Annotated in this window: 46 protein-coding genes, 1 pseudogene and 1 riboswitch (1 of these 48 running past the window's edge); of the genes and pseudogenes, 29 read left to right on the forward strand and 18 right to left on the reverse strand. The window is 66.7% G+C overall.

Going from position 1 to position 57,671, the window contains the following annotated elements:
- Together QM685_RS20320 and QM685_RS20325 are read right to left on the reverse strand one after the other, a co-directional pair.
- Positions 1 to 239, reverse strand: a 239-nt coding sequence (locus QM685_RS20320) for a hypothetical protein (RefSeq protein WP_415118641.1), incomplete at its 3' end; no start/stop codon positions are given.
- Between the two features lie 347 nt (positions 240 to 586).
- Positions 587 to 2,014, reverse strand: coding sequence for a sigma 54-interacting transcriptional regulator (locus QM685_RS20325; protein WP_415118643.1), 1,428 nt, complete (start codon positions 2,012 to 2,014; stop codon positions 587 to 589).
- Positions 2,015 to 3,451: 1,437 nt separating this feature from the next.
- Between QM685_RS20325 and QM685_RS20330 the strand changes: the two genes are divergently transcribed.
- The 5 genes from QM685_RS20330 to QM685_RS20350 all read left to right on the forward strand — a co-directional run bounded on the left by QM685_RS20330 (position 3,452) and on the right by QM685_RS20350 (position 8,007).
- A complete protein-coding gene (locus QM685_RS20330) occupies positions 3,452 to 3,793 on the forward strand; it encodes a hypothetical protein (protein WP_415118645.1) in 342 nt (113 codons plus the stop codon).
- Between the two features lie 179 nt (positions 3,794 to 3,972).
- Positions 3,973 to 5,175 carry an AAA family ATPase gene (locus QM685_RS20335; protein ID WP_415118647.1) on the forward strand — a complete coding sequence of 401 codons (1,203 nt, stop codon included), beginning with the start codon at positions 3,973 to 3,975 and terminating at the stop codon, positions 5,173 to 5,175.
- 258 nt (positions 5,176 to 5,433) lie between these two features.
- Entirely contained in the window at positions 5,434 to 6,873 is a 1,440-nt protein-coding gene (locus QM685_RS20340) for a nicotinate phosphoribosyltransferase (RefSeq protein WP_415118649.1), read from the forward strand.
- A gap of 142 nt (positions 6,874 to 7,015) precedes the next feature.
- Complete coding sequence (locus tag QM685_RS20345) at positions 7,016 to 7,549, forward strand: nitrogen fixation protein NifQ (protein ID WP_415119020.1); 534 nt, start codon at positions 7,016 to 7,018, stop codon at positions 7,547 to 7,549.
- A gap of 38 nt (positions 7,550 to 7,587) precedes the next feature.
- Positions 7,588 to 8,007 carry a winged helix-turn-helix domain-containing protein gene (locus QM685_RS20350; protein WP_415118651.1) on the forward strand — a complete coding sequence of 140 codons (420 nt, stop codon included), beginning with the start codon at positions 7,588 to 7,590 and terminating at the stop codon, positions 8,005 to 8,007.
- 47 nt (positions 8,008 to 8,054) lie between these two features.
- Here the strand turns inward: QM685_RS20350 and QM685_RS20355 are convergent, their stop codons facing one another.
- Together QM685_RS20355 and QM685_RS20360 are read right to left on the reverse strand one after the other, a co-directional pair.
- Positions 8,055 to 9,419, reverse strand: coding sequence for a DUF2325 domain-containing protein (locus QM685_RS20355; RefSeq protein ID WP_415118653.1), 1,365 nt, complete (start codon positions 9,417 to 9,419; stop codon positions 8,055 to 8,057).
- A 144-nt stretch (positions 9,420 to 9,563) separates the two neighbouring features.
- Positions 9,564 to 10,184, reverse strand: a complete 621-nt coding sequence (locus QM685_RS20360; protein ID WP_415118655.1) for a hypothetical protein — start codon at positions 10,182 to 10,184, stop codon at positions 9,564 to 9,566.
- Positions 10,185 to 10,466: 282 nt separating this feature from the next.
- Between QM685_RS20360 and QM685_RS20365 the strand changes: the two genes are divergently transcribed.
- Both QM685_RS20365 and QM685_RS20370 read left to right on the forward strand, forming a co-directional pair.
- Entirely contained in the window at positions 10,467 to 10,943 is a 477-nt protein-coding gene (locus tag QM685_RS20365) for a nuclear transport factor 2 family protein (RefSeq protein ID WP_415118657.1), read from the forward strand.
- Between the two features lie 114 nt (positions 10,944 to 11,057).
- Complete coding sequence (locus QM685_RS20370; RefSeq protein ID WP_415118659.1) at positions 11,058 to 11,909, forward strand: 2OG-Fe(II) oxygenase; 852 nt, start codon at positions 11,058 to 11,060, stop codon at positions 11,907 to 11,909.
- Between the two features lie 113 nt (positions 11,910 to 12,022).
- Here the strand turns inward: QM685_RS20370 and QM685_RS20375 are convergent, their stop codons facing one another.
- From QM685_RS20375 to QM685_RS20390, 4 genes are all read right to left on the reverse strand, one after another.
- The gene (locus QM685_RS20375) at positions 12,023 to 12,715 is read right to left on the reverse strand and encodes a cation diffusion facilitator family transporter (protein ID WP_415118661.1); all 693 of its coding nucleotides are present in this window, start codon (positions 12,713 to 12,715) and stop codon (positions 12,023 to 12,025) included.
- A gap of 172 nt (positions 12,716 to 12,887) precedes the next feature.
- Entirely contained in the window at positions 12,888 to 13,322 is a 435-nt protein-coding gene (locus tag QM685_RS20380; RefSeq protein ID WP_415118663.1) for a GNAT family N-acetyltransferase, read from the reverse strand.
- A gap of 97 nt (positions 13,323 to 13,419) precedes the next feature.
- Entirely contained in the window at positions 13,420 to 14,856 is a 1,437-nt protein-coding gene (locus QM685_RS20385; RefSeq protein ID WP_415118665.1) for an MFS transporter, read from the reverse strand.
- Positions 14,857 to 15,143: 287 nt separating this feature from the next.
- The gene (locus QM685_RS20390; RefSeq protein WP_415118667.1) at positions 15,144 to 16,028 is read right to left on the reverse strand and encodes an isocitrate lyase/PEP mutase family protein; all 885 of its coding nucleotides are present in this window, start codon (positions 16,026 to 16,028) and stop codon (positions 15,144 to 15,146) included.
- A gap of 294 nt (positions 16,029 to 16,322) precedes the next feature.
- Here QM685_RS20390 and prpR point away from each other — a divergent pair, with 294 nt between their 5' ends.
- The 3 genes from prpR (at position 16,323) to ahpF (ending at position 20,808) form a co-directional block, all read left to right on the forward strand.
- On the forward strand, positions 16,323 to 18,323 hold the full coding sequence (prpR, locus tag QM685_RS20395; RefSeq protein WP_415118669.1) for a propionate catabolism operon regulatory protein PrpR: 2,001 nt from the start codon (positions 16,323 to 16,325) through the stop codon (positions 18,321 to 18,323).
- Positions 18,324 to 18,480: 157 nt separating this feature from the next.
- Complete coding sequence (gene ahpC, locus QM685_RS20400) at positions 18,481 to 19,044, forward strand: alkyl hydroperoxide reductase subunit C (protein WP_415118671.1); 564 nt, start codon at positions 18,481 to 18,483, stop codon at positions 19,042 to 19,044.
- 177 nt (positions 19,045 to 19,221) lie between these two features.
- Positions 19,222 to 20,808, forward strand: a complete 1,587-nt coding sequence (ahpF, locus tag QM685_RS20405) for an alkyl hydroperoxide reductase subunit F (protein ID WP_415118673.1) — start codon at positions 19,222 to 19,224, stop codon at positions 20,806 to 20,808.
- 94 nt (positions 20,809 to 20,902) lie between these two features.
- Here ahpF and QM685_RS20410 read toward each other — a convergent pair whose 3' ends face one another.
- Positions 20,903 to 21,919, reverse strand: coding sequence for a 1-aminocyclopropane-1-carboxylate deaminase (locus QM685_RS20410; protein ID WP_415118675.1), 1,017 nt, complete (start codon positions 21,917 to 21,919; stop codon positions 20,903 to 20,905).
- Between the two features lie 140 nt (positions 21,920 to 22,059).
- Between QM685_RS20410 and QM685_RS20415 the strand changes: the two genes are divergently transcribed.
- The 9 genes from QM685_RS20415 (at position 22,060) to QM685_RS20455 (ending at position 34,575) form a co-directional block, all read left to right on the forward strand.
- Complete coding sequence (locus QM685_RS20415) at positions 22,060 to 22,581, forward strand: Lrp/AsnC family transcriptional regulator (RefSeq protein ID WP_415118677.1); 522 nt, start codon at positions 22,060 to 22,062, stop codon at positions 22,579 to 22,581.
- Positions 22,582 to 22,728: 147 nt separating this feature from the next.
- Positions 22,729 to 23,496 carry a peptide-methionine (S)-S-oxide reductase MsrA gene (gene msrA, locus QM685_RS20420; RefSeq protein WP_415118681.1) on the forward strand — a complete coding sequence of 256 codons (768 nt, stop codon included), beginning with the start codon at positions 22,729 to 22,731 and terminating at the stop codon, positions 23,494 to 23,496.
- Positions 23,497 to 23,960: 464 nt separating this feature from the next.
- Positions 23,961 to 24,860 carry a MipA/OmpV family protein gene (locus QM685_RS20425; protein WP_415118683.1) on the forward strand — a complete coding sequence of 300 codons (900 nt, stop codon included), beginning with the start codon at positions 23,961 to 23,963 and terminating at the stop codon, positions 24,858 to 24,860.
- A gap of 203 nt (positions 24,861 to 25,063) precedes the next feature.
- Positions 25,064 to 27,175, forward strand: coding sequence for a catalase HPII (gene katE, locus QM685_RS20430; protein WP_415118685.1), 2,112 nt, complete (start codon positions 25,064 to 25,066; stop codon positions 27,173 to 27,175).
- 290 nt (positions 27,176 to 27,465) lie between these two features.
- On the forward strand, positions 27,466 to 31,020 hold the full coding sequence (locus tag QM685_RS20435; RefSeq protein ID WP_415118687.1) for a response regulator: 3,555 nt from the start codon (positions 27,466 to 27,468) through the stop codon (positions 31,018 to 31,020).
- Positions 31,021 to 31,043: 23 nt separating this feature from the next.
- The gene (locus tag QM685_RS20440; RefSeq protein WP_415118689.1) at positions 31,044 to 31,889 is read left to right on the forward strand and encodes a CheR family methyltransferase; all 846 of its coding nucleotides are present in this window, start codon (positions 31,044 to 31,046) and stop codon (positions 31,887 to 31,889) included.
- A 12-nt stretch (positions 31,890 to 31,901) separates the two neighbouring features.
- Entirely contained in the window at positions 31,902 to 32,528 is a 627-nt protein-coding gene (locus tag QM685_RS20445; RefSeq protein WP_415118691.1) for a chemotaxis protein CheB, read from the forward strand.
- Between the two features lie 9 nt (positions 32,529 to 32,537).
- Positions 32,538 to 33,665 carry a response regulator gene (locus tag QM685_RS20450; protein WP_415118693.1) on the forward strand — a complete coding sequence of 376 codons (1,128 nt, stop codon included), beginning with the start codon at positions 32,538 to 32,540 and terminating at the stop codon, positions 33,663 to 33,665.
- 100 nt (positions 33,666 to 33,765) lie between these two features.
- Positions 33,766 to 34,575, forward strand: coding sequence for a helix-turn-helix transcriptional regulator (locus tag QM685_RS20455; protein ID WP_415118695.1), 810 nt, complete (start codon positions 33,766 to 33,768; stop codon positions 34,573 to 34,575).
- A gap of 14 nt (positions 34,576 to 34,589) precedes the next feature.
- On the opposite strand, the gene QM685_RS20460 is transcribed toward QM685_RS20455, so the two are convergent.
- Complete coding sequence (locus QM685_RS20460; RefSeq protein WP_415118697.1) at positions 34,590 to 35,531, reverse strand: LysR family transcriptional regulator; 942 nt, start codon at positions 35,529 to 35,531, stop codon at positions 34,590 to 34,592.
- A 168-nt stretch (positions 35,532 to 35,699) separates the two neighbouring features.
- Between QM685_RS20460 and QM685_RS20465 the strand changes: the two genes are divergently transcribed.
- The 3 genes from QM685_RS20465 to QM685_RS20475 all read left to right on the forward strand — a co-directional run bounded on the left by QM685_RS20465 (position 35,700) and on the right by QM685_RS20475 (position 38,902).
- Complete coding sequence (locus QM685_RS20465) at positions 35,700 to 36,899, forward strand: amino acid aminotransferase (protein WP_415118699.1); 1,200 nt, start codon at positions 35,700 to 35,702, stop codon at positions 36,897 to 36,899.
- A 124-nt stretch (positions 36,900 to 37,023) separates the two neighbouring features.
- Entirely contained in the window at positions 37,024 to 37,818 is a 795-nt protein-coding gene (locus tag QM685_RS20470) for a class II aldolase/adducin family protein (protein ID WP_415119022.1), read from the forward strand.
- Positions 37,819 to 37,918: 100 nt separating this feature from the next.
- Positions 37,919 to 38,902 carry a 2-dehydropantoate 2-reductase gene (locus QM685_RS20475; protein ID WP_415118701.1) on the forward strand — a complete coding sequence of 328 codons (984 nt, stop codon included), beginning with the start codon at positions 37,919 to 37,921 and terminating at the stop codon, positions 38,900 to 38,902.
- A 10-nt stretch (positions 38,903 to 38,912) separates the two neighbouring features.
- Here the strand turns inward: QM685_RS20475 and QM685_RS20480 are convergent, their stop codons facing one another.
- The 4 genes from QM685_RS20480 to QM685_RS20495 all read right to left on the reverse strand — a co-directional run bounded on the left by QM685_RS20480 (position 38,913) and on the right by QM685_RS20495 (position 44,493).
- The gene (locus tag QM685_RS20480) at positions 38,913 to 39,110 is read right to left on the reverse strand and encodes a hypothetical protein (protein ID WP_415118703.1); all 198 of its coding nucleotides are present in this window, start codon (positions 39,108 to 39,110) and stop codon (positions 38,913 to 38,915) included.
- Positions 39,111 to 39,131: 21 nt separating this feature from the next.
- A complete protein-coding gene (locus tag QM685_RS20485) occupies positions 39,132 to 40,859 on the reverse strand; it encodes an FAD-dependent oxidoreductase (protein WP_415118705.1) in 1,728 nt (575 codons plus the stop codon).
- 198 nt (positions 40,860 to 41,057) lie between these two features.
- On the reverse strand, positions 41,058 to 43,028 hold the full coding sequence (locus QM685_RS20490) for an AI-2E family transporter (RefSeq protein WP_415118707.1): 1,971 nt from the start codon (positions 43,026 to 43,028) through the stop codon (positions 41,058 to 41,060).
- A gap of 184 nt (positions 43,029 to 43,212) precedes the next feature.
- Complete coding sequence (locus QM685_RS20495) at positions 43,213 to 44,493, reverse strand: DUF445 domain-containing protein (protein ID WP_415119024.1); 1,281 nt, start codon at positions 44,491 to 44,493, stop codon at positions 43,213 to 43,215.
- 224 nt (positions 44,494 to 44,717) lie between these two features.
- Between QM685_RS20495 and QM685_RS20500 the strand changes: the two genes are divergently transcribed.
- A complete protein-coding gene (locus tag QM685_RS20500; protein ID WP_415118709.1) occupies positions 44,718 to 45,899 on the forward strand; it encodes a metallophosphoesterase family protein in 1,182 nt (393 codons plus the stop codon).
- Positions 45,896 to 48,517 (forward strand): annotated as a pseudogene (locus QM685_RS20505) (AAA family ATPase). Before QM685_RS20500 ends, QM685_RS20505 begins: the two are co-directional and overlap by 4 nt.
- Before the next feature lie 28 nt (positions 48,518 to 48,545).
- On the opposite strand, the gene cobJ reads toward QM685_RS20505, so the two are convergent.
- From cobJ to cobG, 4 genes are read right to left on the reverse strand one after another with little or no spacing between them, the layout of a single operon-like run.
- A complete protein-coding gene (gene cobJ / locus QM685_RS20510) occupies positions 48,546 to 50,339 on the reverse strand; it encodes a precorrin-3B C(17)-methyltransferase (RefSeq protein WP_415119026.1) in 1,794 nt (597 codons plus the stop codon).
- On the reverse strand, positions 50,336 to 51,079 hold the full coding sequence (locus tag QM685_RS20515) for a precorrin-2 C(20)-methyltransferase (protein ID WP_415118711.1): 744 nt from the start codon (positions 51,077 to 51,079) through the stop codon (positions 50,336 to 50,338). Before QM685_RS20515 ends, cobJ begins: the two co-directional genes overlap by 4 nt.
- Entirely contained in the window at positions 51,080 to 51,706 is a 627-nt protein-coding gene (locus QM685_RS20520) for a precorrin-8X methylmutase (protein WP_415118713.1), read from the reverse strand.
- Positions 51,699 to 53,129: a precorrin-3B synthase gene (gene cobG, locus QM685_RS20525; protein ID WP_415118715.1), complete on the reverse strand. Its 1,431-nt coding sequence runs from the start codon at positions 53,127 to 53,129 to the stop codon at positions 51,699 to 51,701. Before cobG ends, QM685_RS20520 begins: the two co-directional genes overlap by 8 nt.
- Positions 53,130 to 53,263: 134 nt before the next feature.
- Positions 53,264 to 53,443: riboswitch (cobalamin riboswitch) on the reverse strand.
- Positions 53,444 to 53,526: 83 nt separating this feature from the next.
- On the opposite strand from cobG, the gene cbiE reads away from it, so the two are divergent.
- The 5 genes from cbiE to QM685_RS20550 all read left to right on the forward strand — a co-directional run.
- A complete protein-coding gene (gene cbiE / locus QM685_RS20530; protein WP_415118717.1) occupies positions 53,527 to 54,750 on the forward strand; it encodes a precorrin-6y C5,15-methyltransferase (decarboxylating) subunit CbiE in 1,224 nt (407 codons plus the stop codon).
- 65 nt (positions 54,751 to 54,815) lie between these two features.
- Positions 54,816 to 55,544: a cobalt-precorrin-6A reductase gene (locus tag QM685_RS20535; protein WP_415119028.1), complete on the forward strand. Its 729-nt coding sequence runs from the start codon at positions 54,816 to 54,818 to the stop codon at positions 55,542 to 55,544.
- 43 nt (positions 55,545 to 55,587) lie between these two features.
- Positions 55,588 to 56,316 (forward strand): precorrin-4 C(11)-methyltransferase, encoded by a 729-nt coding sequence (gene cobM / locus QM685_RS20540; protein WP_415118719.1) that lies wholly within the window; start codon positions 55,588 to 55,590, stop codon positions 56,314 to 56,316.
- A gap of 69 nt (positions 56,317 to 56,385) precedes the next feature.
- The gene (locus QM685_RS20545; RefSeq protein ID WP_415118721.1) at positions 56,386 to 57,369 is read left to right on the forward strand and encodes an AraC family transcriptional regulator; all 984 of its coding nucleotides are present in this window, start codon (positions 56,386 to 56,388) and stop codon (positions 57,367 to 57,369) included.
- 2 nt (positions 57,370 to 57,371) lie between these two features.
- Positions 57,372 to 57,671: the 5' portion of an alpha/beta hydrolase family protein gene (locus QM685_RS20550; RefSeq protein WP_415118723.1), read on the forward strand. Its footprint extends 870 nt past the window's final position; the window shows 300 of its 1,170 coding nt (coding positions 1-300); it begins with the start codon at positions 57,372 to 57,374; the stop codon falls past the right edge of the window.

The raw sequence follows: 57,671 nt of genomic DNA on the forward strand, positions 1-57,671 counted from the left end.
GCCGCCGGCGCGGAGGCGCTCAGCGCGCCGGCGGCGGCGATCGCCTGTAGCGTATCGGCGACTTGCGCGCGGCGTTTCGGGTCGTTCAGAACCGCGAGCGCTTCGCGGGCCTGTTCCGGCGTCAGCGACACGGAGGCCGACGCGGGCGCGGCGGGGGTGGCCTGCGGCGCGGCGGCGAGAACCGGGGCCGCGCCGGCAAGCAGGAAGACGAAAAAACAGAGACGCAATAGTTTTTGCATAGGGTGTAAAGCGGGATGAAGCGGAAGCGGACGATTGTGCCGGAATGCGGACTCTGTTTCAGCGCCGCGTCCCGGAACCGACACGGGCTCGCGCGCGCAAGTTCCTGCGGCGGCCCGCCAGGCGGCGCGGTGCGCCGCGTGGACAGAGGCGGATGGACGCCGGAGCAACGGGTGGGAATAGCCGATGACGGCCGGCGGTTTCGTCGAAGGTAGCACAAAGCCTGCCCGGGGCCGGTCAGGGCGAGGACTGGACATATAGGGATAGGGACGCCGGGGCGCCGCGCGAAGACGCAACGGCAAACACCGTCAGGCGGCCACCACTGCCGACAACCCGCCTGACTCCCGGCTCAAACCACCGACGACGACGTGTGCCGTTGCGCCTCGTCATCGGCGCCGCTATTCGCGCCGCGTCCGGCCGCCGCGTCCTGGTGCAGCCGGTTCGCATGCATGAGCCGGTATAGCGTGGCGCGCGAAATGCCGAGCTCGGCCGCCGCGTCGGACAGCTTGTAGCCGTGCCGCAGCAACGCGTGCTCGATCGCGTCCTTCTCGGCCTTGCTGCGAATTTCCGCGAGCGTGACGGCCGGCGCGTTGTCCGCCTCCGGCAGCCCGAGATCGGCCGCGGTGATGAAGCGGCCCTCGCTCATCACGACCGCGCGGCGCACACAGTTGATCAGCTCGCGCACGTTGCCCGGCCACGGATAGTTCGACATCGCGACGATCGCGTCGCTCGACAGCCCGCGCAGTTTGCGCGCGCCGTCCTGTTTGTACATGCTGAGCGCGTAGTTGGCGAGCAGCTTGATATCGCCGCCGCGCTCGCGCAGCGGCGGCTCGACGAGGCGCAGCACGCACAGGCGGTGGTAGAGGTCGGAGCGGAAGCGTCCGTCTTCGACCGCGCGATCCAGATCGACGTGAGTCGCCGAAATGACCCGCACGTCGACGCTGATCGGGCCATTGCCGCCGAGCCTTTCGATCGTGCCTTCCTGCAGGAAGCGCAACAGCACCGCCTGGCATTCATGCGGCATGTCGCCGATTTCATCGAGAAAGAGCGTGCCTTCGTGCGCGCTTTCGATCCGGCCGATCTTGCGTTGCAGCGCGCCGGTGAATGCGCCGCGCTCGTGGCCGAACAGCTCGGCCTGCAGCAGGCTCGGCGGAATCGCCGCGCAATTGATCGCGACGAACGGCCGGCCGGCGCGCGGCGAGCGCTGGTGAATGGCGCGGGCGGTCAGTTCCTTGCCGGTGCCCGATTCGCCGGCGATGAATACCGGCGCGTCGGTTACGCCGCATTTGTCGATCCGCCGGTAAAGCTGCTGCATCGGCTCGCACTGGCCGACCATGCCGTGGCGGCCGAGCGACGGCTCCGGCGCGACGCGCGGCTGGCGCAGGCTGGACAGGCCGTGCGCGTGCCCGAGCGCGAACACGAGCCGTTCGTTGAGCCACGGTCGGGTGACGAAGTCGAAGCAGTAATCGAGGATGAAACGGCTGACGAGCTCGTTTTCGGTCTGGCCCGGCACGATCTGCGCGACCCAGTTGGTTTCGACGCGCCGCATGCACAGCGCGAGCGCGGACAGATGCTGCGACGTGCAGTCCTCGGGCAACTGGATGAGGCCGACCTTGATGTTGCCGCGTTCGATCATGCGTTCGGCAACCGCCGTGCTTTTCGCGTGCACGGCCTGCCACCCGGACTCGGCCAGAAACTCGGCGAGCTTCTGATCGGGCGAGTTCGCCACGTACAGAACGGTGCGTTCCGTGTCGACAGGCATGCAGGTCGTAGTCATGTTACCCCCGGTTCGATACTGCTCACAGGACTGTGGTGCGACGTACTGGACAGCCGGGCCGCCGGTTGGTCACCGTAAGCCCGGGTTCAGCACGATCCGCTCGCGCGGAGTCGGCCTCGATTTGCACCATGACGCTCGAGCCTGCTTGCGGCAGCCCCGCGTCATGTTCGCGGCAATGGCGGCCATCCAACACGGGAAGCGCCACCTGCCGCGCCGCGGCACGCATCGGACGAATCATGCAATAACGACGCAATAGCGTTCATTGCTGAAACTGCCCGGCGACTTTATCCCCGAATTGCTGGAACCGCTAGAACCGTGAGTTGCCTCGTCGACCTGATACAGACGCTCTGATTGGCGCATGGCCTAAACGATAAGCGAAAGCGGGTGGGAGCGCCATACAAACAAATATGGATAAAGAAACGGTTTTAGCGTTATCGGATTGGCGGGGATCGCTGAAGAAATAAGCGGTCAACCCCTGTTATGCGCGGCGCCCAACATTGCGCAGCAATCCGTCGCGAGTTAAACGGCGGCATAAAGCGGTGGCACGCGAGAAACGGTGTTTCAGGCTTGCGACATATTGGACAGGCGGCTCCAGACGGATTTCGACGCGTGCCGTGACCGGCATATTTGACCGGCACGCCGCGCAACCCTTGTCCAGCCTGGCGCCAGCGGCGCCGTGCGCGAGCGCGCGGGCCGGTGAAGCGCGCCGGCGCGCCCGGGATGCGCTCGCGAGGCGAATCGGCGGCGTCTCACGAACGAATCAATGCGCGCTATATGTCGTGCGTCGAACGGGGATGATCCGGCAAAAAGCATGGTGGTTCAACGGACCCGCAAGGCTTTGACGGCATTCGCCGGATTTGAACGCGCATTGGCATAACCATTGCATTAAGGGCTGCACAAAAAATATTTGCCGCCCGGTCGACGGTACGGGGAAAGCCGGATTTTAAAAAAGAACCGGGCGGCAAACAGGTCACTCGCGGGCATGGCCGGGGAAGCCAATATGTGTTTGCGGGAGCGTGGCGAAGTCTACCTATATATGTCGGATAAAAAGGGGTGAATGGCGCGGCGGCGATATCGGCCATTCATAACCGGACGACAGCACACATCGACTTCGCCGTTTTGCCTTTTCGCATTTTTGTCTACGGGACGCGAAAGGGATGACGATAACGACAGGTGGCGCGTTTGCGACGTTTGCGAATGACACACCGACCGCAAGAAAGGGGCAGCGCCGGTCAAGGACCAACTGGCGCGAAGAAGCGGGGAGCGAGGCCATAGTCTCCATAGAGAGACGAATGTACGAAGTGAACCGGGTGCCGTGTCCGTGGATTGGCACGGGCACGGCGACCTGGACCGACGGCGGGGCGGCGTCGCGCGGCGGCTACGGCAGCCGCGGCGGTCTTGCCTGGCAAAATCCTGCTCGATCTCGGGGGCATCATCATGAAACAACCGATCTGCAAACCGGCCGCCGCGGACGCGACCGGCCTTTCCGGGGCTTCCAGTGCTTTGGGGCTGACTTACCGGCGGCATCGCGCGGCGTCGCGTGCGCGTTTCTTCGCGGGGGCGAACGCGTCGTCGGTCGACCTGCTGACGCTCGTGGTCGCCGAAGCGCTCAAGCGCAAGGCCCAGGCCGAGATTCGCCGCGACGTGCTGCGCGACGCGCTTTACGAGATGCCGGCGGGGCCGGGACGTGAGCGTGAGCGCGGCGGGGCGCGTCGTCCGGCCGATCGCGATTGCGGTTCCGGCCTGGAGCCGGATCTGGATCTGGATCCGGACGAATGACGCCATCGGCCGGCGCGCGGTGTCCGCCACCCGACGACCGGCTGGCGGTCGACGGCCGATGATTGTCAGGTAGCGGTTTCGGGTAGTGGCTTGCGAATAGACGTTTCGAATAACAGCTTCAAATAATAACTTCCGGGAATAACTTCCGGGCAACGCCCTCGGCACGCCGCAGACCCGCCATGATCGACATCTTCCTGATTGCCGCCAGCATCGAAAACGCGCAGTGCATCGTCGCGCGACTCGAGGGCAGCGGCATACGCTACCGCCTGCGCACCGCGTACGGCTCGGTCCGGCAACTGGGCACGCACGCGCGCGTGATCCGCAATGCCGATCTGCTGATCGTCGACGACGCCAATCTGAATGCCCACGGGCTCGACAGTGTCGAGGCAACGCTTGCCGGCGCGCCGGCGCTCGATTGCATGCTGGTGACGCCGGCGCCGTCCACCGCGCTGGTCGGCGCGGCGATGCGCGTCGGCGTGCGGCACGTGCTGTCGTGGCCACCCGATCCGCAGGCCGTCGCCGCCGCGCTCGTGCAGATCGGCGCAAAGAGCCGCGCGCCCGAGCGGCGCGGCGGGCGGGTCGTGTCGCTGGTGTCCAGCAAGGGCGGCAGCGGCACCACGCTGATCGCGGTCAACCTCGCGTGCGCGCTCGCCGCGCAGCGCGACCGGCGCGTGCTGATGATCGATCTGAGCCAGCATTTCGCCGACGCGAGCCTGCTGATGGCGAACCGGCCGCCGCCGATGACGCTCGCCGACCTGTGCTCGCGCAACGAACAACTCGACGCGGCGCTGTTCGACGCCTGCGCGATGCACGTGCGCGCGAATCTCGATCTGCTGGCCGGCGCCGGCGATCCGCTGAAAGCCGCCGAACTGCTGCCCGCGCAACTGGAGCGCATTCTCGCGCTGGTGCGCGATCGCTACGACGCGGTGCTGGTCGACGTCGGCCAGAGTCTCAATCCGTTGACGATCCGTGCGCTCGATCACAGCGACGCGATCTGCATGGTCGTGCGGCAAAACCCGCTGTATCTGCACGGCGCGCGCCGCATGCTCGATATTTTCCGCGAGTTGGGGCATCCGGCCGGCAAAGTGCGGGTCGTCGTCAACCAGTACGACAAGAACTCGCGGATCAATCTGCCGACGCTCGAGCGCACGCTCGGCACCAGGATCGCGCATCAATTGCCGCGCGACGACCAGCAGGTCAACGATGCGCTGATTCGCGGCGTGCCGCTCGTCACGTGCGCGCGCGACAGCGCGCTCGCGCACGGCATCGGCCTGCTCGCGAAGATGCTGTGGCCGGTCGGTGCCGAGCGCCGCAAGAGCAGGCTCGGCCGGCTGCTTCAGACGTGGCCGGATCAGCCGCGGCAACTGAAGCCGGGTATGTGAGGCGGCGGCTTTTCCTCGCCGCTCCCGTTCGAACCTGCTATCGGGCCACCGCCGTGGCTCACGGCGGCTACGTCGCGATGGGCGTTCGCCCGCATACCGGAGTAAGGTGAATTACCTGACAATGCTCGGCAACGTCGGGCCCTATCCGACGGATTTTGACGGTGTAGGGTAGAGGCGTTACAAGTCGGCGCGGAAATCGGAACAGCCCGCGCCGTCCGGTCACTCCAGCGGGAAAGTCACGTGAACGCAGCACCGCCCATGCAAAACGCGCACGGTTTCAGCCACCTTGCGTCGATCCTGTCCAACCCGATTCTGAATACGGATTCGTACAAGGCCTCGCACTATCTGCAATATCCGCCCGGCGCGTCGGCGATGTTCTCGTACATCGAATCGCGCGGCGGCCGTTATGACCGCACGCTGTTCTTCGGCTTGCAGATGCTGCTGAAGGAATACCTGTGCCGGCCCATCACCGTGGAGATGATCGACGAAGCCCGCGCGTTCTTCGGCGCGCATGGCGAGCCGTTCAACGAAGCGGGCTGGCGCCATGTCGTCGAGCAGTGCGGCGGCTATCCGCCGGTGCGGATTCGCGCGGTGCCCGAAGGCTCGGTGGTGCCGACGCACAACGTGCTCGTCACCGTCGAATGCGACGATCCGCAGGTGTTCTGGCTCGCGTCGTATCTCGAGACCATGCTGCTGCGCGTCTGGTATCCGATCACGGTCGCGACGCAAAGCTGGCATCTGCGCAAGCTCATCCGCTCGTATCTGCTCAGGAGCAGCGACGATCTCACCCAGTTGCCGTTCAAGCTGCACGATTTCGGCGCGCGCGGCGTGTCGAGCGCCGAATCGGCGGCGATCGGAGGCGCCGCGCATCTCGTCAGTTTCATGGGCTCGGATACGGTGCTCGGCGTGGTCGCGGCGAATCACTACTACAACGAAAGCATGGCGGCGTTCTCGGTGCCGGCCGCCGAGCACAGCACGATCACGTCGTGGGGCCGCGAGCGGGAGACCGACGCGTACCGCAACATGATCGCGCGCTTCGGCAAGCCGGGCGCGATCGTGTCGGTGGTGTCCGACTCCTACGACCTGTTCGCCGCGCTCGACGCGTGGGGCACGGAGCTGAAGCAGGCCGTGCTCGATTCGGGCGGCATGCTCGTGATCCGGCCGGACTCCGGCGATCCGCGCACGATCGTGTTGCAGACGCTGCGCTCGCTCGAGGCGTCGTTCGGCTCCGTGACGAACAGCAAGGGGCGGCGCGTACTCAACAACGTGCGGGTGATTCAGGGCGACGGCGTGAACCCGGATTCGATCGTGGCAATTCTCGCCGCAATGGACGAGGCCGGGTTCGCCGCCGACAACATCGTGTTCGGCATGGGCGGCGCGCTGTTGCAGCAGATCAACCGCGACACGCAGCGCTTTGCGATGAAGTGCTCGGCGATCCGGATCGGCGACGAGTGGCACGACGTGTCGAAGGATCCGGTCACGGATCACGGCAAGCGTTCGATGAAAGGGCGGCTCACGCTGCTGCGTCATCGGCGCACGGGCGAATATCAGACCGTGACGCTGCCGCTCGCGTGGGACGAACGGACCGTTGCCGGAGACTGGGACGACGCGCTGGTGACGGTGTTCGATTCGGGCCGGTTGCTGGTGGATGCGTCGCTGGCCGATATCAGAAGCCGGGCGCATGCCGACGAGGTTTGATGGCGCACGGTGCAATGGGGTAGCGATGCCTGAAGATCCGCTTACGCGTGCAGGAACGAACGCCAAGGGCACCGTTGCCGCCGCACGCGGCAACGAAGTACTGCCATTGCAGTGGCCCGCCGATCCGCGGGTCGCCGCATGCATGCGCGCATGGTTGGACCAGGCTACGCAACCCGCCGGCGCGGACACCTGCCTGTTCGCCAAACTGATTGCCGCGCGCGACGCCCGTCACGAACTCGCGCTGCTCGGCTTGCCGGCGCGCGAATGGCGGACGTTGCTCGCGCGGCATTTCAGCCGGGCGAGCGTTCCCGCGTCGACGCTCTCGGTGGTCTCCAGCGAACACGCAGATTTCGTCCGCACGCTCCACACGCTGCTCGTCGCCGATGCGAGTACCGGCGTCGACGCCGCCGACGCGCGCGATCTCGCCACGATCATCGCCCATGCCTGTCTGCGCCCGGATCATCTGTGGCGCGACCTGGGCCTGGCGGGCCGCGACGAAGTCACGTGGATGCTGACGCGCTATTTCCCGGCGCTCGTCGCGCGTAATGTCGATAACCTGCGCTGGAAGAAATTTCTCGCCGCGCAATACGCGCTTTCGTTGGGCCTGCAACCCGGTCCGGCGCCGGGTTGCTCAGGCTGTGAAGACTACGGGTATTGCTTCCCGCGGCATCGTTGAAGCCGCGCGGACAGGTGGCAGCACGAACCGGTTCGTGTATGCTTGCGCGCATGGCCGACACCGCAAAAACCGCGAAATCCCGCGCCGCTCCGGCGACGAAATCCACGAAGACGCGCCCCGAGGTGCGCTTCAGAATGCGCATTCGCAACGGCGATGCGGTTGCACTCGGGCCGGGTAAGGTCGATCTGCTCGAGGCGGTGCGCGAATACGGCTCGATTTCGGCTGCGGCGCGCAGTCTGGACATGTCGTACCGGCGCGCGTGGCTGTTGATCGACGAACTGAACCGCTCGCTGAAGTCGCCGGCCACCCGTTCGGAGCAGGGCGGTCAGAGCGGCGGCGGCTGCACGCTGACGCCGGTCGGCGAAACCGTCATCCGGCTGTATCGCGATGTCGAGGAAGAAGCCCGGCGAAGCTGCGCGAAGCAGCTCGCCGAGCTGCTGAAATTGATCCGTTCGTAAGTTCGTAAATTCGTAAGCGGCTTGCGTTCGCGCGGCAAAAATCGCGCTCAGCCGTGCCGCAGACAGAATGCGGAAGACGGCGGATTGCGAAGCTGCGCGACATGCTCGGGATGCAGCCGCGCCATCAATTCGACGAAGCTCGCCACGCTCGCCGTGCGCAGCGGGTGATAGTCGATCGCATGACGCTCGCAGATCCGCTTGAGCGTATTCATCGAGTCGTGATCGACGCAGTCCACCGGAAACACGACGATATCCGCGCCCGGCAGCGCGGCGGCAAGCAGTCCCTTGCGATCCTCGACACCGCCGTCATGCACGACGAGTTCGCCGCCGGCCGCTTCGACGAGCCGTTTCAGCGCGTTGTTCGAGCCGGGCCGGCCTCCCACGTAGACGATCCGTTTGCCCTGCACGCTGTCGAGGCTCGCGCGGCGTGGGCCGATGCCGTTCGCGTTGTTCGTGCCGTGGGCCGCCTCGGCGGCATCCACGGTGGCGCGTTCCAGCGCATCGCATTCGCTCTGCACGAGCTTCAGTAGCGCCAGCGCCTGATCGCGGCTGCGGCGTAGCGCTTGCGCGGCGTCCTGTTCCTGCTGCACGCGCTGTTCGGCCGCTTCGCGGCGGCTCGTATGCAGGGTCACGCGTTGATCGGCATCGGCGAGCCGTTCGCGCAGATGCTGCAGTTCGGCTTCCAGACCGGCCGCATCGGCGGGCAACTGGCGCGCGCGCAACTGGACGATCTGTTCGTTGAGCGCCCCGATCGACGCATCGCGCTCGACACTGAGTTCCTGCAAGCGGCTCTGTTGCCGCTCGATCTTCTCCTTCAGCGCGGCGTTTTCTTCCTCCAGTGCGACGAGCCGCCGGATATCCGCCCGATTGGCCGCGCCGACCAGATGCGACAGCATGTGCAGATCGCCGAACGCTTTCTGGCGCACCGGCATCGTCGCGAGCGGATGCGTCATCAACGCCCAGTAGGCGGGCGGAATGTCGCCGCTTTTCAGCGCTTCGTCCCAGAGCTTCAGCAATCCGGAATCGTCGGCGGCTTTCTCGAAGCGGCGGATCGCGCCCGTGTAGCGTTCGTCGAGCAGCTTGTGCAATGCCTTCGCGCATGCGCCCCCTTCGATCGCAAGTTCCACTGCCGCGTGATGGATTTCGAGGTCGCTCGCCTCGCGGCGATCGAGGTCCGTGAATTTCGGCACCAGCTTGCGCAATTCGTGCGTGCTCAGGCAGGTGCCGATGATCGAGCAATGCAGATGGTGGTCGAGTTCGGATAGACGCGCGCGCCGTTTGACGTTGGGCGGCGTTGCCTTGACGACGGGCGAGCAGCACGTGTCGACTGCCCGGATGCCGGTGCTGGCGAGCTCGTCACCGGATAGCTTCAGACGCGAGGGCTGGGCAAGAGGGAACGGAGGAGTGTGCATGAAGGTCTCGAATCCGGTTCGTGTCAGTCGTGTCGAATGCTTGCGCGATGCGCGTTGATCGTGTGACTAGCGCCTGCGGTGTATTCGGAAAGATATAGCGCGGGACAAAAATGCGTTCATTGGCGGCGCTCCTGCATCGGTGCGTTAGTCGGCAGAAGGCGTAAGCGCGGGCTCGGCACGCGCGTTCCGCGGCTCGGCGACCACCGCGGCGGTGCTTGCCGTGCGCGGACGGCGCGCGGCGGGGCGTCCGCGCGGGATGGTGGCGCGGTTCATCGGTCCGGCCGTTTCGCCGGCCGGCCACGGCGCATGCTGTTCCAGCACGTGCCCGACGCATAGCCCGACCACCGCCGCGTCGAGCCGTTCGAGTTCCGCGACCACCCTGCGCAACGCAGGCGGATCGTTGCTGAACGCGTCGGAGAAGATCGTGTCGCGCAACGGTTCGGCGAGGCGCGCTTCCTCGATCGTCGCCTTCAGCTCGCGCAGACGCGCGAACGCGGTCGTGCGTGCCTGTTCCGCGAGGATCGACAGCAACTGATTCAGCGAATGCGAACCCGACGTGCCGATCGGCTTGAGGCTCGACGGGTCGCCGCTCAGCATCGTGACGAAGCGCTGCACGCTGCCGTACAGGCGCCGATAGGCGTCGACGACGTCGCGGATCGATTCGGCCCGGCCGCGCTCGGAGGCCGACTTCACCGCGACGATGGCCGACGAAATCTCGATCGCCGCGCGCTGGCCGGGAGCTGACAGGTTGGATCGACTGCGCACCGCTGATGGCTCCTGCTGGTTCGTTTCACTACGCCGCCTGAGCGGCAAGGCCTACCGTAATATCCGATAGGATATAACGAAAGACGCGGCAGGTGTTGAACCGGAACCGGACGGTCGTGCGCTTTCGCGGACGTCGGCACGGCTTCGACGCTGTCATCCCCCGTGCCGCCCCCATCCACCGTGTTTTCCGATATCGTGTGCGCGATGCCCGCCGCGCACCCCGCGCGGGCGATTTTCCGGAGCGCGGCGCATCGCGCTCCCGCAACGCACGACACGAAATCAATGAGCCATCCCAACACCGAGCTGATCGAACGTTTCTACACGGCCTTCCAGCAACGCGACGCCGAAACCATGGTCGCCTGCTATGCCGACGACGTCGTCTTCAGCGATCCCGCGTTCGGCGAGCTGGTCGGAGACGAAGTGCGCGACATGTGGCGGATGCTCGTCAAACATGCGCAGGACTTCTCGCTGAGTTTCAGCGACATCGAAGCGGACGACCACAACGGCCGCGCGCAGTGGGTGGCCCGCTACCGCTTCAGCCAGACGGGCCGCGACGTGGTCAACCGGATCGACGCGCGCTTCGTGTTCCGTGACGGGCTCATCGTCGAGCATCGCGACAGCTTCGATCTGTGGCTGTGGATGCGTCAGGCGATGGGCGTCCGTGGCACGCTGCTCGGCTGGTCGCCGTTCGTGCGGCGCCTGCTCAGGCAGCAGGCGCGCCGGGGGCTGCTGCTTTATCGCGGGCAATTGCGTCGCTGACAGGCCCGTTCGGGCTCCATCCCGCGCCAGCGCGACGCGCGAGGGCGGCATCCCGCTTGCTATGATCAACGGTCATTCGAGCCCGCATCCCGCCGGGCCAGCGAAGAGGGAGCCATGCGAGTCGTCGATGCCGCCTGGGAAGAATGGCTGAGCTGCAATGTCGCGCGCGGCTGCACGCCGGATTCGATGATCGACGCGATGGTGAGAGCCGGCTTTATCGCCGATGACGCGCGCGTCGCCGTCCACCATGCGTTCGGGCTGCGCACGAGCGAGGCCGCCCCAGCCACCGCCGCACCGCACCCCTATCGCTACGACGACGCGCCGGTCGCGAGCGGCAACCTGATCCGCGCGTACGATCGCGACGTGCGCGTGCTGCTGCGCTGCGAGCGCCCGCAACTGATCGTGTTCGCCGATGTGCTGTCTCCGGAAGAATGCCGCGAGCTGATCGGGCGCTCGCGGCATCGGCTGAAACGCTCGACGACGGTCAACCCCGTCACCGGCAGCGAAGACGTGATCCACAACCGCACGAGCGCTGGCGTCTGGTATCGACGCTGCGAAGACGCGTTCATCGAGCGGCTCGACCAGCGCATCGCGAGCCTGATGAACTGGCCGCTCGAAAACGGCGAGGGGCTACAGGTCCTGCATTACGGCACGAGCGGCGAGTATCGGCCGCACTTCGACTACTTCGCGCCCGATCAACCGGGCAGCGCCATGCATTTCGCGCAGGGCGGCCAGCGCGTCGCCACGCTGGTGATCTATCTGAACGACGTCGCCGGCGGCGGCGAAACGATCTTTCCCGACGCGGGCATCTCGGTCGCGGCGCGCGAGGGCGGCGCGGTGTATTTCCGCTACATGAACGGCCAGCGCCAGCTCGATCCGCTGACCCTGCACGGCGGCGCGCCGGTGCTTGCCGGCGACAAATGGGTGCTGACGAAGTGGATGCGCGAGCGCGCTTACGGTTGTTGATAGCGAGCCGCCGCTGGACCGGTTCTTCACACCGAATAGCGGGTCTGCGAACGCGCCTTTACGCGCAATGAATGCAAGCAGGGGGAGTGCTGCGTCGTCAGCAGGAACAGGCGCTACTCGACGGCCCGGCTGGCGGTCACCGGCGCGCGGGCAGCATGAGCGGCGTGGACGGCGTCATTGCCGGTGCGGCCGGCGAGCAGTTGCCTCACCGCATCGCGCCCGCTCATATACCCCATGCGCAGAATCATCAGCCCGATGGCCGTGCCCGCGATCGCGTCGAGCATCGGCACGCCGGCGAGACTGCCGGCGAGGCCCACGGTCGCGACAAGCGCCGATACCGCGTCGACGCGCGCATGCCACGCGCTCGCGAGCAGCAGCGCCGAGCCGGTGCGCCGTCCTTCGGCGCGCAGGTAGCGAAACAGCGTTTCCTTCGCGAGCGTGACGAAGCCGCTGACCGCGAGCGCGGCGACGTTCAGCGCGGTGCTGGCGCTCAACGTCGAGCTTTGCGCGACGGTTTGCCAGAGCATCTCCGCGGCGGTGAAGATCAGCAACGCGGCGATAAAAAGCGATGCGACGGCTTGTTCGATGCCGTTGCCGCTGCGTTTGGACAGGCGCGCGTCCGGGCGCTTCAGATGCCATGCACTCATGGTCAACACGAGCAGCACGACCGCATCGCCGGCAAGGTCGCCCAGCGTGTGGATGCCATCGGCGAACAGGCCATCCGATCGCGCGGTGAGGCCGAGCGCGATCTGCATCACGGCGAGAAACGCATTGACGAGCGCGCTTGCGCAGGCACCCCTAAACAAGGCGGCCGCCGTCAATCGGACCGGGGTGAATGGCGTGACGGACGAGCTGAAGTTCGGCGGACGGTGGCATGAGCGGGGACGATTCTTGTTGGTCGCAGCAAAGTACCGGCCGAACGTGGCATGCCTGTGACAAAGCGGGGCGACGCGCGCTCATGCCGCGCCGAGGCACTCCTCAAGCCGTTTTATAAACGTCCGGCCGATGCAGCTCCATATACCGCTCGGGATGCGCCAGCGCCGTGAACCCATGCGGCGCATACACGTGATGCGCGTCCGTCGTGACCAGCACGATCCTGCGCAGGCCCGCGAGAGAAGGGCTCGCGAAAATATGCTTCATCAACACGGACGCATAGCCGTTGCTGCGATACGCGGGCAGCACGAAGACGTCGCACAGGTACGCGAAGGTGGCTTCGTCGGTGATCACGCGCGCGAACGCGATCTGCTTGCCGTCGAGATAGCCGCCGAAGCACAGCGAGCCCGCGACGGCCCGCTCGAAGATCTCGCGCGGCATGTCCTGCGCCCATGCGGTTTCCCGCGACAGGAACGTGTAGACCATGTCGAGGTCGAGATCGCTGTGGCGGTTCGAAATCGTCAGTTCGCCTGGCTGCACCGTGGGTCTCCTTTGTCGATCAGAGTTGGCGCTTTAGTGCCGTATTTCGATCCCATGCAAGATGGTTACTGCCGTGCCGGCCGATTCATGTTCCACGTCACCCCTTCGCCGTATTCTCGCTGCCGCGCGAACCACCGCCGATACTCTGTCCGGCATTACGCGCGAGCCCCATATAGCCGATCACCGACAGCAGCGTCAGCACGCCGGCGAACAGGAACGCGAGGCGGAAATCGTCGAGCGTGAACACGTGGCCGCTCATCTCTCCGTTCAGGTGAGCCGCGACGCGCAGCGACACCGCGCCGAACGCGATGCCGAGACCGATCGTCATCTGCGCGGCCGCGCTCCACAGCGTGCTGGCCGCGCTCATCTGCGGCTGCGCGATATCGGCATAGGCGAGCGTGGCGAGGGTCGAGAACTGCATCGAGCGCGCGACGCCGTACACGAACACGACGATCAGCACGAATGCGAGCGGCACGTTCGGCGTCAGCAGCCCGCACGCGATGATGAAAATGCCCGCGACCGTCACGTCGACGATCGACACCATGCGAAAGCCGTAGCGCTTCAGGATGAGCGTGGTCAATGCCTTCATGCCGAGATTGCCGAGCGCGCTCGCGAGCAGCAGCAGGCCCGAGCGGAACGCCGACAGCCCGAAGCCGACCTGGAACAGCAGCGGCATCAGATAGGGCACCGCGCCGATGCCGATGCGCGTGAACGAGCCGGTGACGACCGTCACCGAGAACGTCGGCACCTTGAGCGTCGAGACGTCGATGAGCGGATACGGATGACGCCTGGCATGCTGGAACGCGATCACGCCGACGACGAGACCGCCGAGCACGATAGCCCCGGCGAGCCACGGGTTCGTGGCCGGCTGGCTCGCGAGTTCCGCGCCGTACAGCACCGCGGTCAGCGCGACGCCGCTCAGCAGCAGGCCGACCACGTCGAGCGGCTTGCGCCCGGTTCCGCGCAGATTCGGCACGATGGCGAGCGCGACGGCGATCGCCGCGAGGCCGAACGGCACATTGAGCAGGAAGATCCAGCGCCACGACGCATAGGTCGTGATGAAGCCGCCGATCGGCGGTCCCACCACCGGTGCCGCGATGGCCGGCCATGTGATCGTCGAGATCGCCTGCATCATGCGGGCCTTCTCGGTGCTGCGGACCACGATCAGACGGCCGACCGGCACCATCATCGCGCCGCCGATGCCTTGCAGCAGCCGCGCAGCCGTGAATTCGGGCACGTTCTGCGACAGCCCGCACAGCACCGATGCCGCCGTGAACACGCCGATTGCGCTGACGAACACGGTGCGCGCGCCGCAGCGGTCGGCGACCCAGCCGCTCGCCGGAATGAAGATCGCGAGCGCGAGCATGTAGGCGGTCATGCCGAGACTCAGGCTGTTCGGGCCGACGCCGAACGAGCGCGCCATCTGCGGCAGCGCGGTGGCGATCACCGTGGTGTCGAGGTACTCCATGAAGAAGGTGGCCGCGACGATGTACGGCAGCCAGCCGACGTGCGTGTTGCGGGTGACGCCGCTCATTGCGCGGACTCCGCCGCGGTGCGCGTGCGCGCGGGAAGAGGGTGGTCGGGCCGGCGCGCTGCGCGCGAGGAGGGTGACATCATGGTGCGTGCGACTACCTTTCGATTGCGTTGGGCCGGCGCTCGCGCGGGCGCGGCGGCGCGGGGATCCGGGCGCCGCGAATGGCCGCGGCGGGCTGGCGGCAACATCGGCTTGCCTGATTGCCAGCCCTGAATCGTAACGCAATAAATGGCGCCATACCGGCGAGCGTTGCAGCGCGCGACGCCGGCAGCGCGCCCGCGCGTGATTCAGTCTTTCGCCGCGTACTCCTTGTCCAGCCGGTCATAGAGCGGCTTGTTGACGAGCCGCTGGCGCTCGCTGAACGGCGCGACGATCGTCGCGTCCTCGTCGAGGCGGCCTTTGTCCTGCAGCGTGCCGAGCGCGCGCTGCATGCCGAGCACCGCGCCCTGCAGCGCCGCGTTCGCGTACAGCACGATGCCGTAGCCGAGCTTCGCGAGCGTCTCGCGCGATTGCACCGGCGTCTTGCCGCCGATCACGATGTTGATCAGTTGCGGCACGTCGAACAGCGCCGGCAGACGCTCGATATCGGCGAGCGATTCGGTCGCCTCGATAAAGAGGATGTCGGCGCCCGCCTCGATGAAGCGATGGCCGCGCTCGATCGCGTCCTCGATGCCGTGCACGGCCGCCGCGTCGGTGCGCGCCATGATCTGCAGGTTCGCGTCCTCGCGCGCATCGACAGCCGCGCGGATCTTGCCGGCCATCTCGTTCGCGGCGATCACCTCCTTGCCCGAGAAGTGGCCGCATTTCTTCGGCATCACCTGGTCTTCGAACTGGATCACGTCCGCGCCGCTGCGCTCGAGCACGCGCACCGTCTGGCGCACGTTCAGCGCGTTGCCGAAGCCGGTGTCGGCATCGACGATCAGCGGCAGCGCGACCGCGTCGCGGATGCGCGCCGTGTGCTCGGCGATTTCGGCGAGGCCGATGAAACCGAGATCGGGCAGCCCGAGCGACATGTTGGTGACGCCCGCGCCGGTGATGTAGACCGCCTCGAAGCCGGCGTCCTCGATCACGCGCGCGCTCATCGCGTTGAACGCGCCGGGCACGAGCAGTCCTTGGCGCTGGTTGACCCTCGCGCGGAACGCGGCGCGGCGGGTGGCGGAAGTGGTGGTCATGGTGCGGGTCTCCAGAAGAGGAATCGGTAGTGAAACGCAGGGGTCATTGTGCAGGAAGCGTGCCATTGGATGCGAAGTGGTGCTTGCCTGCGGCTAGTCCCTTTCGGTCGGCGGTTTGCGGCGCGGCGGGGAGGATTGGGCGTTCATGGCAGAATGCGCTGAGTGTTTCATGAAACGCATGATGAAACGCATCATGAAACGTTCCGTGAAACGCCTCATGGCCGGTTTCAAAACTGATCCTCGAGTCCCGACGTTGAGCGTTGCAGCGGAGTCTCTCGGGGAAGGAGAACCACGGTGTCCACCTTCACGTCCTTCGTCGCCGATTCGAACCCCGGTCTGCCGGGTGTCGCGCTCGTCAGTATCAGCCGCCTGCAGTCGCTTTGCGAGACGGTCGCGCCGCGCTATGCCGCGCGCGCGAGATTTTTCCCGGTCCGCGAAGGCTACGGAGCGGCCGTCGCCGCGTTGCAGGCCTACGTGGACGCCGGCTCCGTCGACGTCGTGCTGGCCGCCGGCTCGAACGGCGCGTATCTGCAAGCGCACCTGAACGTGCCGGTCGTCACGGTCAAGGTGAACGGCTTCGACGTACTGAACGCGATCACGCACGCGACGGCGACGTGGCCCGACGCGCGGATCGGCCTCGTGCTGCACGAAACGATCTCGCACGAACTCGACGAGCTGGGCCCGTGGTTCAACGTCGATCTGAAACAGCGCGCCTACCGCTCGATCGACGATGTGCGGCTCGCGGTCGGCCAGCTCGCCGCCGACGGCTGCGGCGTCATCATCGGTCCGGGCATGGCCTGCGATCTGGCGCAGCAGGCCGGCATGGAAAGCGTGTTCCTGTACTCGTTCGGCGCGGTCGAGGAGGCGTTCGAGCGCTCGGTTGAACTTGCGCGCGTGAGCCGCCGGAAGGAATCGCGGCGTATGCGTCTGAACACGATCGTCGCGCATCTGCGCGACGGCGTCGCCGCGTTCGACGACGCCGGCCAGCTCGAAGCCGTCAATCCCGCGATGCTCGAACTGCTGGGTCTCGCGGACGACGAAGCGCACGGCCGGCGGCAGGTGGCGCGCGCGCTCGCGCCGCTGCTGCGCGACACGCGCGCGGCGGACCAGCCGGTCGACGGGCGCATCGAGCAGATCGGCGGACGCGCGCTGAGCGTGAATTGCGTGCCGATCGTCGAGCAGGGCGTGCGCACCGGCTTCGTCGTGACCGCGCAGGACGCGCTCGTCGCGCAACGGATCGACCATTCGTTGCGCACGAGTCAGCGGCCGAGGCACCTGGTCGCGCGGCATCGGCTCGACGATCTGATCGGAGAATCGGCAGCGCTCGCGCGAGTGCGCCGGCTCGCGCGCGCCGGCGCCGCGCACGACGCGACGGTGCTGCTGACCGGCGAAAGCGGCACCGGCAAGGAACTGGTCGCGCAGGGCATCCATAACGCGAGCCGGCGGCGCGGTAATCCGTTCGTCGCGTTCAACTGCGCGGCGTTGCCCGAGGGACTGATCGAAAGCGAGCTGTTCGGCCACGAGGAGGGGGCATTCACCGGCGCGCGGCGCGGCGGCAAGCCGGGGCTCTTTGAAATCGCGCATACCGGCACGATCTTTCTCGACGAAATCGGCGAAATGCCGCCTGCGCTGCAAAGCCGGCTGCTGCGTGTGTTGCAGGAACGCGAGGTGATGAAGCTGGGCGCGGGCCGCGCGACGCCGGTCGACGTGCGCGTGATCGCGGCGACGCATCGCGATCTGCATGCGCTCGTCGAGCAGGGTGCGTTTCGCGCGGATCTGTATTTCCGCTTGAATCTGCTTCAGATAAAATTGCCGCCGCTGCGCGAGCGGCGCGACGATATCGCGCCGCTCGCGCGTCATCTGCTGGGCCGCGGTGCGCTCCAGTACGGCTTGTCGGCGGCGGCGCTCGAACGGGTGCTCGCGTTTCTCGCTCCGCTTTTTGCGAATTACGCGTGGCCGGGCAATGTCCGCGAACTGGAAAATCTGCTCGCCCGTGCCGCGATCTATGCCGGCGATCCGGCGGTCCATCCGGCAGACGATTCGGCTGGGAACTCGCCCGCCGACGTGTTGCCAGACTGGCAAGCAGTGTTTCCGGAATTTGGGCGGATCGGGCCGGCAACGGCCGACGCGGCCAGCAAGGCATCTGGAAGCGCCCCGGCGAGTGCGTCGCCGCGCGCGCCACTCACCCGCGCAGACGCGTTGCGCGCCCTCGAACGCTCAGGCGGCAATCGCGCCGCCGCGAGCCGCGCGCTCGGGATCGGCCGGACCACGCTGTGGCGGCTTCTAAAGACCTGATGACCTGATGCGCCCCAAAAAGCAGACCCGATAGCCAGTGGGGGAAAAATAAATAGCTTAAGACTATTAATATTATTAAAACAATCTGCTTTACCTATTAAGTGTAATCTGACATACTGAGTCCACTTTCCAACCACCCTGAAAGAGGACTCAGCAAATGCCGATCATCAACAGTCAAGTCAAACCGTTCAAGGCGCAGGCTTACCACAACGGCAATTTCCAGACCGTTACTGAAGAAGACCTGAAGGGCAAGTGGTCGGTTTTCGTTTTCTACCCGGCCGACTTCACGTTCGTGTGCCCGACCGAACTGGGTGACCTGGCCGACCGTTACGAAGATTTCAAGAAGCTGGGCGTGGAAATCTACAGCGTCTCGACCGATACGCACTTCACGCACAAGGCATGGCACGACACGTCGGACACGATCCAGAAGATCAAGTACCCGATGCTGGCTGACCCGACGCTCGCCATCTCGCGCAACTTCGACGTGCTGATCGAAGAAGAGGGTCTCGCACTGCGCGGCACGTTCGTGATCAACCCGGAAGGCGAGATCAAGGTGTGCGAAATCCACGACAACGGCATCGGCCGTGACGCGGGCGAGCTGCTGCGCAAGGTTCAGGCTGCCCAGTACATCGCCGCGCATCCGGGTGAAGTGTGCCCCGCCAAGTGGACGCCGGGCGCTGAAACGCTGACCCCGTCGCTCGACCTGATCGGCAAGATCTAAGGTCTTCGCAGCCTCCCTGGCTGTATCCGCAGTCTGCATCCGCCGGGATCTTCCCGGTGCATCACTCGCGCGAATCGCCCGATACGGCGTTTCGCGCATCCCCGGGCCGCAAGCGTTCTATCCGGACCACCGCGGCGCCGGGAACCCCATACTCCTCGTCACGGAAAACGCAAAGCCATGCTTGACGCCAATCTCAAGACTCAACTGAAAACGTATCTCGAAAAAGTTGGCAGGCCTATTGAGCTCGTCGCATCGGTCGACGACAGCGCAAAATCGCATGAGCTGCTGGCCTTGCTGAACGATATCGCGACGTTGTCGGAGCGCGTCACGGTGGTCGAGCGTCGCGGCGACAGCGAGCGCAAGCCGTCGTTTTCGATCGGCGAAGTGGGCAAGGACACCGGCATCCGTTTTGCCGGCATTCCGATGGGACATGAATTCACGTCGCTCGTGCTTGCACTGCTGCAGGTGGGCGGCCATCCGGTCAAACTCGACGACGCGGTGATCGAACAGATCCGCAATCTCGACGGCGACTATCAATTCGAAACGTATTTCTCGCTGTCGTGCCAGAACTGCCCGGAAGTCGTGCAGGCGCTGAACGTGATGGCGCTGCTCAATCCGCGCATCCGTCACGTCGCGATCGACGGCGCGCTGTTCCAGAACGAAGTCGAAGCGCGCCAGATCATGGCGGTACCGACGATGTTCCTGAACGGCGAAGTGTTCGGCCAGGGCCGCAGCGGCGTCAAGGAAATCCTCGCGAAGCTCGACACCAACGCCGGCGCGCGTGCCGCGAAGGAACTCGAGAAGAAGCCGGTGTTCGACACGCTGATCGTCGGAGGCGGCCCGGCGGGCGCGGCGGCGGCGATCTACTCGGCGCGCAAGGGCATCGCGACGGGTGTCGTGGCCGAGCGCTTCGGCGGCCAGGTGCTCGATACGCTCGCGATCGAGAACTTCGTCTCGGTGAAGGAAACCGAAGGACCGCAGTTCGCGACCGCGCTCGAACAGCACGTGAAGGCTTATGAAGTCGACATCATGGACGTGCAGCGCGCCGAAGCGCTGATTCCGGGGCGCATCAACGAAGTGCGTCTCGCCAACGGCGCGGTGCTCAAGGCGAAGACGATCGTTCTGGCAACCGGCGCGCGCTGGCGCGAAATCAACGTGCCGGGCGAGCGCGAATATCGCAATCATGGCGTCGCGTACTGCCCGCACTGCGATGGTCCGCTGTTCAAGGGCAAGCGCGTCGCGGTGATCGGTGGCGGCAATTCGGGCGTCGAGGCGGCAATCGACCTCGCGGGTATCGTGCGTGAAGTCACGCTGCTCGAATTCGGCGCCACCCTGCGCGCCGACGAAGTGCTGCAACGCAAGCTGCGCAGCCTGCCGAACGTGACGGTCGTCACGCAGGCGCAGACCACCGAAATCACCGGCGACGGCAAGAAGGTGAACGGTCTCGTCTACAAGGAACTGGCTTCGGGCGAAGTGAAGAAGGTCGAACTCGAAGGCGTGTTCGTGCAGATCGGCCTCGTGCCGAACACCGAATGGCTGAAGGGCACGGTCGAGCTGTCGAAATATGGCGAGATCATCGTCGATGCCCGCGGCGCGACCTCGGTGCCGGGCGTGTTCGCCGCCGGCGACGTGACCACGGTGCCGTACAAGCAGATCGTGATCGCAGTGGGCGAGGGCGCGAAGGCATCGCTCTCCGCGTTCGATCATCTGATCCGCACCAGCGCGGACGAAGAAAGCGAGGCGGAAGCCGAAGCAGCGATTTGACGCTGTAGTTCGATGTCGTTGTAGTGATCGACGGCGGCCCATGCATGGGCCGCCGTTTTTTATTCGTCGCTGCTTGCGGCGGTGCGCGGTAATATCAACCGTCGCGGAAAATAAAGCTATACGCACTCAACGCCGGCACCCCGCCCAGATGCGCGTACAACACGCGCGAGCCTTCCGGAAATTCACCGTTGCGCACCTTGTCGATCATGCCGTGCATCGACTTGCCCTCATAGACCGGATCGGTCAGCACGCCTTCGAGCCTCGCGCACAAGCGGATCGCTTCCAGTGTCCCCTCGTTCGGCAGACCGTATTCCGGGCCGCCATAGCGCTCGTCGAGCACGACGTCCTTCGCGGTGATGTCGCGGCCAAGCTCGACGCGCCCGGCGGTCTGCTGCGCGATCCGCATGATCTGCTCGCGCGTCTGCGCGGGTTTCGCCGATGCATCGATGCCGATCACGCGATCGGCGCGGCCGTCGGCGGCAAAACCGACGACCATGCCCGCCTGCGTGCTGCCCGTCACCGAGCACACGACGACGTAGTCGAACTTGAACCCGAGTTCGGCTTCCTGCTGCCGCACTTCTTCCGCGAAACCGACGAAGCCGAGTCCGCCCAACGGATGATCCGAACAGCCCGCCGGAATCGCATACGGCTTGCCGCCGGCTGCTTGCACGCTGTCGAGCGCGTCTTCCCAGCTCTTGCGAAAGCCGATGTCGAAGCCGTCCGGCACGAGCCGCACGTCGGCGCCCATCATGCGCGACATCTGGATGTTGCCGACGCGGTCGTACACGGCATCGTAATAGTTGACCCAGTTCTCCTGCACGAGCACGCACTTCATGCCGAGATGCGCGGCGACGGCCGCCACCTGACGGGTCTGGTTCGACTGGATGCCGCCAATCGACACGAGCGTGTCGCAGCCCCGGGCAAGCGCGTCGGGAATCAGATATTCGAGCTTGCGGGTCTTGTTGCCGCCGAACGCGAAGCCGCTGTTGCAGTCCTCGCGCTTGGCGTACAGCCGCACTTTGCCGCCGAGATGTTCGCTCAGACGGTTGAGCGGCTGGATCGGCGTCGGTCCGAAGGTGAGCGGGTAGCGGGGGAATCGTTGCAGGTTCATCGCGGCTCCGTGATGGATGGAATGCAGTGAGTTGATGTTAGAAAAAACTGCGCGAAATGAGCTTGCGAAAAAAATCGCCGAGACGTACTTTGAAAAGGATCGAATCCCAGTATTTTTAATAAAACATCGTACAGTCGCTCATGAACGCAACAAAAATTCGCACAGATTCGAGACCTGCCGCCACGTCCGCGGCCGATCCGCTGCACCCGCTCGACCGCATCGATCGCGCGATCCTGCGGCAGTTGCAGACCGACGCGTCGATTTCGAATGTCGCGCTCGCGGCCAGAGTGAAGCTGAGTGCGCCGGCCTGCCTGCGGCGCGTCGAACGGCTCAAGGCGTCGGGGCTGATCCGCGGCGTGGTCGCGTTGCTCGACCCGAAGGCGGCTGGCGCGGGGATGCTCGTGATCATCGGCGTGGTGCTCGATCGCTCGACGCCCGAGTCGTTCGCCGAGTTCGAAAAAGCCGCGCAGAAAGTGGCCGGCTGCATGGAGTGTCACGTGGTGACCGGCGAATTCGACTATTTCATGGTGATCCGCACGCGCGACAGCGACAGCTTCAACCGTCTGCACGCCGAGCAACTGCTGTATCTGCCGGGCGTGCGGCAGATCCGCTCGTTTATGGTGCTGAAGGAAATCCTGTCGACGACGAAATTTCCGCTCTGAATCCACGCCGGGCCGTGCCGCCGAAAGAAAAGACGCGCATGCTGTCATAAACGGCGCACCCGAACGACCCAGCCTCGAACTATTCGCGCGCAGCACGCGGAGAACGGTACGGGCTTTTCCGGCGCGAATTGAACGAGGAGATGCGGCATGAATAGCGGCAAACCCGTTGGTAGCCGACCCGGCGGCACGATGAATCGCACCCGGCCCCGATCGCGCGCGGCCGCGTTGTCCTTGCTGTTCGGCACCGGTGCGCTGGCGTTGCTGCTTGCGCAGCGCATGGCGTTGTCGGCGGAGACCGGAGTCGTGATCGCGCCGCCCGCGCTCGACGAACCGGTCCTCGCGAGCACCACGCACGAGGAAACCGCGGTGTTCGCGGGCGGCTGCTTCTGGGGCGTGCAGGGCGTGTTCCAGCACGTGCGCGGCGTGACGAAAGCGGTGTCCGGCTATTCGGGCGGCGCGCGCGATACCGCGCAATACGAGACCGTCAGCGGCGGCGAGACGGGGCATGCCGAATCGGTGCAGGTCACGTTCGATCCCGGCAAGGTCACGTACGGTCAACTGTTGCAGGTCTATTTCTCGGTGATTCAGGACCCGACCGAACTGAACCGGCAGGGACCCGACAGCGGCACGCAATACCGTTCCGCGGTGTTTCCGCTCAACGACGCGCAGCGGCGCGTCGCGCAGAGCTATATCGCGCAGCTCGACAGGTCGCACGCGTTTGCGGCGCCGATCGTCACGAAGACGGAGCCGTACAAGGGCTTTTATCCCGCCGAGTCGTATCACCAGAACTACCTGACGCTGCATCCGGATTCGGCCTATATCGTGTTCAACGACATGCCGAAAATCGCCAATCTGAAGCGGCTGTTCCCCACTCTGTATCGCGACAAGCCGGTGTTGGTGGAAACCGGACAGTAGCGCGGCGCGGCTGATAATTGCGTCGCCGCGTTTCTTGCGGGGGACGGGCGGCGAACGATGCGCGCCGCGCTTATGCCTCGCTTGTGCCTCGCTTGCCTAGTTTATGCCTCGTTTATTCCGCTACAGGCGGGCGGCCGGCGCGACGCATCGGCTTGACCCGCACCCGCGCGCGCCATTCATTCATCAACCTTCCATCCAGTTGGCGCATATCTTGCGCAGGAGGATTTCGTCGGCCGGTTTTGTGCGTTGCTGCAGTGCACACGAAACCTGCCGGACGGCTTGCTGCCCGTTATGGCGCGTCGCGCGCAGGCCGGACCCGATACGTTGCATGCAGTCCGCGCCGATTACTGGAAAAATTACATGCCGTAAGTAGCGGTGCCTCGGTCGCCCGGGCTGGTCGGACCGTGTTGGATCCCCGGACGAGAACATAATCTTTTCGCGATACGCGAGATTGGAGGCTTCTGGTGTTGAACAGCCGTAGAACGAAGCGGGGCGCCAAACCTCGCAATAAACAAACCGGCATCGCCGCGCGCTCGCTCGTCGCCGCGACTCTTGGCGGGATCGCCTTTCTGCCCGATGTGGGGTTCGCGCAGACGCCGTCGCCTCTCGGTGAATGGCAATACTCGGTCGGCATTCCGTTGCAGAAGATGTATCAGCCGAACATTCCCGACTGGCAGGTGCGCTTCGGCGCGGCGGCCTCGTTCCAGCCGCGCTTCGAGGGTTCCGACCGCTATCACCTGGTGGGTGGTCCGAGCATCGACGTGCGCTACAAGGACCTGTTCTTTCTGTCGAGCGGCGAGGGCTTCGGGATGAACTTCGCGCGGGGCGAGAACTGGCGCATGAGTCTCGCGGCCGTCTACGATCTGGGCCGGCGCGGGCAGGACGATCCGCAGGAGCTGAACGGACTCGGCAACATCAACGCGGCGCCCGGCCTGAAACTCGCGGGCGAATACGTGATATCGAAGGACTTTCCGCTCGTGCTGCGCGCCGATATCCGCCGCTATTTCGGCGGCTCGAACGGCTGGATCGGCGACTTCGGCGCTTATATGCCGATGCCCGGCAGCACGAAGAAGTTCTTCTGGTTCGCCGGCCCGAACGTGACGCTGGCGGACTCCAAATATATGAATAGCTGGTTCGGCGTCAATCAGGAACAGGCCGCCCACTCGCAGTATTCGCAGTATCACGCGAGCGCGGGCTTCAAGTCGGTGGGCTTCGGCATCAGCGCGATCTGGCTGTTCAACAAGCACTGGTTCGCGACCGCGGACGGCGCGTTCGAGCAGCTTGTCGGCAGCGCGGGCAACAGCCCGATCACGCGCAGCCGCGCGACCGGTGTGGCCGACGTGTCGATCAACTACCGGTTCTGACGGCCGGCGCGAGGGCGCGTGCCTCCGGAGAAGCGGGGCGGCGGCACGGGCGCCGTCCCGCTTTCGCGCATCTTCACACGCATCGCTTCAATCCGCGCCGCGATTCCCGCCGCGCACCCTCGCGGGTACATCGCTTGCTGGGACCTCCCTGTGCGCCCACGCGTCCGTGCGTCGGCGCGCCCGAACACAAGGAGTCCATCCCCATGGCAGGTAAAGCGAGTACCCGGAAGCCCGCGGCCCAGGCGGCTCACGCGAACGATCCGAAATCGAAGGATCTCGAGCGCAATCGCATCAGTCCGCAAGGCGAAGCGCTGCGAACCAATCAGGGCGTCAAGATTGCCGACAATCAGAACACGCTGCGCGCGGGTCCGCGCGGCCCTTCGCTGCTCGAAGATTTCATCATGCGTGAGAAGATCACGCACTTCGACCATGAGCGCATTCCCGAACGCATCGTGCATGCGCGCGGCTCGGCCGCGCATGGCGTGTTCCGGCTCTACGAATCGCTGCGCGAGTATACGAAGGCCGCGTTCCTGCAGGACCCGGCCGTCGAAACGCCGGTCTACGTGCGTTTCTCGACGGTGCAGGGGCCGCGCGGTTCGGCCGACACCGTGCGCGACGTACGCGGCTTCGCGGTCAAGTTCTATACGCAGGAGGGCAATTACGATCTGGTCGGCAACAACATGCCGGTGTTTTTCATCCAGGATGCGATCAAGTTTCCGGATTTCGTGCACGCGGTGAAACCGGAAGCGCCGAACGAAATGCCGACCGGCGGCTCCGCGCACGACACGTTCTGGGATTTCGTGTCACTCGTGCCCGAATCGGCCCACATGGTGCTATGGACGATGTCGGACCGCGCGATTCCGCGCAGCCTGCGCACGATGGAAGGCTTCGGCGTCCACACGTTCCGTTTCGTGAATGCGCAAGGCAAGGCGCGCTTCGTCAAGTTCCACTGGCGTCCGGTGCTCGGCTCGTATTCGCTGCTGTGGGACGAAGCGCAGAAGCTGGCCGGCAAGGATCCGGATTTTCATCGGCGCGATCTGTGGGAAGCGATCGAGCGCGGCGACTTTCCGGAGTTCGAGCTGGGCGTGCAGATCATCGAGGAAGCGGACGAGCACAAGTTCGATTTCGATCTGCTCGATCCGACCAAGCTGATTCCGGAAGAGCTGGTGCCGGTGAAGATCGTCGGCAAGATGACACTCAATCGCAACCCGGACAACTTCTTTGCCGAGACCGAACAGGTTGCGTTCCATCCCGGCCATATCGTGCCGGGCATCGATTTCACGAACGATCCGCTCCTGCAGGGGCGTTTGTTTTCCTACACCGATACGCAGATCAGCCGCCTCGGCGGCCCGAACTTCCACGAAATTCCGATCAACCGGCCGGTATGCCCATCGGTCAACAATCAGCGCGATGCGATGCATCGCATGACGATCCACGTCGGGCAGGCTTCGTATGAGCCGAATTCGCTGAACGACGGCTGGCCGAAGGAAACCGATCCGGCTGCGGCGGATGGCGGCTTCGAGAGCTATCAGGAGCGCGTCGAGGGCACGAAGATTCGCGTGCGCAGCGAATCGTTCGCCGATCATTTCTCGCAGGCCGCGCTGTTTTACAACAGCATGTCGCAACCCGAGAAGGACCATATCGCCGCGGCCTATCAGTTCGAGCTCGGCAAGGTGACGAAGCCTGAAGTGCGCGCGCGCGTGGTCAACGAGATCCTCGCCAACTTCGACGCGGGACTCGCGGCGAAAGTCGCCGAAGGGCTCGGTCTGCCGGCGCCGAAAAAGGGCACGGCGAAGCTCGTCGGGCCGAAGTCGTCGCCCGCGCTGAGCCTGCTCAATCGCGTGAAGCCCGGCATCAAGACCCGCAAGATCGCGCTGCTCGCCGCGCCCGGTTCCGATGGCGCCGCGATCAGGCAGTTGCAACAGGCCTTGCGCGGCGAAGGCGCGACGCCGATGCTGATCGCGCCGACGCTCGCCGAAATCGACGGCATCGCGCCGGACGCGACGATTGCCGGCTTGCCGTCGGTGATGTTCGACGGGCTGATCGTCGTCGGCGGCGCGGCGGGGGCGAAGACGCTTGCGCAGTCGGGGGATGCGCGGCATTTCGTGCTCGAGGCGTTCAAGCATCTGAAGGCGATCGCGGCGCTCGGCGCGGGGCGCGACGTGCTCGCCGCCGCGCAGTTGCCCGATCATGCGGACGGCGTTGCGACCGGCGACGACAAGCAGCACGCCGACGTGCTGAAGGCGTTCGTCAAGGCCGCCGGACAGCATCGGGTATGGTCGCGCGCGGCCCAGGCGGAATCGGTGCCGGCCTGAGACCCGCGCATGCGCCGGTCCCGCACCGGCGCCATAGCGTCGCGATGAAGCTGGCCGCTTCCCGCCGGCCAGCTTCATTGCGCGTTTCACCCCAAACCCACCACCACCGGCAAATCTTCGCGCCCCGATGCCAACCCATACCCAGCAAGCCTGAGCGCGCGAATGCACATCTCAAAATGAACCTCATCCTGTATGATGGCGGCGGCCACATCGCGACGAAAAAAAGCACCGTGCCTGAATCCGAAAAATATTCCGCGTCGATTTGATTCGCCATGCCGAAGACAGAAAAAATGACCGCATCGCAGGCCGTCGATCAGCTCCGCTTCCGTCGCATTCTTCGTCGCAACATCGCGCTGCCTTTAGGCGTCGGACTCGTCACGATGGCGCTGTTCGTCGGGCTGATTGCTTACCTCGTCTCGACGATGAGCTGGGCCGAGCACTCCGAGCGCGTGATCGGCGACGCCAACGAAATGCTGCGGCTCGCGGTGGATCGCGAATCGTCGCTGCGCGGCTTTCTCATCACCGGCGACGAGAGCTTTCTCGTGCCCTACGAAAACGGCGGACCGAAGTTCAGGGCGCAGCTCGACGCGCTGCGCAAGCTCGTCTCCGACAATCCCCCGCAGGTCGAAAGGCTCGCGGAGATCCAGGCATTGCAGCAGCGCTGGAGCCGGGTCGCCGAAGACCTGATCGACGCGCGCCGTCGCAATCAGGACTTCGAAAGCGCGGTCGCGGCCGGCCGCGGCAAGATCGAATTCGACGAGACGCGCCGTGAATTCGGCGATTTTCTCGACGTCGAGCTGCGTCTGCGCCAGCAGCGTGCTGAAGCGACGCGCAACGTGACGGCGACGCTCGTCGGCGCGTTCCTGCTGTTCAGCCTCGGCGTGAGCGGGCTGCTCGCATGGATGGGCCGCCGCGAACTGCTGAGCCTGTCCGCCACTTACGACGAGGCGCTGCGCCAGCAGGCCGAACAGACCGGCATGCTGACGCAGCAGATCTGGCTGCGCTCGGGCCAGCGCCTGCTCGCGGAGAAGGTGGTGGGCCAGACGAGCCCACAGCTCGTCGGCCGCGCGATGCTCGACTTTCTTGCTCAATATCTGGACGTGACCGTCGCGGCGCTCTATGTACGCGACCGGCAGCACGGCACGCTGCGCCGCATCGCGACCTATGGTTTCAGCCGCGAAAGCGAGCAGGTGTCCGCGTTGAGCTTCGAGGAAGGCGAAACACTGGTGGGCCAGGTGGCCCGCTCGCGCCGCATGCTGGTGCTGCGCGACGTACCGGCCGATTACGTGCGGGTCGCGTCGGCCACCGGCAGCAGCGTGCCGCGCAATCTGCTGATCATGCCGATCGAAAACGACGGCCAGATCAACGGCGTCGTCGAAATGGGCGTGCTGCGCGAGGTGACGCCGCGCGACGAAGAGCTCATGGGACTGATCCGCAACAGCATGGGCGATTTCGTCGAAGCCGCGCTGTATCGCGAACGCTTGCAGGACGTGCTGGCCGAAACACAGCAACTGAACGAGGAGTTGCAGGTCCAGCAGGAGGAATTGCGCGTCTCGAACGAAGGGCTCGAGGAGCGCGGCCGTGCGCTGATGGATTCGCAACGGCGCCTCGAGGCGCAGCAGGCCGAACTCGAGCAGACCAACGTGCAGCTCGAGGAATACGCGCAGCGTCTCGAGCGGCAGAAGTCGGATCTGCTGCGCGCGCAGAACGATCTCGCGGCCAACGCGGAACGTCTCGAACAGTCGAGCCGCTACAAGTCCGAGTTCCTTGCGAACATGTCGCACGAATTGCGCACGCCGCTGAACAGCTCACTGATTCTCGCGAAGCTGCTGCAGCAGAACCGCAGCGGCAATCTGACCGCGGAGCAGGTGCGCTACGCCGAGACGATTCATGCGTCCAACAGCGATCTGCTGGTGCTGATCAACGACATTCTCGATCTGTCGAAGGTCGAGGCGGGACAACTGACAGTCGAGCCCGAAACGGTGTCGATCGACGCGCTGCTGCAATCGATCGAGGAAATGTTCCGGCCGCTCGTCGCGACCAAGTCTCTGCGCCTCGCGTTCGATCGTCTGCCGGGCACGCCGGAGACCTTCGTCACCGACGGCCAGCGGCTCACGCAGATTCTGCGCAACCTGTTGTCGAACGCGGTGAAGTTCACCGAGCACGGCGAGGTGACGCTTTCGGTCGCGCCGGCCGAAGGCAATACGCTGCGCTTCGACGTGCGCGATTCCGGCATCGGTATTCCGGCCGACAAGCTCGAAATGATCTTCGAGGCGTTCCAGCAGGCCGATGGTTCGACGAGCCGTCAATATGGCGGCAGCGGTTTGGGGCTGTCGATTTCGCGCGAGTTTTCGCATCTGCTCGGCGGGCGCATCACGGTATGGAGCGAAGTGGGCAAGGGCAGCGTGTTCACGCTGTGGCTGCCGCTCGATGCGCGCGAGGCGCCGGCGCCCGGCGACGGCGCGGTCGGCGCGGTTGCGGAGGCGCTTCGCGCGCCGCCGGGTGATGGGCGGTCCGCGGTGATTTCGCCAGTCAATGCGGGGGCAACCGAGGTTTCAGGCGCGGTTTCAGGCAGCGCGTCAGGCGCCACGCCACGCACCGTCCCGGCCGCCGATGCCCCCGAAGCCGCCGCGTCGATCGCCGACGACCGCGACCATCGCGCGCGCGCGGGCCGTCTGATCGTCGCGGTCGAAGACGATTTGGCGTTCGCCGAAATCCTGCGTGATCTCGTGCATGAACTCGACTTCGATTTCGTACACGCGAGCAATGGAACGAGCGGCCTCGCGCTCGTGCGCGACATGCGCCCGGCCGCGGTGCTGCTCGACGTCGGTCTGCCGGACCGCTCGGGCCTCACCGTGCTCGAATGGCTGAAGAGCGATCCGCTCACGCGCCATATTCCGATTCATATCGTGTCGGCCACCGACCACGCCGACAAGGCGCTGCACCTCGGCGCGATCGGCTACACGCTGAAGCCGACCGCGCGCTCGACGATGGAGGCCGCGATCCGCCGTCTCGAAGCGCGCCTGCAACAGCGCCTGAAGCGCGTGCTCGTGATCGAGGACGACGCGCCGATGCGCGAGAGCATTCGCGCGTTGCTGCAGAGCGAGAACACCGAGATCGTCGCGGTCGCCACGCTCGCCGACGCGCTAAAGCAACTGTCCGAGGTCACGTTCGATTGCGTCGTCACCGACCTCGCGCTGCCCGACGGCACCGGCTACGACCTGCTCGAACGCCTCGCCGCGAACACCGGGCACGCGGCGCTGCCGGTGATCGTCTACACGGGCCGCATGCTGTCCGACGAAGAAGAACACCGGCTGCGCCGTTATTCGAAGTCGATCATCATCAAGGGCGCGAAGTCGCCGGAACGGTTGCTCGACGAAGTCACGCTGTTCCTGCACAGCGTCGAGTCGTCGCTCGCGCCCGAGCAGCAGCGCATGCTGCGCACCGTGCGGCAGCGCGACAATGCTTTCGAGGGCCGCACGATCCTGCTCGCCGAAGACGACGTGCGCAACATCTTCGCGCTGTCGCACGTGATCGAACCGCTGGGCGCGAAGCTGCTGATCGCGCGCAACGGCCGCGAGGCGCTCGACGAGCTCGAAAACGGCCCCGAAGTGCATCTGGTGCTGATGGACATCATGATGCCGGAGATGGACGGCCTGACCGCGATGGGCGAGATTCGCCGCAATCCGCGTTTTGCGCATCTGCCGATCATTGCGTTGACCGCGAAGGCGATGGCGAACGACCGCACGCGCTGCCTCGAAGCGGGTGCCGACGACTACGTGTCGAAGCCGATCGACGTCGACAAGCTCGTCGCGTTGTGCCGCGTATGGCTGAGGCAGCGCTGACGGACCAACAGGCGAGAAACGCGATGAGCCAGTCCACCTTCGACGCGCCACAGCGCATGAGTGATTTCGACATCGAGCTGAAGCTGCTGCTCGAGGCGATCTACCTCAAGTATCAGCACGACTTCCGCCATTACGCGATGTCGTCGCTGCGGCGCCGTCTCACGCAAGCGCTCGACGAATTCGGCGTGCAGACGCTGTCGCAATTGCAGGACCGCGTGATGCGCGACGGCGACGCGTTTTCGCGCCTGTTCCAGTACCTGACCGTGCAGGTCAGCGACATGTTTCGCGATCCCTCGTATTTCCTCGCGCTGCGCGAACACGTGTTGCCGCGTTTGCGCACCTATCCGTCGATCAAGGTCTGGGTCGCCGGATGCAGTACCGGCGAGGAACTCTGGTCGCTGAAAATCCTGTTCGACGAGGAAGACCTGACCGAGCGCACGCTGTTCTACGCGACCGACATCAACCCGGACGCGCTCGCGCGCGCCGAAGCGGGCATTTACGCGCTCGAACGGATTCAGGGCTTCACGCAGAACTATCTCGCGGCCGGCGGCACGCGTTCGCTGTCGGACTACTACCATGCCGCCTATGGCGGCGCGCGCTTCGCCGGTTCGCTGAAGGAGCGCGTGGTGTTCGCCGATCACAGCCTGTCCACCGACGAAGTCTTTCTCGAAGCGCATCTGGTGTCGTGCCGCAACGTGCTGATCTATTTCGATCGCGGCCTGCAGGATCGCGCGCTCGGTCTGTTTGAAAACGCGCTCGTGCGGCGCGGCTTTCTCGGTCTGGGCAGCAAGGAAAGCCTGCGGTTTTCCCGTCATCATTCGGCGTTCGACGAGTTCCGCGCGGCCGAACGCATTTATCAGAAGCGTTAGGCGATGCCACGCTTGTCCCGATCCACAGTCAGACAGACCGTCGACGCCGAGGCGCGCACGAACGCGCCGCGCGGCTACGATCTCGTCGTGATCGGCGGTTCGGCGGGCGGCCTCGAAGCGCTCAGCGTCCTGATCGGCGCGCTGCCCGCGCGTTTCGCGCCGGCCGTGATGATCGTCACGCATCTGCCGCCGGATGCGCCGAGCTATCTGGTGCAGGCGCTCGCGCATCGCTGCGCGCTGCCGCTGCTCGAACCCGACGCGGGCGAGCGGATCCTGCCGGGCCGCGTGCACGTCGCGCCGCCGGGCTATCACATGCTCGTCGAGGTGGACCGCACGGTCGCGCTGTCGACCGATGCGGCGGTGCGCTTCTCGCGCCCGTCGATCGACGTGCTGTTCGAATCGGCCGCGGCCGTGTACGGCGCGCGGCTGCTCGCGATCCTGCTGTCCGGCTCCAACGACGACGGCGCGCACGGACTCGAGTGCGTGCGCGCGTTCGGCGGCACCGCATGGGTGCAGACGCCGGAAACCGCCGGTTCGCCCGCCATGCCGCTCGCCGCGATCGAACGCGGCGCGGCCGACGCTATCTACAATCCCGAAACCATGGCCATGCAGCTTGCCGCGCTGCCGGCCTCTCTGTGATCCGATGCCATGACGAATTCACCCGTGAACATCCTGATCGTCGACGACATCGTCCACAACATCACCGCGCTCGAAGCATTGCTCACGCGGCCCGACGTCGCGGTGCTGGTCGCCGACTCCGGCACCGCCGCGCTCGATCTGCTGCTCAAGCACGAAGTCGCGCTCGCGATTCTCGACGTCAACATGCCGGGCATGAACGGCTTCGAGCTGGCCGCGCTGATGCGTGGCAGCCCACGCACCTCGCACGTGCCGATCATCTTCCTGACCGCGACCGCGCAGGATGCGTCGCGCACGTTTCGCGGCTACGAGGCGGGCGCGGTCGACTTTCTCTACAAGCCATTCGATCCGCGCATCCTGCAATCGAAGGTCGACGTGTTCGTGCAGCTCGAGCAGCAGAAGCGCCAGCTCGCCGCGCAGCTCGTGACGACGCGCCAGATGCTCGAAGCGAACGAAATGCTGATGGCGGTGCTGAGCCATGATCTGCGCACGCCGCTCGGCGCGGTGCTCGCATCGGCGGAATACCTGATGCGCACCGCCGCCGACGAACAGGCCGTCGCCGTCGCCACACGCGTGAAGAACAGCTCGCTGCGCATGGCGCGCATGGTCGATCAGTTGCTGAACCTCGCGCGTTTGCAAGGCGGACGCCTGCCGTTGCAGCCGCGCTCGATCGAACTCGCGACGCTATGCCGCTCGGTGATCGACGAATTCGCGTCGCAAAAGAGCGGCAAGCGCATCGTGTTCACGTGCTCGGGTAACACGGCGGGCGCCTGGGATACGGATCTGGTGTGGCAGGCCGTGTCGAATCTCGTCAGCAATGCGCTGCACCATGGCGCGCCGGATGGCGATATCGGCGTCGACATCGATGGCGACGCCGAGGACTCGGTGCGGCTCAAGGTGTCCAATCGCGGCACGATTCCGGCCGAGGTGTTTCCGCATCTGTTCAAGGCGTTCGGTTCGAACGGCAGCGGCGCGCGCTCGCGCGAGGGACTCGGGCTCGGCCTGCATATCGTGCAGGAGATCGCGCGGATGCATGGCGGCGACGTCAGCGTCGAATCGGGCGACGAGGCGGGGACGGCGTTTACGATCGAATTGCCGAGAGCGGTGACGTTGCAGCGGGGATCGTTTACACGACGGTAGGAGGCGGCAGGCGGTGCGCCCGCTGTGCTACGCTTGCCGGAACCCCTCCACGCAAACGGATCCACCCAACCGGATCCACGCAAACGCTCCGTATTCCATCATGCGTTCCTGGCGCCTCGCATCACCGCAGCGCAGCGGGCAGATCGGCACCGCGCGCGCCACCGATCTCGTCATGGCGATCTCGCACCCGGATGCCGACGCGCTCGCCGCGAGCATTCTTCGGACCGTTGGCGAGTCGCTGCCGGTATCGCAGTGCACGATCTTCGCGTATGAATTCGACGCGCGGCCGCGCACGGTGTCGGCGGCCGATCATCGCGGCGGCCGTTTTCTGCGCGACGTTGCCGAGCGCTACGCCGCGCATTTCTACGCGCTCGACGGCAATCGCGCGATCATCGGCGACACGCGCCGGGCGCCGTCGCGCGACGCGCTGGTGCTGCACCAGCAGCGCGGCGACGAAATCGAAAACGACGCCTATCGCGCGGCCTGCTACGCGCAGCCGAACGTGTCCGACCGGCTGTCGCTGCTCGTGCAGCCGATGGATAGCGTGTGGCTGTCGATCAACCTGTATCGCGACCGCGCGTACGGCGTGTTCGCGCCCGGCGAACTCGAACGGATCGAAAGCGTCGCGCCGCTGTTCGCGCACGCGGCGAAAAGTCATTACGCGTTGAACGGACAGCATCAGCAGGGCACGGCCGCGGCGATGCTCGCGCGCCTGCGACGGCTCTGTCCGACTTTGACGCCGCGCGAACTCGATGTGCTGCGCGGCACGCTCGAAGGCGCGAGTGCGGCCGGGATCGCCGAGCGCATGGGCGTGAAGCCCGCGAGCGTGGTCACGTATCAGAAGCGCGCGTATGCGCGGCTCGGCATTTCGAATCAGCGGCAATTGTTTGCGCTGTGCATGCAGCCTTAGGGTCTGTTTGAGCCTTACCCGCGCTTGCCCCGCCCCTCGGCCTGCGTGTCCCGATCCCAGCGTTTCAGCCACGGCATCACGAAATCCGCGAAACCGTCGGCGGATGGCGACAGCGCGCGCTCGGTAGAGCGATACACGCAGACTTCGCGAATCGTTTCCGGATCGACGATGCGCTTCATCACGAGCCCGAAGGTGCGCGCGAGCGGCGCGACGTAGGCCGGCGCGAGCGTGACCGCGAGCCCTTGCGCGGCGAGGCCGAACGCGGTCGTGACGTTGTCGACGACGTCGACAGGGATGATGCGGGCTTCCGCCGGCAGGTTCGCGAGCATCTGTCCGACCGCGCGTTCGTGATCGCGGCCGGTCGCGACGATCGGCACGCCGCGCAGATGCGGCCACTGCACGCGGCGCCGCGCGGCGAGCGGATGCGCCGCCGAACACCACATGACCCACGGGCTCGCGAACGCCGGATCGCGGCGCACCCGCGCGCCGCTTTGCCGGTCCGGCCCGATCGCCAGATCGATGTCGCCGCTCTCGACGCGCTCCACCAGTTGCTCGACCACGGTATCGCAGATGCGCACGACGACCTTCGGCTTGTCGCGCGCATATTCGGCGATCGCGGCCGGCAGCGCGGTCGCCGCGAGCACGAGCGGCGCGCCGACGCGCACGATGCCGGCCGCGCGGTTGCGGATATCGTCGGCGGATTGAGCGGCCGCGCGCACGTGGCGCAGCACCGATTCGGCGGAGGCGAGGAAATCCTGTCCCGCGCTGGAGAGTGTGACGCGCCGTGTCGTGCGATCGAACAGCCGGAAGCCGAGCTCGGCTTCGAGCTCGGCGAGCAACTGGCTGACGGCCGAGGAGGTCAGCCCGAGCCGTTCGGCCGCGGCGCCGATGCTGTGAAGATCGACGATGGCGAGAAACGCTTCGAACTGGCGGATCGTGACGCGGGTAAGAGGCATAGGGCCGATTCTAAAGAAAAACTTAAGAATCGTGAAAAATCGGTTGATTGTGCGCGGCGCGCGGCGGACGGACACTCGTGCGGGTCGACGTAGCCCGGCAAACCCGCTTGGCTTAGACTTGAGGTTTGCCCAGCACAGGCCTTTCGAGGCCGTATTCAAGGACCCGCCATGTTCGACCATATTCCCGCCTATCCGGGCGACCCGATTCTGAGCCTGAACGAAGACTTTCAACTCGACCCCCGGCCGAACAAGGTCAATCTGAGCATCGGCATCTATTTCGACGACGCCGGCAAGCTGCCGGTGATCGACGCGGTGCGCCGCGCCGAGACCGCGCTGCTCGATGCGATCGGCCCGCGTTCCTATCTGCCGATGGCCGGTCTGCCGCTGTATCGCGACACCGCCCAGGCGCTCGTGTTCGGCGCGAACAGCGCGGCGCGCGCGGCCGGCCGGATCGCGACGCTGCAAACGCTGGGCGGTTCGGGCGCGCTGAAAGTGGGCGCCGATTTCCTGAAGCGCTATTTCCCCGGCTCGCAGATGTGGATCAGCGATCCGAGCTGGGAAAACCACCGCGTGGTGTTCGAAGGCGCGGGGCTCACCGTCAACACCTATCCGTACTACGACCCGCAAACGGGCGGTCTGCGTTTCGCCGAGATGCTCGCCGCGCTCGACCGTCTGCCGGAAAAGAGCGTGGTGCTGCTGCACGCGTGCTGCCACAACCCGACCGGCGTCGACCTGAGCCCGGCGCAATGGAAGGAACTGGTGCCGGTATTGCAGCGCCGCAAACTGATCGCCTTCGTCGACATGGCTTACCAGGGTTTCGGCGCGGGCCTCGAAGAAGACGCCGCGCCCGTGCGTCTGCTCGCCGACGCGGACGTGCCGCTGATCGTCGCCAATTCGTTCTCGAAGAATTTCTCGCTATACGGCGAGCGCGTCGGCGCGCTGAGCGTCGTCTGCAGGAGCGCCGAGGAAGCGGCGCGCGTGGCCGGCCAGTTGATGTCCGCGGTGCGCGCGAACTACAGCAATCCGCCGACGCACGGCGCGCGGCTGGTCGCCAACGTGCTCGCCGACGCATCGCTGCGCGCGTCGTGGGAAGCCGAACTCGGCGCGATGCGCGACCGCATTCTGGCGATGCGCAACACGATCCACGCGGGGCTCGAAGGCCGCGTCGACGAAGTAATGCGCGCGCGTTACGTCGCGCAGCGCGGCATGTTCACCTACACCGGGCTGAGCGAAAGCCAGGTCGAGCGGCTGCGCAACGAATACGCGGTGTACGTGCTGCGCTCGGGACGCATGTGCGTCGCGGGCCTCAATGAACGCAACGCGGAGTATGTCGCGGCGTCGATCGCGGCGGTGGTGTCGGGCGCTTGAATACGGTTTGAACACGGCTTGAGCACGCCGGCGCAGTGCGGCGCGATGCGGGTAAACGCGGTGAACCTGGATGAGCGGTGCGCGCTGACACACTGCCACGACGACAATCATGGAGATACGAATGATGACCACGATCCTCGAAGCGCAACCGGCGAGTGCGCCGGCATCCGCCGCCATGCATCCGGACGAATGGCAGGCGCGCGTGCAACTCGCCGCGTGCTACCGCATCTTCGATCTGCTCGGCTGGACCGAGATGATCTACAACCACATCACGCTGCGCGTGCCCGCGAGCGCCACCGGCGGCGAGCGGCACTTCCTGATCAACCCGTTCGGGCTGCACTACAGCGAAGTGACCGCGAGCAACCTGGTGAAGATCGACGCGCAGGGCCGCGTGCTCGACGGCTCGCCGTATCCGGTGAATCCGGCCGGCTTCGTCGTGCATGCGGCGATTCACGAGGGTGTGCCCGACGCGCACTGCGTGATGCACACGCATACGACGGCGGGCGTCGCGGTCGCCTGCCTCGAAGACGGCTTGCAGCAGACCAACTTCTATAGCGCGCAATTGCACGATCGCATCGCGTATCACGATTTCGAGGGCATCACGATCCATGCGGAAGAGGGGCCGCGCCTGCTCGCGCATATCGGCGACAAACAGGCGGTGATTCTGCGCAACCACGGTCTGCTTGCATGGGGCCGCACGTTGCCGCAGACTTTCGCGATTCTATGGACGCTCAATCGCGCGTGCGAAATCCAGATGGCGACGTTCTCGATGGGCGCCGCGCGGCCGGTGCCGGAAGAAGTGGCGATCCGCTGCTCGCGCGACGCATTGCAGTTCGACCCGCGCCACGGCGCCGGGCAGGACGTATTCGACGCGCTGGTGCGGCGCGTGGATCGCATCGACGCGAGCTACCGGCAATGACCGGACGAAACGGCGCGGGAAATAACCCGGCAATACACGCGGCAATAAATGCTGTAATAGGCGCTGTTGACAAGCGCGGCAACAGGCAAGGATCGAAGCGATGAAAGTAGCGATCTACGGCGCCGGCGCGATCGGCGGCTGGATGGGAATCAAGCTCGCGCAGGCAGGGCACGACGTCGGCGTGGTCGCGCGCGGCGCGACGCTCGACGCGGTGCGGCAGCATGGGCTGCGTCTGATCGAAGGCGGCGTGATCTACGCCGAGCACGTCAAGGTCAGCGACAAGCCCGCGGACCTCGGCGTGCAGGAACTGGTGGTGATCGCCGTGAAGGGGCCGGCGATGGCGTCGGTGGCCGCGCGCGTCGCGCCGCTGCTCGGCCCGGACACGATCGTGCTGACCGCGATGAACGGCGTGCCGTGGTGGTTCTGCGACGGGCTGGGCGGCGACCTTGCCGGCCGGCGTTTGCAGTCGATCGATCCGGACGGCGCGATTGCCGCCGCGCTTCCGACCGCGCGGACGGTCGGCTGCGTCGTGCATGCGAGCTGCCTGATCGACGGGCCCGGCGTGATCCGGCATCACCAGGGCAACGGGCTGATCGTCGGCGAGGCGTCGGGGCAGCCGAGCGGGCGCGTCGAACGGCTCACCGCGATGCTCCGCGCGGCGGGTTTCAACGCGACGATGTCGGCGCAGATCCAGCGCGACGTCTGGTACAAGCTGTGGGGCAACATGACGATGAATCCGGTCAGCGCGATCACCGGCGCGACCACGGACCGGATTCTCGGTGACGAGCTCGTGCGCGGCTTCGTCACGCGCATCATGCTCGAGGCGAAGGAGATCGGCGCGCGCTTCGGCATTCCGATCGACCAGGCGCCGGAAGACCGCCACGCGGTCACGCTGAAGCTCGGCGCGATGAAGACGTCGATGCTGCAGGACGTGCAGGCCGGCAAGGCGGTCGAACTCGATGCGCTGGTCGGCGCGGTGCGCGAACTGGGGCAGCTCACGCGCGTGCCGACGCCGTGTACGGATGCCTTGCTCGGCCTCGCGCGGCTGCATGCGAGCACGTTGGGGTTGTATCCGAAGGACTGAAGTTTCGGCGCTAGGCGCTCGCCGCTACCGCCGAAGCAGCGGATAGCTTCGCCGCGTCGATCAGCGACAACGCGCGCGTCGGGTCGTCGATTTCGGTCAGGCACAGCAGCACGAGGCGGGCCAGATAGAGCGACGCCTGCGCTTCGCCTTCATTCGTCAGCGTGTTGCACAGCGTCGTATAGACGAGGTCGAGATCGCTATCGGTCATGATGATGGATGTCCTTTCGCGTTAGATCGTGAGCGTTGCCTCGAGCGCGTGCCGCACGGCCGCCGCGCTGCCGTTGCGCCAGCGCGCGAGCACGTGACCGTCGGGGCGGATCAGATAGACGGTGCCGGGCCGCGCGTCGAGCATCTCGTGCAGGCGGCCTGTCTGATCGATCGCATGCGGGCCGTTTGCACATGCCGTGCCGCTCGCGGCGATGCTGACCATGTCGAACGGAATGCCCTTGGTCGCCAGCATGCTTTGCAACTGCTGCCAGGCTTCGTCGGTTGCCGGGTCGGGTGAAAAGCGCAGCGCCGTGAAGCAGGGCCCAAGCAGATCGGTCAGATGAATGTCGACGCTCGCGCCGTCGTCCATTTTCCCGAGCAGCCGGCATTCGGGCAGCACCGTGCCCGGCGCCGGGCCGCGGCCGGATTCATCGGCCTCGCCGGCGACGTGATTGAGCGGCGACTGCCGGTACGCAATCGCATGCGTCTGGCGCGGATTGATCAGCGGCCGCACCGCCGCATGCCGCCCGGCAAGACCGAGTACCGCCGTACGCATCAGATCGAACGCGAAGCTCGGCGGCGCCATGAATTCGGTGCTCTTCATCCCGTAGCCCAGATTTTCGCGCGCCGCATACACGCGCTCGTCGCTATAGCTGTCGAGCAGACTCGGCGACGCGATGCCGTTGATCACGCAAGCCAGTTTCCAGCCGAGATTGTCGGCGTCGTCGATGCCGGAATTCGCGCCGCGCACACCGAAGATCGGCACCAGATGCGCGGCGTCGCCCGCGAACAGCACCGCGCCGTGACGATAGCGTTCGAGTGTCAACGCGTTGGCCTTGTAAATCGTGATCCAGATCGGCGACCACGCGCCGGTTTCGCCCATCGAGTCGAGCACGCTCTGCACGCGCGGCATCACGTTGTCGGGTTGCACGGCGGCGTCGGGATCCTCGTCGTCGCGCAACTGATAGTCGATGCGCCACACGTTGTCGGGCTGTTTGTGCACGAGTACGGTCGAGCCCGGATTGGACGGCGGATCGAACCAGGCCAGCCGTTCGGTCGCGCGCGTGCTGTCCAGTTCGATATCGACGATCACATAGCGGCCTTCGTAGGTGGTGCCGGTCAGCTTCAGGCCGAGCAGGTCGCGAATCGTGCTGCGCCCGCCATCGCAGGCGACGACCCATGCGGCGTCCATTTGCCACGTTGGCCCGCGCGTGTCCGCGGCGTCGCCGCTGCGCAGCGTCAGCGTCGCGCCGCCTTCCGGCCGTTGCCCGATACCCGTCACGCGCGTCTGCCAGCGTACTTCGATCAGATCGGCATGCCGTTCGATCTCGTCGAGCAGCAACTGTTCGATCTGATACTGCGCGATGTTGATCATCGGCGGCAGCGACTGTTCGTCGTCCTGGTGCATAGTGAAGCGGAACACCTCGGTGTCGCGGTAGAAGCTGCGCCCGCCGGTCCACGCGAGGCCCTTCCGCAGAAAGCCGTCGACGATGCCGAGCCGCTTGAAGATCTCGAGGCTGCGCCGCGAGATGCAGATCGCGCGGCTGCCGGTGCAAACGCTGTCGTCGGCTTCGATCAGCACCGAGCGCACGCCCTGGCGCGCCAGCGCGAGCGCGAGCGTCATGCCGACCGGGCCGCCGCCGACGATCGCGACCGCGTGTTTCACCGGGTCGCGTCCGTCGATGAGCGGCGGCACCTTGGCCGGGTAGCGACGCGGCTCGAACGGATAGGGTTTGAAAGGACGGGTCACAGGTGTCTCCTGAATCTTTTCGTGCTTTTTGCCGGCGCTCGCGTGCGGTGCCGATCGATCGACGCAGTATGCGGCAGCACCCGCATGCCGCTGTCCTCATTTTGGGTACGACGGCGTGCGCGAGCACAAAAAAACCGCGAGGCGCTTGCGCATCCTCGCGGTTTTTTCCGTCCGGGCTGACTTCGAGCCGCGCCGGCCTCAACCGGCTCCGGCCGTATGCGACGGCTGCCGCATCGCTGCGGTGCCCGTCGCCGCCCGGCACTCCTCGATCATCGCGCGAAACGTCGGCGACGCCTGCGACGCACCGTTCGTCTCCAGCTCCATGTCGTCCGGCGCCTCGCCGACGCCGACCACCAGTGTCGCGCGCGGCCGCCATTCGCGTGTGCGCCGCAGCATGTTGCGCAGATACGGCGGCGATTCGGGCGCGTCGAGCGACACGATGCAGATGATCGGCGCGTCCCTGAAGCTCGGCTCGTCGGCACTCGCGCGGCGATAGCCCGAGTGTGTGGCCGTCAGCGGCGCGAAGCCCTGGCGGCCGAGCAGTTGCACGGCGATCGCGGTGGTCACTTCGTCGAACGCGCCGCGTCCGGGCACGCACAGCACCGCCATCCTGTCCGTGCCGCGAGATTCCCGCGAGCGCGCGAGCACATGGCTGTCGTGACGCTCCGAAGAGCCGCCGGACGCCGTGACCGGCTCCGGCGCCGAAGCCGGCAACGCACCGCCGCTGCCAGCCGTCTCGACGGGCACGAGCGCATCGGGCAGCCCGTCGGCGATTTCGAGGTTCTCGACGATATCGACGAGCGCATTGTTGACCCGCTGCAACTGGTCCGGCATCAGCACGCCGCGCAGCGCGTCGTTGCGCGCGAGCCGCAGCCCCTCGAGCACGACCTTGTCGTAGTAGTCGATCAGCGACATTTCGCGCAGCAGGCGCTCGGCCTGCACGATTGCCTCATGCGGGTCGTCGGCCAGCAGCCGCTGATAGAAGTTCTGCGCGGGCGTGAGCGCGGGCTGGTCGCCGAGCAGCACGGTCAGGAAGTTGAGGCGATCCGCGTAGCGCCCGAGCGTGACGACGCACAGCGTGAGCGGCGTCGACAGCACGAGGCCGATCGGCCCCCACAGCCAGCTCCAGAAGATCGCCGCGACGACCACCGCGAGCGGCGACAGCCCCGAACGATGCCCATATAGCAGCGGCTCGGCGATCTGCCCGGCCGCCACGTCGACGACGATGAACAGGATCAGCGTATAGACGGCCATCGTCCATTGCGGCTGGATCGCGGCGGCGAGAAAGACCGCGAGGATCGCGGCGATCCAGATGCCGATATACGGCACGAAGCGCAGCAGCGCGGCGATCACGCCGAACAGCAGCGCGCCCGGTACGCCGATGATCGCGAGCCCGATCGCGATGACGCCGCCCGCGCTGAGATTCACGCCGAGCTGCGCGACGAAATAGCGCGACAGGCGTCCGGCGGCGTCGTTGATCGCGGTGGTCGTGCGGTGCAGGTCGCGCGAGCCGAACAGGCTGATCAGCCGGTCGCGCAAGTCCTCGCGCTGCAGAAGAATGAAGATCGTCACGACGAGCACGATGAAGGTCGTCTCGATCGGCGCGATGGCCGGCGACAGCGCGCGTTGCGCGAGCTGTACCGGCGTCGGCGCGGGCTCGTGCACCTCGACAGGCTGCGGCACCGGCGGCGCATTGCGCGCCGCGCGCCCGGTCGGGCGCGGCGGAGCCGGACGGGACGGCGCCATCCGTTGCAGCGCGGAGGCGGCGCTGCTCATCAGGGAATCGGCGCGGCCCACGGTTTTTTCCTGCACCGTTTCGATCTTCTGCTCGATGGCTTCCTGATACTGCGGCAGGTCGCCGGCGAGCTGCACGAGCTGCGCGCCGATCAGCGTGCCGACCGCCAGCAGCGACGCGAGCGCGAACAGCACCGCGATGAAGATCGACGGCAACTGGCCCATGTGGAAGCGCCGCAGCATCTGCACGAGCGGCGCGAGCAGGAAGCTCAGCAGCACCGACAACGTAATCGGAATCAGCACCTCCCGGCCGAAATAGAGCCCGCACACGACCACCACGCCGGTGATCAGCGACACGAGCCCATGCAGGCCCGGCGTGCCCGGCGGGTAGACGCGATTCGGCCGCCCTTGCGGCGGGGGGAGCGATATTTTCATCTGGACGGACTTTCCGGTTGGGACGCGCTGCCAGCCGTTTGGAGGCACAGGTAGCAGCAAGACATATGCCTGGATTGTAGGCGTTTTGGTCGCGCGTGGGCCGAAGGGGGGCCGCGCGTGCAGACGCGCCCGCTTACGCCCGGTTACACCTGGTCAGGCGCGATGGTCCGGTACGCCGGCGCTTTCAACCGGCATGCACGCGCAGCAGTTCCAGCAGTTGCGAACTGACATACAGCAGCAGACCGATAAAACCGCCGACGATCGTCCCGTTGATGCGGATGTATTGCAGGTCCTTGCCGATGTTCAGCTCGATCTGCCGCGACATCTCGCGCGAGTCCCAGTTTTTCACGGTATCGCTGATATGGCGCGTGAGGAATTGCGCGAAGTCCGGCGCCATCGCGCGCGCCGCTTCCTCGAGATGATCGTTCAGCGATTGCCGCAGCGCCGGATCGCGCGCAAGTTCGCGGCCGACCCACTGGCCCATCGCGGCGACGCGCGCATGCAGCATCGAGTCGGCGCTTTGCAGATCGCGCTTGAGCCATGCGCGCAGATCGCTCCACATGTCTTTCACGTAGGCGCTGAACGCATCGCCTTCGACCAGATAGCGCTTCAGCGCCTCGCCTTGCTGAAGGAACGCGGGATCGGTCTTCAGCTTCGCGATCAGCTTTTGCACGGCTTCGTCGAACCTGTCGCGCAGTTCGTGCGTCGGGTTCGCGGCGATCTGTTCGAGCACGCGGTTCGCCGCGCTCGCGATCGCGTCGGCGCCCTTGTCGCCGAGCCACGCGGACGGCAGGATCTTCTCCATCTTCGGATATTCGCTCTTCACCCAATCGACGATGCGCGCGGCGATGAATTCGCGCGCCGGCTCCTCGCGCAGCAGTGAGATCAACTGGTCGATCGCGGTATCGAGCAGTTCCTGATGACGGCCGCCGCGCGTGAGCGTGTCGAGAATCGAACCGAGCGACTGCGACAGATCGACCTTTGCGAGCACGTCGCGCAGTGCGTCCCTGATGAAGTTCTGCACGCGCGCATCGTCGGCCACCTCCAGAATGCCGCCGGTCAGCCGCACCACGTGGTCGCCGAGGCGCGCGGTGTTGGCGGGCTCGGTCAGCCACGCGGTGATGCTCTGCGCCGGATCGTGCCGGCGGATCAGACCGACCAGCGACGGCACGTCGAGAAACTTGTCCTGCACGAAGCGCGCGAGGTTGTCGGCGATCTTGTGCTTGTTGCGCGGGATGATCGCGGTGTGCGCGGACACGAGCGGGATCGGCACGCGCCGGAACAGCGCGGCGACCGCGAACCAGTCGGCGAGCGCGCCGACCATCGCGGCTTCGGCCACAGCCTTGATGCCGTCGACCCACAGGCCGCGCGGCATGAACGCGGTAACGACGAAAACGCAGGCGGCCGCAAGCAGCAGCAGTAACGGCGTGCGCCTGGCCTTTTTCAGTTCGGCGGTTTTGTCCATTGGCGCGGGGGTGATGTTCATCGGCGCGGTTTTCCTGTCGGACGGCGGGGCCGCCTCGCCTGCAATGATGCGGTACGGGCCGCGCGCGCGTCCAGTCCGCGTGCGCGTCGCGGCCCGCGGCAAGGTAACATTCGCGGTTGAACGCAGGGCTGGGTGCGACCCCACGCCCGCAACGAAACACGACACCACGCAACACGAGACAACGCAATCGCGATGGAGGCACAGTGATCAGGTTTCTGCACACCGCGGACTGGCAGATCGGCACGCAATTCGGCCAGTTCGAGCCCGACGAAGCCGCGCATCTCGCGCAGGCGCGCTTCGACACGGTGCGCCGCATCGCCGCGGAAGCTGCCGCGCGCAACGTCGACGCGGTGCTCGTCGCGGGCGACGTATTCGATCTGCAAACGGTGTCGGACACCGTGATCCGGCGGCTGTTCGCCGCGCTGCAGCCGTTCTCCGGACCGTGGATCATGCTGCCGGGCAACCATGACGCCGCGCTCGTCGAAAGCGTATGGACCCGCGCGCAGCGGCTCGATTGCATCGCGCCGAACGTGCGCGTCGTGCTCGAACCCGGCGTCGTGCTGCTCGACGCCTGCTGTTGCGCGCTGCTGTGCGCGCCGCTCACGCAGCGCATCACCTACGACGACACCACCGCGTTCTTCGATGCCACCGACACGCCGCCCGGCTATCACCGCGTCGGGCTCGCGCACGGCAGCGTCGGCGGCATCTTGCAGGAGAGCATCGATTCGTCGAATCCGATCGCGCCGACGCGTGCCGCCAGCGCGCGCCTCGACTATCTCGCGCTCGGCGACTGGCACGGCCATCTGCGCGTCGACGAGCGCACGTGGTACGCGGGCACGCACGAGCAGGACCGTTTCCGCGCCAACGAACCGGGCTTCGTGCTCGACGTCACGTTGAGCGAAGCGGGCGCGGTGCCGCAAGTCGATGCAGTGCGGGTCGGCCAATATCGATGGCATCGCTGGGACGAGACGATCTCGGTGCCGAGCGACGTCGATGCGCTGAAGGCGCGCCTCGCCGGCCTGGGCGGCAACGACGTGCTGCGGATCACGGTCGGCGGCACGGCGGCGCTCGCCGACGCCGAGGCGCTGCATCTGGCGGTGGAAGAGACCCGCGCGCGCGTGCGGGCATTGCGTGCCGATCTGGGCGACCTGCACGTGTTGCCGAGCGCCGACGATCTCGCCGAACTCGGCGCGCAAAGCGGTTATCTCGCGAACGTGGTCGCGCGACTGCGTGGCTTGCAGGAAGACGCGCACGCCGATCCGCAACAGGCGAGGCGCGCGGCCGAGGCGTTGTTGCTGCTCGCGCGGTTTCAGCGTGAACAGCGGCAACGCGATCCCCAACCCGCGCAACAACGCGAGCTGTCACGCGAAACGAGGCCCGCATGAAGCTGCAACGTATTGCGATTCGGGAATTCAGGCAGTTCAGCGGGCAGCTCGTGATCGACGATCTGCAACCCGGTCTCAATCTGTTCACCGGCCCGAACGAGGCCGGCAAGAGCACGATCGCCGAAGCGGTGCGCGCGGTGTTTCTCGAACGCTACAAGGCCTCGCATCTGAAGGACCTGCTGCCGTGGGGGCTCGCGAGCGGGCAGCCGTCGGTCGACGTGAGCTTCGAGCTCGATGGGCTCGCATGCCGTCTGTCGAAGCAGTTCGTCTCTCGTCAGCGCTGCGAGCTTCGGATCGGCCAGACCGTGTTCACCGAGGACGAAGCGGAAGACAGGCTCGCCGCGCTGCTCGGTTTCTCGCGCGCCGCGCGCGGGCCGATGCGGGCCGAGAACGCCGGCGTGCCCGGCTTGTTGTGGGTGCAGCAGGGCGGCACGCAGGACCTGCGCGATTCGACCGGGCATGCGGCGCAGTATCTGCGCGATGCGCTCACGCAACTGTCGGGCGGCCGCGAATCGGCCGGCGAAGACGCGCTGATCGCGGCCGTGCAGCGCGAATTGCGGCAATTGCTGACCGCGCGCACGCAGAAGTCGACCGGGCCGCTTGCCGAAGCCGAGCAGAAGCTCGCCGCGCTGCTCGCGAGCCGCGACGAATTGCAACAGCAGCGGCAACAGTTCGACGACAACATCGCGCGCCTCGCCGCGCAGCAGGAAGCATTCGACGATGCGGAGCGCCGGCGTCCGTGGGCGCTTCACGAGCAGAAGGCCGCGCTCGCGCAGCAGCGCGCCGCCGCGGTCGCGGAGCTCGAACGCGGCGTGCAGGGGCTCGCGCAGTCGTTGCAGGTGGCAGAGGCCGAGCTTGCGCTGTCGGTGCAGCAGGAGCAGGGCGCGCTCGAACTAGAGGCGGCCGTCGCGCGTGAGCGCGAACAGCTCGACGCGGCGCGCGCGGAGGTCGCCGCGGCGCAGACCGCGTATGCGCAGGCGGAGAGCGGCGTCGCGCAATTCGAGCAGGCGGCGGCCGACGCGAACCGCGCGCTCGAACTCGCGAACGCGGCCGTGACCGCCGCCGATCTGCGCAATCAGATCGAGTTCTATCGCGCGGAGGGCAAGCGGCTCGACGCGTCGATCGCCGAGGCGGACAAGGCGAATGCGGCGGTATTGCAGGCCGCGCGCGACGCGGCGGCGCTCGAGATCGACGAAACGCAATTGAAGCGGCTCGTGAAGCTCGACAGCGAATTGACCGTATTGCGCGCGCGTACCGAAGCGGCGATGACGCGCATCGAGTACCGGTTGAACGGTGAAGTGAGCATCGGCGAGCAGCGGATCAGCGGCACGGGCGTGCTGCGGGTCGATGAAGAGAAGCGCATCGATCTCGGCGAGCTTGGCGAATTGAGGGTGATTCCCGGCGTCTCCGATCTGTCCGCGCAATTGTCGGAACTCGCGGCGCTCGAAGCGCGGCATGCGCAGTCGTTGCAGGCGCTCGGCGTCGCATCGGCGGGCGATGCGCAGGCGCGCCACGAACAGTGGACAACGCTGGTCGCGCAACAGAAGCGGCACGCCGACATTCTCGGCGTGCATGCGCCGCAGGGCATCGATGCATTGCGCGCGGCGCTTGCGTCGACGGCGGCGCGTTTGCAGGCGTCGAACGAGCGGCTGGCGAGCCTGCCCGACACATCGGCCGCGCCGCCGCTCGACGACGCGCGCCGCAACGCCGACATCGCGCGCGACGCGCTGGAGGCCGCGCGCACGGCGCTCACGCAGGCAGCGGGAACGAGATCGACCGGCGTCGCGAAGGCCGAGTCGCTGGCCGCGCAGTTGCAGCGCAAGGAAGCGCAACTCGCCGACGACGCGTTTCGCCGCAAGCGCGCGCAATGGTAGGCCAACATCGTCGAGCAGCGCGTGAAGGTCGACGCGCTGAAGAATCAGCGCGGCGCGCGCGAGCGCGAGCTGGACGCGGCGCGCCTCGACGATCCGGTGGCAGAGGCGCAACGCTATCGCGCGTCGGCGGAACTCGCGCGCAACGAGCAGCACGAGCGGCAGGTGCGGATCGCGCAATTGCGCAGCCAGCTCGAGACGATGGGCGCGTCCGGTCTCGGCGAACGGCTCGCCGCGCTCGAGGCGCAGGTCGAGCAGGCGACGCGCCGCAAGGACGAACTGAGCTTGCGGGCGAGCGCGCTGAGTCTGCTCGACGAAGTGCTGGTCGACGAACGCGACGCGGCGCTCGCGCAATTGCGCGCACCGTTGATCGAACGGCTCGGGCATTACCTGAAGCGGATTTTTCCGCAGTCGAGCATCGCGCTCGGCGACGATCTGAGCCCGGCCACGCTCGATCGCGACGGCCGCGCGGAACTGCTCGACGCGCTGAGCTTCGGCACGCGCGAACAGCTCGGCATTCTGACGCGGCTCGCGTATGCGGACCTGCTGAAGGCCTCAGGCCGCCCGACCTTGCTGATGCTCGACGATGCGGCCGTGCATACCGACGCCGCGCGGCGCGACGCGATCAAGCGCGCGCTGATCGACGCGGCGACGCGGCATCAGATCCTGGTGTTCACCTGTCATCCGGAGCTGTGGGACGACCTCGGGGTCAGGCAGCGGGCGGTGGAGGAGCTGAAGGCGGCGTGAGCGGGCGGGGTGGCATGGACGGCCTCGCTCATTCATACCAGCGCGGCGTATACACCCATTGCGCGCCGTTCTCGCCGCAAGCAAACCGCCGCGTCAGCGACGATCCGACGATCACCATCGTGCGCATGTCCACGTCGGCCGAACGAATTTCGCCGAGCGTGAGCGTGCGCAGCGTGCCGCCGGGCCGGCCGATGTCGCGGCCGAGCACCACTTGCGTCGACGCCGCGCGATATTCCCGCACGATGTCGAGCGCCTTGTCGAGCTGCCACGGCCGCGCGCGCGAGATCGGGTTGTAGAACGCCATCACGAGATCGGCTTCGGCCGCGTGGCGCAGGCGCTTTTCGATGATCGTCCACGGTTTCAGATTGTCCGACAGCGACAGCATGCAGAAGTCGTGGCCGAGCGGCGCGCCGGCCTGCGCGGCGGTCGCGAGCGCGGCCGATACGCCCGGCACGATCGACAGTTCGACGGCCGCCCATGCGTGGTTGCCTGACGCTTCGAGTGCTTCGAGCACCGCCGCCGCCATCGCGAACACGCCGGGGTCGCCGGACGACACCATCACGACCGCGCGGCCCGCGCTCGCGAGTTCGAACGCGTGCCGCGCGCGCTGCATTTCCTCGCGGTTGTCGGTGCCGTGCACACGCTGGTCCGCGCGCAACGGGCCGGCCATTTTCACGTAGGTGTCGTAGCCGAGGATGTCGGTGGCCTCGTTCAACGCGGCGCGCGCGGCGGGAACCATCAGTTCGGCGCTGCCGGGGCCGAGACCGATCACGGTCAGGCGGCCGCGCGCACGGCCGATCGTCGCGGGATCGATGGCGAGCGGGGTGAGGGCGACGGTGACGCCGGTTTGCGCGTCGTCGTGAAGCGTTTCGTGCGGGATGCGCAGTGCGCTGTGGAGCAGGGTGGCGGCTTTCGGCTCGCCATCCTCGGCGTTTGCGTCGGCGAAGCGCAGCGGCACGTCGAGAAGCGCGGCGGCTTGCGCGAGCGCCGGATCGGTCATGCTGCTGGCTGGCGCCAGCAATGCCGCGAGCGAAAGCGGTGCGAGGTCGTGCGCGCGCAGGGCCGCGCGCACGCGTGTGGCGATGGCGTGGGCTGCATCGGGACCGGTATCGCCGTCGGCAATCGTAATCGCCGCCACCACACTCCTCGGATGAATCACCAGTTCGTCTGTCCGCCCATCCCATGCGCGCGGCGTCACCCGAATCGCGAGACGCGCCGACGCGGAACGCGGCAGTTGCGCATCATCGAGCCACGGCGCGTCCCCTTCGACGCGCGTGCTTTCCCCCGCGAGCAGATCCGCCACGAAGCGCTTGCCCTGGCCGATATCGGCGAGCGCATAGCCATCGGGCGGATTCAGCACGCAGGTGCCGAAGCGCAACTCGCCGCTCGTCGTGATCGCGGGCGGCACGGCCAGTGCCGCGCCGATCTCGCGCGCCATCACGTTGACGCCCGCGAGGCCGCCGAGCAGCGGCACGACCGCGCTGCCGTCCTCGGCGAGCGCGAGCACCGGCGGCTCGGCGCCCTTGTTCGACAGCAGCGGCGCGAGGCAGCGGATCACGATGCCGGCCGCGCACAACGCGACGATCGGTGTGCCGCGCGCATACAGCTCGCGCAGATGCGCGCCGAGTTCGGTATACGCGACGTCGGCATCGACGCGGCCTTGCAACGCGTGCACTTCACAGCGCGTCTGGTCGCGATACGCGGCATGGGCTCCATGAGCGTCAGGTGCGCCGTGAGCCACCCGGTCGACATACAGCGCCTGAATCCGCCGCGCGGTCTCGAGCGCGCCCGCCCCGAGAATCACGATCGCCGGCGCAGTCATCCTTGCCATTTTTGCCCCGGCACGACGAGCAGCGAAAAATACGGCGACGCCATCGGATCGACTTCGGCGAGCGGCACGATGCGCTGATTGCTCATCGTCGCGCGTTCGACGTACAGCGCGCGCCGCGCGAGCCCGAGTTCGTCGAGCACGCGCCGCACCTTGTCGAAATTGCGGCCGAGTTTCATCACGACGGCGGCGTCCGCGTCGGCGAGACGGCGGCGCAGTTCGTCCTCCGGCAGCACGCCCGACAGCACCGACAGACTCTGGTTGCGATACACGAGCGGCGCGCCGAGCACCGCCGCGCCGCCGAGCATCGAGCACACGCCGGGCACCACTTCGCTTTCGTAGCGCGCCGCGAGCCGGTCGTGCAGATACATGTACGAGCCGTAGAAGAACGGGTCGCCCTCGCAGATCACGGCGACGTCGCGGCCCGCGTCGAGATGACCCGCGACGACTTCGGCGGCGGTGTCGTAGAAGTCGGCGATGATCGCCTCATAGGACAGCGGCGGTTCGAGCGCTTCGGTCGTGACAGGATAGACGAGCGGCAGATGCTGCTGCGCGTCGCGCAGATGCGCTTCGATGATGCCGAACGCGTTGCCCTTCTTGCCCTTCGCGACGAAGTACGCGACCACCGGCGCCGCCTTCAGCAGGCGCAGCGCCTTCAGCGTGATCAGTTCCGGGTCGCCGGGGCCGACGCCGAGTCCGAACAGCCGCCCCTGGGGTGTCGATGGCCGCGTCATTTATTCGGCCTCCGTCGCGAGCGCGTTGACCGCGGCGGCAGCCATCGCACTGCCGCCACGCCGTCCGTGGACGACCACGTAAGGCACGCCGCGGCTATCGCCGGCGAGCGCCGCCTTCGATTCGGCCGCGCCGACGAAGCCAACCGGGAAGCCGAGAATCAGCGCGGGCTTCGGCGCGCCGGCATCGAGCATGTCGAGCAGATGGAACAGCGCGGTGGGCGCATTGCCGATCACGACGACGCTGCCGGCCAGATGCGGACGCCACAATTCGAGCGCGGCGGCCGAGCGCGTATTGCCGATGTCGCGCGCGACGGCGGGCACGTCCCCATGCGTGAGCGTGCAGATCACGTCGTTGTTGGCCGGCAGCCGCGCGCGCGTGATGCCCTGCGCGACCATGCCCGCGTCGCACAGGATCGGCGCGCCCAGCGCGAGCGCACGGCGGCCCACGGTGCCCGCGCCGTCGGAAAACGCGAGGTCGTCGATCACGTCGACCATGCCGCACGCGTGAATCACGCGCACCGCGAGTTTTTCGAGGTCGGCGGGGATGCGCGACAGGTCGGCTTCCGCGCGGATCGTCGCGAAGGATTGGCGATAGATCTCCTGACCGTCGCGAATGTAATCAGACATCGGGGTTACTCCGGGCGAGGCGCGCGAGGAACGCGGCGGCCTCGTCGATCGTCAGTTGGGGCGCGACGCATTGGCCGAAACCAGGGCGGCCGTCGCGTCGATGCAGGTCGTAGCGGCCGGGCGCGACCGCAAGCAGCGTGTACGGCGCGCAGTGCGCTGCCGCGCACGAGCGCATGCAGCCGCTCAGATGCACGTCGACGCCGTCGGGCAGTCGCGCGGCGAGTCGCAGCGCATCGGCCTTGGTGTCGGCGAGGCCCTTCGCGCAGCCGCTCGAACCGGCGCACGCGATCACGTGCGCGATGGGTTGCGCGGGATCGCAGGCGAGGCCGAGCGCGCTCAGTTCAGCGAGAACGGCGGGCACGGCCTGCGCCGGGATATCGGGCAGCAGCACGCTTTGCCACGGCGTGGCGTGCAGGATGCCGTTGCCGTGGCGCTGTGCGAGCGCGGCGAGGCGGCGTAGCGTGGCCGCGTCGAGACGGCCGAGCGGCGGCTGGCCGCCCACGTGCCACAGACCGCCGTCGCGCTGCGCGTGCGCGCCGAGACGCAGCGACGCGTCGGCGGGATTTTGCCGTTGCCAGTGGCCGAGCGTTGCATCGCGCGCGAGCGGGAAATCGACGTAGCGTTGCGCGTGCTGCAGCAGCGCGTCGGCGGAGTGCGTGGCGAGCAGGTCGCGCATGCGGGTCGCGTCGGCGGCGGCGAGATCGACGAACGTGTGCAGCAACGCGCGCACGAGCGCGAGGACGCGTGACGGCGCCACCGCGGCGAGTGCGCCCGTGCCGTTGGCGTTGCGAGGTTCGTCGACGTTCGCGGACGGACCCGGACATCCTGCGAGACCGAACACGAAGCGCACGCCGTCTTCTCCAGCCGACGCCGCGAGCCACACGTCATGCGGATGATCGAGCCGCGCGAGCCGTTCGCCGCCATCGACGAGCAATGCGAATTTCGGCGACAACGCCGCGCAGCGCGCATCGCCTTGCAGCAGCGCGAGCAGGTCGGCGCAGAGCGGCGCGGTGTCGATCAGCGCGGACGGATCGCGGCCGGCGATGGGGCTGATCATCACGTTGCGCACGTCGTCGGCGCAACCTGCCGCCGTAGCGGGACAGGCGGGAAGGGATGCGGAAGAGGCAGTGGAAGAAGCAGCGAAAGAGGCAGTGGAACAAGCAGCCGTCGCCGGCCCGAGCCTCGCGCGAATCAGCGCCGCGCTCAACGCGGCCTCATGCCCGTCGCGCACGCCGCGCAATTGCAGATTCGCGCGATTGGTCAGCTCGATCACGCCGCTCGCGTGCCGCATGCTCGCAGCGGCGATCGCGCGTGCCTGCGCCGCGCTCAGTGCGCCGCCCGGCAGCCTGATCCGGCAGATGCCGCCGTCGCGCGCGGCGACGATGCGCACGAGCCCCGGACACGCGGAGGCTCGCGGCGGCATGGCTGCGTGGGACAAAGCGGTGGAGGGCGAAGCTCGATTCAAGACGGACACCGGATATAGCGTCGCGCGATGGCCCGGGCAAGCCGCGTCGCGGACCTTGCTGCGGCATCGGTACACCCCGTCCGATGTGGGTTGGCACGACCAGTTTCGCCGGCAGGTCTCCTGGCTCGCAGGTCATGGTCCGTCGCGGCCTTCCCGGTCGAACCAGTGGCACGTGGAGCAGACGGACTCGCTGCATACAGTTGCGGGGGCAGCCACATCGTCACTGTGTTCCCTCTTCGGCCCCGAAGGGCACCGGCGGCTGTATTATGCCTTTTTTCGAACCGCGCAACGAGGCTGGACGCTTTGACTGGCGTGGCTCGGCGCACTTTTGACGAGACACGATGAGGGTGGATGCATGCCGGCCTGGTTGACCGTGGTGGGCATCGGCGACGACGGTTTCGCCGGTTTGGGACGGCCCGCGCGGCGTGCGTTGCTGGGCGCGTCGGTCGTGTATGGCGGCGAGCGGCATCTGGCGATGCTGCCCGCGCGTCTCGCCGCGCGCCGCGCCGCGTGGCCGCGTCCGTTCGATCTCGCGCCGCTGCTCGCCGAGCGGCCGCGCGCGGTGTGCGTGCTCGCGAGCGGCGACCCGATGCTGTTCGGCGTCGGTGCGACGCTCGCGCGGCAACTGCCGGCCGGCGAATTGCGCGTGCTGCCCGCGCCGTCGTCGTTGTCGCTCGCGGCCGCGCGGCTCGGCTGGCCGTTGCAGGAAGTCGCCGCCGTCTCGCTGGTGGGACGGCCGCTCGCCGCGTTGAACGCCTATCTTCACGACGGCGCACGCATCTTCGTGCTGAGCGCGGACGGCCGCACGCCCGCGGTGCTCGCGGCGGCGCTCGACGCGCGCGGTTTCGGCGCGACACGGATGAGCGTGCTCGAACATCTCGGCGGTGAACGCGAGCGGCGCGTCGATGGCCGCGCGGATCAATGGCCGGCGGGCGAGCTGGCCGCGCTGAATCTGATCGCGCTCGACTGCCGCGCGTCGGCACACGCGCCGCGTCTGCCGCTGACCTGCGGTCTGCCCGACGATGCCTTTATCCACGACGGCCAGTTGACCAAACGCGACGTCCGCGCGATCACGCTGGCGCGTCTCGCACCCGCGCCCGGCGAATTGCTATGGGACGTCGGCGCCGGCAGCGGCTCGATCGGCGTCGAATGGATGCGCGCGCATCCGAGCTGCCGCGCGATCGCCATCGAAGCAAACGACGCGCGGCAACGCTTCATCGAGCAGAATCGCGACGCGCTCGGCGTGCCCGGTCTGCAACTGGTGGCGGGCCGCGCGCCCGCCGCGTTGCAGGGGCTGCCGGCACCGCATGCGGTGTTTATCGGCGGCGGGGTGACGGAGCCCGGCGTGCTCGATACCTGCTGGGCGCGGTTGTGCGACGGCGGCCGGCTCGTCGCGAACGCGGTCACGCTGCAAGGCGAAGCGGTGCTTGCCGCGTGGCGCGAGCGGCATGGCGGCACCCTCACGCGTATCGCGCTCGCGCAGGCACAACCGCTCGGCGGCTTCGATACGTGGCGCCAGGCGCTGCCGATCACGTTGCTCGAAGCGGCGAAGCCCGCGACTGCATCGTCCGATTCGTGATGAGAGAAGAAACGCCCGAACAACCCACGCCGCTGCGCAGCGGCTACACGACGGGTAGCTGCGCGATGACGCGGGTTCTGCTGCTCGGCGGCACCGGCGACGCGTTGAAGATCGCGCGTCAACTGGGGCCCGCCCATGTGTACAGCCTCGCGGGGCTCGCCAGGGTGCCGGACGATCTCGCGTGCGCGGTGCGCGTGGGCGGCTTTGGCGGCAGCGAGGGTTTGACGCGCTACCTCGACAGTGAACGGATCGGTCTCGTGATCGACGCGACGCATCCGTACGCCGCGCGGATCAGCGCCAATGCGGCGCACGCGTGTCGCGCGGCAGGCGTGCGATGCTGGGCGTTGCGTCGACCGGCCTGGCAGCCGCAAACCGGCGATGACTGGCGCATGGTCGGCGACTGGAATGAGCTGACGGCGGCGCTCGCACAGTTCAGGCGGCCATTTTTTACGCTCGGACGCGAACCACTCGCCCATCTTGACGAGATTCCGCCCTATCAGTTCTGGACCGTGCGCTGTCTCGAGTCGCATGCGGATACGGCGCGCTCGCGCGTGATCGCGGCGCGCGGGCCGTTCACGCTCGATGCCGAGCGCGCGCTGTTCGCGCTGCAAGGGTTCGACGTCGTGGTCAGCAAGAACAGCGGCGGCGGCGCGACGGAGGCGAAGCTCGACGTCGCGCGCGAACGCGGCTTGCCGGTCGTCATGCTGCGTCGGCCGGTTCTGCCCGCGGTCGATCGCGAATTCGCCGGGGTTGCCGATCTGCTCGACGCGCTGCGCGCGCAAATCAGGCCATGAGTCGATCGGGCCATGCGCCATTGAATCAATACTGGAGTAGCGAATGACGGTGTTTTTTATCGGCGCGGGTCCCGGCGACCCGGAGCTGATTACGGTAAAGGGGCAACGCCTCGTGCGCAGTTGTCCGGTGATCCTGTATGCGGGTTCGCTCGTGCCGGCCGCGGTGCTCGAAGGGCACAGCGCCGAACAGGTCGTCAACACAGCGGAGCTCGATCTCGACCAGATCGTCGCGCTGCTCGCGGCGGCGCATGCGCGGGGCCAGCACGTCGCGCGCGTGCATTCGGGCGATCCGTCGCTGTATGGCGCGATCGGCGAGCAGATCCGCCGTCTGCGCAAGCTGGGCATCCCGTACGAAATCGTGCCCGGCGTGACCGCGACGGCCGCCTGCGCGGCGGCGCTCGGCTGCGAGTTGACGCTGCCCGGCATATCGCAGACGCTGATCCTCACGCGCTACGCGAGCAAGACGGCGATGCCCGACGGCGAGCAACTGGCCGATCTCGCGCGGCATCGCGCATCGATGGCGATTCATCTCGGCGTACGCCACCTCGCGCGCATCGTCGATGAATTGCGGCCGCATTACGGCGGCGCGTGCCCGATCGCGGTGATCTATCGCGCGAGCTGGCCCGACGAGGAGAAGATCACCGGCACGCTCGACGATATCGTCGGCAAGGTGGAAGGCAGCGCGATCGAACGGACCGCGCTGATTCTGGTCGGGCAGGTGTTGGCCGCCGAAGGTTTCGCCGATTCGACGTTGTACGCGAAGGGCGGTTGAGCGCCGTACAGGGAGAAAATCCGCAAGTTCTGCACCGCGCTGTCACGCAGACCCCGTTATCCTGGCGCCATGATGAAACCCAGCACCGAACGTGATTACCGTCGACGGATCGCTCGCGTGGTCGAGACCATTCTGCTCGAGCCCGGCGCGCCGCATACGCTCGAAAGCCTGGCCGCGGTCGCGCACATGTCGCCGTATCACTTCCACAGGGTGTATCGCGCGTTGATGGGCGAGAGCGTCGTCGAGACGGTCAAGCGGCTGCGGCTTGCCGAGGCCGCGCAGCGTCTGACCGATGCCGCGCGGGTGACGGCGGTCGCGCATGATGCCGGCTACGACAGTCCGCAGGCCTTCGCGCGCGCGTTTCGCGGTTTCACCGGCGTGTCGCCGAGCGAGTTCAGGGCGCGTCAGAGGCACCTGGTTGCGCATCCGTGTTCCGGGGCCGCCATGTCCGGCTCGCCGGCTTCGTCCGCGCGGCGGCGGGCGCTGCAAGCCCGCGAAGCGACGCACGGCGCCAGCGGCATGCCGGAGCCGCCGGAGGTCGAAGTCGCGGAACTGGCGCCGCTCGATGTGCTCTGTCTTCGCCATGACGGGCCGGTCGCGACGATCGGCCAGACGTTCCGCACGCTGATGGAGATGCTGCGCTGCGCGGACGATCCGCTGCCGCATCAACGTATCGGCATCTGCGCGCGCGATGCCGCGGGGCCCGGCGGCTTCCGCTATCACGCGGGCATCGCCGCCGCGCCGCAGGCGGGTCTTGCCGATGCGCTCGCGCGGCTCGGCGAATCCGGACGGATGGCACAGATGGCTCAGGAGGAGCGCGCGCAACACGTGGAGCCGCTGCGGCTGGAAGGCGGTCTGTATGCGGTGCATCGGCTGGTCGGCCCCTACGCGCTGATTTCGCCGACCTTCAGGGCGCTCAATAGCGGCTGGCTGCCGCGCAGCGGCTACACGCGCGATCGGCGGCCGGCGCTCGAACTGTATCGAAGCTCGCCGGATGCCGGCCCGCAACACACCTGCGTCACCGATCTGCTGATTCCCATTCGCAAGGATTGACCATGCTGCGTCGAGGCTGTGCCGCGCTTGCGCGCGCGGTTGCGTTGTCGATGGTGTGCGTATCGATGTCGTTATCGGCGAACGCCGTTGCCCAGGTTCAAGTTCAGGCTCAGGCCGATCCGGCGGACTGGCACGTCGGCGAAACGGTGCGTGTGTTTCATCCGACGGTGGCCCGCAACTGGCGCGGCGCGCAAACGCATGCGCTGATCACCCGCATCTGGTATCCGGCCGATGCGGCGCAGCGCGAGACGCCTCACGATCTCGGCGCGCCGGGCCATCCGATCTTCATCGGCCATCCGGCC

Origin of the sequence: Paraburkholderia sp. (assembly GCF_047605525.1) — a bacterium.
Classification (GTDB): Bacteria; Pseudomonadota; Gammaproteobacteria; order Burkholderiales; family Burkholderiaceae; genus Paraburkholderia.

Excerpts from the sequence above, each read along its gene's own strand:
- QM685_RS20325 (WP_415118643.1), bottom strand. The coding sequence starts at position 2,014 with ATGACTACGACCTGCATGCCTGTCGACACGGAACGCACCGTTCTGTAC.
- QM685_RS20330 (WP_415118645.1), top strand. The coding sequence starts at position 3,452 with ATGAAACAACCGATCTGCAAACCGGCCGCCGCGGACGCGACCGGCCTT.
- QM685_RS20335 (WP_415118647.1), top strand. The coding sequence starts at position 3,973 with ATGATCGACATCTTCCTGATTGCCGCCAGCATCGAAAACGCGCAGTGC.
- QM685_RS20340 (WP_415118649.1), top strand. The coding sequence starts at position 5,434 with ATGCAAAACGCGCACGGTTTCAGCCACCTTGCGTCGATCCTGTCCAAC.
- QM685_RS20345 (WP_415119020.1), top strand. The coding sequence starts at position 7,016 with ATGCGCGCATGGTTGGACCAGGCTACGCAACCCGCCGGCGCGGACACC.
- QM685_RS20350 (WP_415118651.1), top strand. The coding sequence starts at position 7,588 with ATGCTTGCGCGCATGGCCGACACCGCAAAAACCGCGAAATCCCGCGCC.
- QM685_RS20355 (WP_415118653.1), bottom strand. The coding sequence starts at position 9,419 with ATGCACACTCCTCCGTTCCCTCTTGCCCAGCCCTCGCGTCTGAAGCTA.
- QM685_RS20365 (WP_415118657.1), top strand. The coding sequence starts at position 10,467 with ATGAGCCATCCCAACACCGAGCTGATCGAACGTTTCTACACGGCCTTC.
- QM685_RS20370 (WP_415118659.1), top strand. The coding sequence starts at position 11,058 with ATGCGAGTCGTCGATGCCGCCTGGGAAGAATGGCTGAGCTGCAATGTC.
- QM685_RS20385 (WP_415118665.1), bottom strand. The coding sequence starts at position 14,856 with ATGAGCGGCGTCACCCGCAACACGCACGTCGGCTGGCTGCCGTACATC.
- QM685_RS20390 (WP_415118667.1), bottom strand. The coding sequence starts at position 16,028 with ATGACCACCACTTCCGCCACCCGCCGCGCCGCGTTCCGCGCGAGGGTC.
- ahpC (WP_415118671.1), top strand. The coding sequence starts at position 18,481 with ATGCCGATCATCAACAGTCAAGTCAAACCGTTCAAGGCGCAGGCTTAC.
- ahpF (WP_415118673.1), top strand. The coding sequence starts at position 19,222 with ATGCTTGACGCCAATCTCAAGACTCAACTGAAAACGTATCTCGAAAAA.
- QM685_RS20410 (WP_415118675.1), bottom strand. The coding sequence starts at position 21,919 with ATGAACCTGCAACGATTCCCCCGCTACCCGCTCACCTTCGGACCGACG.
- QM685_RS20415 (WP_415118677.1), top strand. The coding sequence starts at position 22,060 with ATGAACGCAACAAAAATTCGCACAGATTCGAGACCTGCCGCCACGTCC.
- msrA (WP_415118681.1), top strand. The coding sequence starts at position 22,729 with ATGAATAGCGGCAAACCCGTTGGTAGCCGACCCGGCGGCACGATGAAT.
- katE (WP_415118685.1), top strand. The coding sequence starts at position 25,064 with ATGGCAGGTAAAGCGAGTACCCGGAAGCCCGCGGCCCAGGCGGCTCAC.
- QM685_RS20435 (WP_415118687.1), top strand. The coding sequence starts at position 27,466 with ATGACCGCATCGCAGGCCGTCGATCAGCTCCGCTTCCGTCGCATTCTT.
- QM685_RS20440 (WP_415118689.1), top strand. The coding sequence starts at position 31,044 with ATGAGCCAGTCCACCTTCGACGCGCCACAGCGCATGAGTGATTTCGAC.
- QM685_RS20450 (WP_415118693.1), top strand. The coding sequence starts at position 32,538 with ATGACGAATTCACCCGTGAACATCCTGATCGTCGACGACATCGTCCAC.
- QM685_RS20455 (WP_415118695.1), top strand. The coding sequence starts at position 33,766 with ATGCGTTCCTGGCGCCTCGCATCACCGCAGCGCAGCGGGCAGATCGGC.
- QM685_RS20460 (WP_415118697.1), bottom strand. The coding sequence starts at position 35,531 with ATGCCTCTTACCCGCGTCACGATCCGCCAGTTCGAAGCGTTTCTCGCC.
- QM685_RS20465 (WP_415118699.1), top strand. The coding sequence starts at position 35,700 with ATGTTCGACCATATTCCCGCCTATCCGGGCGACCCGATTCTGAGCCTG.
- QM685_RS20470 (WP_415119022.1), top strand. The coding sequence starts at position 37,024 with ATGACCACGATCCTCGAAGCGCAACCGGCGAGTGCGCCGGCATCCGCC.
- QM685_RS20475 (WP_415118701.1), top strand. The coding sequence starts at position 37,919 with ATGAAAGTAGCGATCTACGGCGCCGGCGCGATCGGCGGCTGGATGGGA.
- QM685_RS20480 (WP_415118703.1), bottom strand. The coding sequence starts at position 39,110 with ATGACCGATAGCGATCTCGACCTCGTCTATACGACGCTGTGCAACACG.
- QM685_RS20490 (WP_415118707.1), bottom strand. The coding sequence starts at position 43,028 with ATGAAAATATCGCTCCCCCCGCCGCAAGGGCGGCCGAATCGCGTCTAC.
- QM685_RS20495 (WP_415119024.1), bottom strand. The coding sequence starts at position 44,493 with ATGGACAAAACCGCCGAACTGAAAAAGGCCAGGCGCACGCCGTTACTG.
- cobJ (WP_415119026.1), bottom strand. The coding sequence starts at position 50,339 with ATGACTGCGCCGGCGATCGTGATTCTCGGGGCGGGCGCGCTCGAGACC.
- QM685_RS20515 (WP_415118711.1), bottom strand. The coding sequence starts at position 51,079 with ATGACGCGGCCATCGACACCCCAGGGGCGGCTGTTCGGACTCGGCGTC.
- QM685_RS20520 (WP_415118713.1), bottom strand. The coding sequence starts at position 51,706 with ATGTCTGATTACATTCGCGACGGTCAGGAGATCTATCGCCAATCCTTC.
- cobG (WP_415118715.1), bottom strand. The coding sequence starts at position 53,129 with ATGCCGCCGCGAGCCTCCGCGTGTCCGGGGCTCGTGCGCATCGTCGCC.
- cbiE (WP_415118717.1), top strand. The coding sequence starts at position 53,527 with ATGCCGGCCTGGTTGACCGTGGTGGGCATCGGCGACGACGGTTTCGCC.
- QM685_RS20535 (WP_415119028.1), top strand. The coding sequence starts at position 54,816 with ATGACGCGGGTTCTGCTGCTCGGCGGCACCGGCGACGCGTTGAAGATC.
- cobM (WP_415118719.1), top strand. The coding sequence starts at position 55,588 with ATGACGGTGTTTTTTATCGGCGCGGGTCCCGGCGACCCGGAGCTGATT.
- QM685_RS20545 (WP_415118721.1), top strand. The coding sequence starts at position 56,386 with ATGATGAAACCCAGCACCGAACGTGATTACCGTCGACGGATCGCTCGC.